At 46.4% G+C, this 56564-nt stretch carries 63 protein-coding genes (2 of these 63 only partly in view); 16 read left to right on the top strand and 47 right to left on the bottom strand.

Features of this window, described 5'->3' with window-relative positions; genetic code table 11:
- The 6 genes from H7F26_RS14990 to H7F26_RS14965 form a co-directional block, all read right to left on the bottom strand.
- A protein-coding gene (locus tag H7F26_RS14990) for a penicillin-binding protein (RefSeq protein ID WP_003181538.1) crosses the window boundary here: on the bottom strand, window positions 1–1680 show its 5' portion. 456 nt of this gene lie to the left of the window's left edge; the window shows 1680 of its 2136 coding nt (coding positions 1–1680); its start codon is at window positions 1678–1680; the stop codon falls past the left edge of the window.
- 6 nt (window positions 1681–1686) lie between these two features.
- Window positions 1687–2040 (bottom strand): cell division protein FtsL, encoded by a 354-nt coding sequence (gene ftsL, locus H7F26_RS14985; RefSeq protein ID WP_003181536.1) that lies wholly within the window; start codon window positions 2038–2040, stop codon window positions 1687–1689.
- 31 nt (window positions 2041–2071) lie between these two features.
- Entirely contained in the window at window positions 2072–3010 is a 939-nt protein-coding gene (rsmH, locus tag H7F26_RS14980; RefSeq protein WP_009328554.1) for a 16S rRNA (cytosine(1402)-N(4))-methyltransferase RsmH, read from the bottom strand.
- A 65-nt stretch (window positions 3011–3075) separates the two neighbouring features.
- Entirely contained in the window at window positions 3076–3507 is a 432-nt protein-coding gene (mraZ, locus tag H7F26_RS14975) for a division/cell wall cluster transcriptional repressor MraZ (protein ID WP_009328555.1), read from the bottom strand.
- A gap of 125 nt (window positions 3508–3632) precedes the next feature.
- Window positions 3633–5249, bottom strand: coding sequence for a bacillithiol biosynthesis cysteine-adding enzyme BshC (bshC, locus tag H7F26_RS14970; RefSeq protein WP_003181529.1), 1617 nt, complete (start codon window positions 5247–5249; stop codon window positions 3633–3635).
- An 84-nt stretch (window positions 5250–5333) separates the two neighbouring features.
- A complete protein-coding gene (locus tag H7F26_RS14965) occupies window positions 5334–6215 on the bottom strand; it encodes a 2-dehydropantoate 2-reductase (RefSeq protein ID WP_003181528.1) in 882 nt (293 codons plus the stop codon).
- Between the two features lie 182 nt (window positions 6216–6397).
- Between H7F26_RS14965 and H7F26_RS14960 the strand changes: the two genes are divergently transcribed.
- Entirely contained in the window at window positions 6398–6877 is a 480-nt protein-coding gene (locus H7F26_RS14960; RefSeq protein ID WP_003181526.1) for an N-acetyltransferase, read from the top strand.
- A 42-nt stretch (window positions 6878–6919) separates the two neighbouring features.
- Here H7F26_RS14960 and gerR read toward each other — a convergent pair whose 3' ends face one another.
- From gerR to H7F26_RS14945, 3 genes are all read right to left on the bottom strand, one after another.
- On the bottom strand, window positions 6920–7519 hold the full coding sequence (gerR, locus tag H7F26_RS14955; protein ID WP_003181524.1) for a sporulation-specific transcriptional regulator GerR: 600 nt from the start codon (window positions 7517–7519) through the stop codon (window positions 6920–6922).
- 154 nt (window positions 7520–7673) lie between these two features.
- A complete protein-coding gene (gene rpmF, locus H7F26_RS14950; RefSeq protein ID WP_003181522.1) occupies window positions 7674–7847 on the bottom strand; it encodes a 50S ribosomal protein L32 in 174 nt (57 codons plus the stop codon).
- 23 nt (window positions 7848–7870) lie between these two features.
- Window positions 7871–8386 carry a YceD family protein gene (locus tag H7F26_RS14945; protein ID WP_003181519.1) on the bottom strand — a complete coding sequence of 172 codons (516 nt, stop codon included), beginning with the start codon at window positions 8384–8386 and terminating at the stop codon, window positions 7871–7873.
- Between the two features lie 217 nt (window positions 8387–8603).
- Between H7F26_RS14945 and H7F26_RS14940 the strand changes: the two genes are divergently transcribed.
- The gene (locus H7F26_RS14940; protein WP_026699228.1) at window positions 8604–9854 is read left to right on the top strand and encodes a nucleotidyltransferase; all 1251 of its coding nucleotides are present in this window, start codon (window positions 8604–8606) and stop codon (window positions 9852–9854) included.
- Window positions 9855–9870: 16 nt separating this feature from the next.
- On the opposite strand, the gene H7F26_RS14935 is transcribed toward H7F26_RS14940, so the two are convergent.
- Entirely contained in the window at window positions 9871–10893 is a 1023-nt protein-coding gene (locus H7F26_RS14935; RefSeq protein ID WP_061565873.1) for a SepM family pheromone-processing serine protease, read from the bottom strand.
- Window positions 10894–11216: 323 nt separating this feature from the next.
- On the opposite strand from H7F26_RS14935, the gene ylbJ reads away from it, so the two are divergent.
- Window positions 11217–12437 (top strand): sporulation integral membrane protein YlbJ, encoded by a 1221-nt coding sequence (ylbJ, locus tag H7F26_RS14930; protein WP_003181511.1) that lies wholly within the window; start codon window positions 11217–11219, stop codon window positions 12435–12437.
- Window positions 12438–12445: 8 nt separating this feature from the next.
- Here ylbJ and coaD read toward each other — a convergent pair whose 3' ends face one another.
- The 9 genes from coaD to H7F26_RS14890 all read right to left on the bottom strand — a co-directional run bounded on the left by coaD (window position 12446) and on the right by H7F26_RS14890 (window position 17296).
- The gene (coaD, locus tag H7F26_RS14925) at window positions 12446–12940 is read right to left on the bottom strand and encodes a pantetheine-phosphate adenylyltransferase (protein WP_003181508.1); all 495 of its coding nucleotides are present in this window, start codon (window positions 12938–12940) and stop codon (window positions 12446–12448) included.
- Window positions 12933–13499, bottom strand: coding sequence for a 16S rRNA (guanine(966)-N(2))-methyltransferase RsmD (gene rsmD, locus H7F26_RS14920; RefSeq protein WP_003181507.1), 567 nt, complete (start codon window positions 13497–13499; stop codon window positions 12933–12935). Before rsmD ends, coaD begins: the two co-directional genes overlap by 8 nt.
- A gap of 48 nt (window positions 13500–13547) precedes the next feature.
- Complete coding sequence (locus tag H7F26_RS22040; protein ID WP_254926361.1) at window positions 13548–13682, bottom strand: hypothetical protein; 135 nt, start codon at window positions 13680–13682, stop codon at window positions 13548–13550.
- Between the two features lie 109 nt (window positions 13683–13791).
- Window positions 13792–14064, bottom strand: a complete 273-nt coding sequence (locus H7F26_RS14915; RefSeq protein WP_009328559.1) for a YlbG family protein — start codon at window positions 14062–14064, stop codon at window positions 13792–13794.
- 71 nt (window positions 14065–14135) lie between these two features.
- Window positions 14136–14585 carry a regulatory iron-sulfur-containing complex subunit RicF gene (locus H7F26_RS14910; protein ID WP_003181503.1) on the bottom strand — a complete coding sequence of 150 codons (450 nt, stop codon included), beginning with the start codon at window positions 14583–14585 and terminating at the stop codon, window positions 14136–14138.
- A gap of 277 nt (window positions 14586–14862) precedes the next feature.
- On the bottom strand, window positions 14863–15102 hold the full coding sequence (locus H7F26_RS14905) for a YlbE-like family protein (protein ID WP_003181501.1): 240 nt from the start codon (window positions 15100–15102) through the stop codon (window positions 14863–14865).
- A 14-nt stretch (window positions 15103–15116) separates the two neighbouring features.
- On the bottom strand, window positions 15117–15512 hold the full coding sequence (locus H7F26_RS14900; protein ID WP_003181499.1) for a YlbD family protein: 396 nt from the start codon (window positions 15510–15512) through the stop codon (window positions 15117–15119).
- A 153-nt stretch (window positions 15513–15665) separates the two neighbouring features.
- Window positions 15666–16709, bottom strand: coding sequence for a CAP domain-containing protein (locus H7F26_RS14895; RefSeq protein WP_003181497.1), 1044 nt, complete (start codon window positions 16707–16709; stop codon window positions 15666–15668).
- 140 nt (window positions 16710–16849) lie between these two features.
- A complete protein-coding gene (locus H7F26_RS14890) occupies window positions 16850–17296 on the bottom strand; it encodes a CBS domain-containing protein (RefSeq protein WP_003181494.1) in 447 nt (148 codons plus the stop codon).
- A gap of 167 nt (window positions 17297–17463) precedes the next feature.
- On the opposite strand from H7F26_RS14890, the gene H7F26_RS14885 reads away from it, so the two are divergent.
- Window positions 17464–17823, top strand: coding sequence for a YugN family protein (locus H7F26_RS14885; protein WP_003181492.1), 360 nt, complete (start codon window positions 17464–17466; stop codon window positions 17821–17823).
- Window positions 17824–17879: 56 nt separating this feature from the next.
- Here the strand turns inward: H7F26_RS14885 and ctaG are convergent, their stop codons facing one another.
- The 6 genes from ctaG to cyoE all read right to left on the bottom strand — a co-directional run bounded on the left by ctaG (window position 17880) and on the right by cyoE (window position 23940).
- Complete coding sequence (ctaG, locus tag H7F26_RS14880; RefSeq protein ID WP_026080860.1) at window positions 17880–18779, bottom strand: cytochrome c oxidase assembly factor CtaG; 900 nt, start codon at window positions 18777–18779, stop codon at window positions 17880–17882.
- A gap of 33 nt (window positions 18780–18812) precedes the next feature.
- Complete coding sequence (ctaF, locus tag H7F26_RS14875; protein ID WP_003181487.1) at window positions 18813–19142, bottom strand: cytochrome c oxidase subunit IVB; 330 nt, start codon at window positions 19140–19142, stop codon at window positions 18813–18815.
- A gap of 2 nt (window positions 19143–19144) precedes the next feature.
- A complete protein-coding gene (ctaE, locus tag H7F26_RS14870) occupies window positions 19145–19768 on the bottom strand; it encodes a cytochrome c oxidase subunit III (RefSeq protein ID WP_003181484.1) in 624 nt (207 codons plus the stop codon).
- Window positions 19768–21636 carry a cytochrome c oxidase subunit I gene (gene ctaD / locus H7F26_RS14865; RefSeq protein WP_009328562.1) on the bottom strand — a complete coding sequence of 623 codons (1869 nt, stop codon included), beginning with the start codon at window positions 21634–21636 and terminating at the stop codon, window positions 19768–19770. The genes ctaE and ctaD overlap by 1 nt, the downstream gene beginning before the upstream one ends.
- Before the next feature lie 32 nt (window positions 21637–21668).
- The gene (gene coxB / locus H7F26_RS14860; protein ID WP_017474828.1) at window positions 21669–22736 is read right to left on the bottom strand and encodes a cytochrome c oxidase subunit II; all 1068 of its coding nucleotides are present in this window, start codon (window positions 22734–22736) and stop codon (window positions 21669–21671) included.
- Between the two features lie 277 nt (window positions 22737–23013).
- Complete coding sequence (gene cyoE, locus H7F26_RS14855) at window positions 23014–23940, bottom strand: heme o synthase (protein ID WP_017474829.1); 927 nt, start codon at window positions 23938–23940, stop codon at window positions 23014–23016.
- A gap of 401 nt (window positions 23941–24341) precedes the next feature.
- Between cyoE and H7F26_RS14850 the strand changes: the two genes are divergently transcribed.
- Window positions 24342–25250 (top strand): COX15/CtaA family protein, encoded by a 909-nt coding sequence (locus H7F26_RS14850; RefSeq protein WP_003181473.1) that lies wholly within the window; start codon window positions 24342–24344, stop codon window positions 25248–25250.
- A gap of 81 nt (window positions 25251–25331) precedes the next feature.
- Here the strand turns inward: H7F26_RS14850 and pyc are convergent, their stop codons facing one another.
- From pyc to glsA, 4 genes are all read right to left on the bottom strand, one after another.
- Window positions 25332–28775, bottom strand: a complete 3444-nt coding sequence (gene pyc, locus H7F26_RS14845) for a pyruvate carboxylase (protein WP_009328564.1) — start codon at window positions 28773–28775, stop codon at window positions 25332–25334.
- Window positions 28776–28853: 78 nt separating this feature from the next.
- Window positions 28854–30065 carry an FtsW/RodA/SpoVE family cell cycle protein gene (locus H7F26_RS14840; protein ID WP_016885781.1) on the bottom strand — a complete coding sequence of 404 codons (1212 nt, stop codon included), beginning with the start codon at window positions 30063–30065 and terminating at the stop codon, window positions 28854–28856.
- 330 nt (window positions 30066–30395) lie between these two features.
- Complete coding sequence (locus tag H7F26_RS14835) at window positions 30396–30677, bottom strand: Fpa/YlaN family protein (protein ID WP_003181465.1); 282 nt, start codon at window positions 30675–30677, stop codon at window positions 30396–30398.
- 132 nt (window positions 30678–30809) lie between these two features.
- Window positions 30810–31739: a glutaminase A gene (gene glsA / locus H7F26_RS14830; protein ID WP_003181464.1), complete on the bottom strand. Its 930-nt coding sequence runs from the start codon at window positions 31737–31739 to the stop codon at window positions 30810–30812.
- A 118-nt stretch (window positions 31740–31857) separates the two neighbouring features.
- Here glsA and H7F26_RS14825 point away from each other — a divergent pair, with 118 nt between their 5' ends.
- A complete protein-coding gene (locus H7F26_RS14825; RefSeq protein WP_003181462.1) occupies window positions 31858–32340 on the top strand; it encodes a hypothetical protein in 483 nt (160 codons plus the stop codon).
- A gap of 143 nt (window positions 32341–32483) precedes the next feature.
- Here H7F26_RS14825 and H7F26_RS14820 read toward each other — a convergent pair whose 3' ends face one another.
- Window positions 32484–33812: a PhoH family protein gene (locus H7F26_RS14820; protein ID WP_003181460.1), complete on the bottom strand. Its 1329-nt coding sequence runs from the start codon at window positions 33810–33812 to the stop codon at window positions 32484–32486.
- A 155-nt stretch (window positions 33813–33967) separates the two neighbouring features.
- Between H7F26_RS14820 and H7F26_RS14815 the strand changes: the two genes are divergently transcribed.
- The 4 genes from H7F26_RS14815 (at window position 33968) to H7F26_RS14800 (ending at window position 37122) form a co-directional block, all read left to right on the top strand.
- Window positions 33968–34582: a YhcN/YlaJ family sporulation lipoprotein gene (locus tag H7F26_RS14815; protein ID WP_003181458.1), complete on the top strand. Its 615-nt coding sequence runs from the start codon at window positions 33968–33970 to the stop codon at window positions 34580–34582.
- Window positions 34583–34702: 120 nt separating this feature from the next.
- On the top strand, window positions 34703–34909 hold the full coding sequence (locus tag H7F26_RS14810; protein WP_003181456.1) for a YlaI family protein: 207 nt from the start codon (window positions 34703–34705) through the stop codon (window positions 34907–34909).
- 136 nt (window positions 34910–35045) lie between these two features.
- A complete protein-coding gene (locus tag H7F26_RS14805; protein ID WP_003181453.1) occupies window positions 35046–36527 on the top strand; it encodes a monooxygenase in 1482 nt (493 codons plus the stop codon).
- A gap of 88 nt (window positions 36528–36615) precedes the next feature.
- Window positions 36616–37122: a MarR family transcriptional regulator gene (locus H7F26_RS14800; RefSeq protein WP_003181450.1), complete on the top strand. Its 507-nt coding sequence runs from the start codon at window positions 36616–36618 to the stop codon at window positions 37120–37122.
- Window positions 37123–37143: 21 nt separating this feature from the next.
- On the opposite strand, the gene H7F26_RS14795 is transcribed toward H7F26_RS14800, so the two are convergent.
- Window positions 37144–37464, bottom strand: coding sequence for a YlaH-like family protein (locus H7F26_RS14795; protein ID WP_003181448.1), 321 nt, complete (start codon window positions 37462–37464; stop codon window positions 37144–37146).
- A 57-nt stretch (window positions 37465–37521) separates the two neighbouring features.
- A complete protein-coding gene (typA, locus tag H7F26_RS14790; protein WP_003181446.1) occupies window positions 37522–39360 on the bottom strand; it encodes a translational GTPase TypA in 1839 nt (612 codons plus the stop codon).
- Window positions 39361–39521: 161 nt separating this feature from the next.
- On the opposite strand from typA, the gene H7F26_RS14785 reads away from it, so the two are divergent.
- Window positions 39522–39710 carry a YlaF family protein gene (locus H7F26_RS14785; protein ID WP_003181444.1) on the top strand — a complete coding sequence of 63 codons (189 nt, stop codon included), beginning with the start codon at window positions 39522–39524 and terminating at the stop codon, window positions 39708–39710.
- A gap of 73 nt (window positions 39711–39783) precedes the next feature.
- Here the strand turns inward: H7F26_RS14785 and H7F26_RS14780 are convergent, their stop codons facing one another.
- The 7 genes from H7F26_RS14780 to H7F26_RS14750 form a co-directional block, all read right to left on the bottom strand.
- A complete protein-coding gene (locus H7F26_RS14780) occupies window positions 39784–40080 on the bottom strand; it encodes an anti-sigma factor family protein (protein WP_003181442.1) in 297 nt (98 codons plus the stop codon).
- A 4-nt stretch (window positions 40081–40084) separates the two neighbouring features.
- Complete coding sequence (locus H7F26_RS14775; RefSeq protein ID WP_003181440.1) at window positions 40085–40600, bottom strand: sigma-70 family RNA polymerase sigma factor; 516 nt, start codon at window positions 40598–40600, stop codon at window positions 40085–40087.
- Window positions 40601–40873: a hypothetical protein gene (locus tag H7F26_RS14770; RefSeq protein WP_003181436.1), complete on the bottom strand. Its 273-nt coding sequence runs from the start codon at window positions 40871–40873 to the stop codon at window positions 40601–40603.
- Window positions 40863–42788 carry a hypothetical protein gene (locus H7F26_RS14765; protein ID WP_003181435.1) on the bottom strand — a complete coding sequence of 642 codons (1926 nt, stop codon included), beginning with the start codon at window positions 42786–42788 and terminating at the stop codon, window positions 40863–40865. Before H7F26_RS14765 ends, H7F26_RS14770 begins: the two co-directional genes overlap by 11 nt.
- A 108-nt stretch (window positions 42789–42896) precedes the next feature.
- Complete coding sequence (locus tag H7F26_RS14760) at window positions 42897–43364, bottom strand: GNAT family N-acetyltransferase (protein WP_003181431.1); 468 nt, start codon at window positions 43362–43364, stop codon at window positions 42897–42899.
- Window positions 43357–44151 carry an inositol monophosphatase family protein gene (locus H7F26_RS14755; RefSeq protein ID WP_003181429.1) on the bottom strand — a complete coding sequence of 265 codons (795 nt, stop codon included), beginning with the start codon at window positions 44149–44151 and terminating at the stop codon, window positions 43357–43359. Before H7F26_RS14755 ends, H7F26_RS14760 begins: the two co-directional genes overlap by 8 nt.
- A gap of 141 nt (window positions 44152–44292) precedes the next feature.
- Complete coding sequence (locus H7F26_RS14750) at window positions 44293–44481, bottom strand: hypothetical protein (protein ID WP_003181425.1); 189 nt, start codon at window positions 44479–44481, stop codon at window positions 44293–44295.
- Window positions 44482–44725: 244 nt separating this feature from the next.
- On the opposite strand from H7F26_RS14750, the gene H7F26_RS14745 reads away from it, so the two are divergent.
- Window positions 44726–45361 (top strand): YktB family protein, encoded by a 636-nt coding sequence (locus H7F26_RS14745; protein WP_003181424.1) that lies wholly within the window; start codon window positions 44726–44728, stop codon window positions 45359–45361.
- Window positions 45362–45412: 51 nt separating this feature from the next.
- Here H7F26_RS14745 and H7F26_RS14740 read toward each other — a convergent pair whose 3' ends face one another.
- The gene (locus H7F26_RS14740) at window positions 45413–45688 is read right to left on the bottom strand and encodes a UPF0223 family protein (RefSeq protein ID WP_003181422.1); all 276 of its coding nucleotides are present in this window, start codon (window positions 45686–45688) and stop codon (window positions 45413–45415) included.
- Window positions 45689–45943: 255 nt separating this feature from the next.
- On the opposite strand from H7F26_RS14740, the gene H7F26_RS14735 reads away from it, so the two are divergent.
- Window positions 45944–47416: an aminotransferase class I/II-fold pyridoxal phosphate-dependent enzyme gene (locus tag H7F26_RS14735; RefSeq protein ID WP_026080863.1), complete on the top strand. Its 1473-nt coding sequence runs from the start codon at window positions 45944–45946 to the stop codon at window positions 47414–47416.
- 44 nt (window positions 47417–47460) lie between these two features.
- Here H7F26_RS14735 and H7F26_RS14730 read toward each other — a convergent pair whose 3' ends face one another.
- Entirely contained in the window at window positions 47461–47580 is a 120-nt protein-coding gene (locus H7F26_RS14730; RefSeq protein ID WP_003181418.1) for a GapA-binding peptide SR1P, read from the bottom strand.
- Between the two features lie 522 nt (window positions 47581–48102).
- On the opposite strand from H7F26_RS14730, the gene H7F26_RS22035 reads away from it, so the two are divergent.
- Window positions 48103–48333, top strand: coding sequence for a hypothetical protein (locus H7F26_RS22035; RefSeq protein ID WP_223307093.1), 231 nt, complete (start codon window positions 48103–48105; stop codon window positions 48331–48333).
- A 118-nt stretch (window positions 48334–48451) separates the two neighbouring features.
- Here the strand turns inward: H7F26_RS22035 and lpdA are convergent, their stop codons facing one another.
- From lpdA to H7F26_RS14700, 5 genes are all read right to left on the bottom strand, one after another.
- Complete coding sequence (gene lpdA / locus H7F26_RS14720; RefSeq protein ID WP_003181410.1) at window positions 48452–49864, bottom strand: dihydrolipoyl dehydrogenase; 1413 nt, start codon at window positions 49862–49864, stop codon at window positions 48452–48454.
- A 4-nt stretch (window positions 49865–49868) separates the two neighbouring features.
- On the bottom strand, window positions 49869–51161 hold the full coding sequence (locus H7F26_RS14715) for a dihydrolipoamide acetyltransferase family protein (protein ID WP_003181409.1): 1293 nt from the start codon (window positions 51159–51161) through the stop codon (window positions 49869–49871).
- A gap of 162 nt (window positions 51162–51323) precedes the next feature.
- On the bottom strand, window positions 51324–52301 hold the full coding sequence (pdhB, locus tag H7F26_RS14710) for a pyruvate dehydrogenase complex E1 component subunit beta (protein ID WP_003181406.1): 978 nt from the start codon (window positions 52299–52301) through the stop codon (window positions 51324–51326).
- Window positions 52302–52304: 3 nt separating this feature from the next.
- Window positions 52305–53420, bottom strand: a complete 1116-nt coding sequence (gene pdhA, locus H7F26_RS14705; protein WP_003181403.1) for a pyruvate dehydrogenase (acetyl-transferring) E1 component subunit alpha — start codon at window positions 53418–53420, stop codon at window positions 52305–52307.
- Between the two features lie 399 nt (window positions 53421–53819).
- Window positions 53820–54488, bottom strand: coding sequence for a YkyA family protein (locus H7F26_RS14700; RefSeq protein WP_003181401.1), 669 nt, complete (start codon window positions 54486–54488; stop codon window positions 53820–53822).
- A 256-nt stretch (window positions 54489–54744) separates the two neighbouring features.
- Between H7F26_RS14700 and H7F26_RS14695 the strand changes: the two genes are divergently transcribed.
- Together H7F26_RS14695 and def are read left to right on the top strand one after the other, a co-directional pair.
- Window positions 54745–54876 carry a YjcZ family sporulation protein gene (locus H7F26_RS14695; protein ID WP_003181399.1) on the top strand — a complete coding sequence of 44 codons (132 nt, stop codon included), beginning with the start codon at window positions 54745–54747 and terminating at the stop codon, window positions 54874–54876.
- Between the two features lie 121 nt (window positions 54877–54997).
- The gene (gene def, locus H7F26_RS14690; RefSeq protein ID WP_011197950.1) at window positions 54998–55552 is read left to right on the top strand and encodes a peptide deformylase; all 555 of its coding nucleotides are present in this window, start codon (window positions 54998–55000) and stop codon (window positions 55550–55552) included.
- A gap of 34 nt (window positions 55553–55586) precedes the next feature.
- Here the strand turns inward: def and H7F26_RS14685 are convergent, their stop codons facing one another.
- A protein-coding gene (locus H7F26_RS14685) for an IS1182 family transposase (protein ID WP_026699437.1) crosses the window boundary here: on the bottom strand, window positions 55587–56564 show its 3' portion. Its footprint extends 453 nt past the window's final position; the window shows 978 of its 1431 coding nt (coding positions 454–1431); its start codon lies off the right edge, out of view; it ends in the stop codon at window positions 55587–55589.

Here is a 56564-nt window from a genome sequence, read left to right as displayed (position 1 = left end):
GCCTGTTTCCGTAGCTTTTAATTGCGGCTGCTGCACGGCCACATAAACGAGAAGCTGCGGATCGTCCTTCGGGGCCATGCCCATGAAGGAGAACACGTAGTTTTCGCGGCCGGTCAAATATCTGCCGTCTTCTCCGGCAATTTGCGCCGTACCGGTTTTTCCGGCGACATCAAATCCTTCGATCTTGTACGGCTGCCCCGTTCCTTTTTCAGATGTGACGACTTTTCCCAACAGCTCGCGCACTTCTTTTGCCGTTTTGGCAGAGATCGGCTGGCCGACTTGTTCCGGTTTATTTTGATAAATCGTTTTGTTTTTGTCAGAATCAACGACATGATCGATCACATAAGGCTTCATCATTTTTCCGTTATTGGCGATCGCCGTCGCGGCCTGAAGCTGCTGGATCGGCGTGACAGCAGAGCTCTGTCCAAAAGCCGTCGACACTTTATCCCGCAAATATTCAAAGTTGATTTTGCTGTTCGCTTCCCCAGGCAGGTCAATCCCCGTTTTGTCGTAAAAATGGAATTTCCGCAAATATTGATTGAACCGGTCCGTGCCGAGTTTATCGTTGGCAAGGATCGCAAACGCGACGTTTGAGGAGCGTTCAACACCTTCATTAAAAGTGATCGGGCCCCAGCCGTTTCCACCGTTATGGTCTTTGATCGGCTTATCTTTTTTAGAAACCGAATATGATCCAGACTTGTATTGTTCTCCTCCATTATATACGCCTTCTTGGATGGCCGCCGCCAATGTGAAAATCTTCATCGTCGAGCCCGGCTCAAAGCTGTAGGAGACAAGGTCGTTGTAATAGTTCGTGACATCGCGCACGTTCGGGTTGAAGCTCGGCCTTTGCCCCATCGCAAGCACTTTGCCCGTTTTCGGATCAACAACCGCCGCCATAATCTTTTTCGGCTTGTACTCTTTTTGAACGGTCGTCATGCTGTCTTCCAAAAACGCCTGGATTTTTTGATCGATCGTCAAATACACGTTGTCTCCGTTGTTTGGCGCTTTAATCTTTTCATTGCTGTTCGGCAGGCGCCAGCCCGTTCTGTCGGTATCGTACGTCATGTATCCGTCCGTTTCTTTCAAATAATCGTTCAGCGTTTTTTCAAGGCCCATCATGCCTTGCATTTCACCCGTTTTTTCGTTGATCTGCGAATAGCCGATGAGGTTGGAGGCGAAGATTCCGTTTGGATAGTAGCGCTTCGTATCGCGGGTGAACACGATGCCCGGCAGCTTCAGCTTTTCGATTTTCTCTTTTTGGGCGTATGTCAAATCCCGTCCCGCCGATCCGAATTCGACCTGAAACGCTCCTTTTTTATTTAGAATATCGAGCACTTTCCCCTCATCCATGCCGAGGATCGGCGCGAGCTTCTCAGCTGTCAGCTGCTTGTCCTTAACGTATTGAGGCTTCATCTTTTCGCTCATAATCGCGACAAGCTTATATGTCGTAGCATCTTCGGCAAGCACTTTTCCGTTCCGGTCAAGGATCGATCCCCGGTGGGCTTCGATCGTCCGCTTTTTCTCATACTGTTCGTTCGCCTTCTGCGCAAGCACTTCGCCGTTCACTTTTCCCGTCGCTTGAATAAACGCAAACCGTCCTACGATGACAAAGAAAAAGAGGGCAAAACAAATGCTGAGTATTGCCGCTCCTCTGTTCATGAATTTATTTTTTTTCGGCATTTTGCATCATTCCTGTATGTCTTTCACTTTTTTATCACCCAATTTAAGGCCTTTTTTCCGGGCGATGTCCATGATACGGTCCGGCTCTTTCAGCATATCGGCTTCTTTTTCGAGGTCATCAACTCTGCTGCTTTCCGTTTCAACCTTCTTTTCGAGCTTTTGAATTTCAATATTGGTCTGATACGCGGCAAAAGCCTTTGAAATCATAAAAAGTGAAGCGCTGAGCACAGCCAGGGCGAAAAGCACAATCAATACCTTTTCCCCCAGCGTAATCGATGCTCTTCTCCGGATGATAACGGATTGTTCTGCACTGTCTGTCTGTCTTTGCTGTTTTTCTACTTTATAAGCCAAATTGCTCATAGACTGATGACCTCCTTTTAATTCGTACAGCTCACTCTCGTGCTTTTTCCGCGATGCGCAGCTTCGCTGAGCGCGCACGGTTATTGTGTTCAAGCTCCTCTTCGGAAGCTGTGATCGGCTTTCTGTTGACTAATTTTAATTTCGGTTCAAACTCCTTGGGGATCACGGGCAGTCCGTGAGGCAGTTCAGGAGGCGACGACATGTCTTTAAATGTCGATTTGCAGATCCGGTCTTCCAGCGAGTGGAATGTGATGACCGATACTCTTCCGCCCGGCTTCAGCACCTCAATCGCCTGCAAAAGCGCTTCTTCAAATACCCTCAACTCATCGTTTACCGCAATTCGAATCGCCTGGAAGATCCGTTTAGCCGGATGCCCGCCGCTTCTTCTTGCCGGTGCGGGAATCGCCTCTTTGATGATATCGACAAGCTGGCCTGTTGTTTCAATAGGCGATTGTTCTCTTGCTTTTTCGATTTTCCTGGCAATTTGCTTGCTGAACTTCTCTTCTCCGTATTTAAAGAAGATTTTCACGAGATCCTCATAAGGCCATTCATTGACGACTTCCTTTGCCGAAAGGCCCGCCGACTGGTCCATTCGCATATCAAGAGGTGCATCATGATGATAGCTGAAGCCCCTTTCGGGTGTATCCAGCTGAGGAGATGAGACGCCTAAATCAAATAAAACACCGTCCACTTTCGTGATGCCGATTTCGTTTAGACGGTCTTTTAAATACCGAAAATTGCTTTTTATGAAAACGACTTGTCCTTCATAATCCGCCAGTTTTTCCTTCGCATGGCGGAGTGCGGTTTCATCCTGGTCAAAAGCGACCAATTTGCCTTTTTCAGACAGCTGTGAAAGCAAATACTCGCTGTGACCGGCACCGCCTAATGTGCAGTCTACATATGTACCGTCTTCTTTTACATTTAAACCATCAACTGTTTCTTTTAATAATACTGTTGTATGCTCAAACATTTCTTTACTAGTCCCACCTTTTTCAAATGAACTGATTGCAGAAGCGCCGCATGCGCAAAGATTCATTATATATCAAATCCGATCATGTTTTCAGCTATTTCGGCAAATGAATCTTCCTGCTCTTCTACGTATTGTTCCCAAATCTCTTTGCTCCACAATTCAATTCGATTTGAAACTCCGATGACCACGCATTCCTTCTCAAGCTTTGCATAATTTAACAGCGGTGATGCAATGTTGATCCGGCCCTGCTTGTCCAATTCGCATTCGGTGGCTCCGGAGAAAAAAAAGCGGGTAAAAGCGCGTGCATCTTTCTTCGTAAGAGGAAGGGCCTTCAGTTTTTCTTCGATGAGTTTCCATTCGGACATCGGGTAGCCAAACAGGCACTGATCAAGCCCGCGCGTCAGAACGAACTGCTCGCCGAGGCCTTCTCTGAATTTCGCCGGAACGATCATGCGGCCTTTTGAATCAATCGTATGCTGGTATTCACCCATAAACATGATCTCGGTCCCCACTTTCGTTCCTCAACTCACCACTATCCACCACTTCTCTCCACAAATTTATTTTACACTGTTTTAGAACAAAAAAAAACCCTGAACTACTCAGGGTTTTTTAAAAAATTATTTCAAAGTTTGACAACTTGATGCATGTTTTGAAATGAATATGGCAAATCCTTGTATTTTTCCAAGAAATCCGGACCGTATTTGTTCAAATAATACACGATGTTCCAAATTCTCTCCTGGGGAGCGTCTAAAGGTTTGATGCTTGTTTGAATTTTGTCAAAATCACGCAAAATATAGTTTTCTTTTTCTTCAATCCTTCTGATGACTGTTTTCTCCAAAAATTGGAGCTGATCTTGAATGAAGCCCGCGTTTTTTTCTAAAAGGGGGCCGAGGCTGCCGTCGATTTCGAGGGCTTCGGCGCGCACTGCGGAATGAATGTTTTCGATTTTTTCTTTCGCCTGTTTGACCGAATCGGTAAATCCGTTCGGAACCTTATCTTGAAAATACTGCTCTTTTTTGGCCCGCGCTCCCTTTTCAATCGATTCGCGGAGTTCGATTCCCCGTTCGTCCAGCTTTTTTTCGATGTGCCGTTCAAGGAATGTAACCTGAAGCCTCGGTACGACAGGCGGCATTTTATAGCCCATGACCTGAAAAGCGCCTTTCAGCTCGCCCCAATAATTGATCTCTCCGGGACCGGCGATGAACGCCAATGTCGGTAGAAGATATTCCTGCATGAGCGGCCGGGTTACGACATTATTGCTGAACGCTTCCGGGTTCTGGCAGATCAAATCGCAAAGCTCTGCTTCAGACCACTGAAGATGAAGCTCTTTTATAAAAAACGCGCCGTTTTCTTTTTCAATTAAAAACCGCTCGCCGTCGCGCTCATAAAAAATGTTCGCATGTTGTGCGGCCCCTTCGATAATCGGTGTGTAACCCAGTTGTTTCATCAATTCCTGCTGCCGTTTGACAGAGTCGGTCAGCTCATCGTTTTTGTCCAGCAGCTGCCGGAAAAAGCGCGCTTCAAGGTTTCTGATGCCCGGGTCTCCGGAATTCAAAAGGATCAAGCCGTCTTGTTCAAACATGTCGGCAACAAGAAATTCGAAAAAATCGGTAAAAGAAAGAGACTGCCTTAAACATCGGCGCAAATGGCCGAGAAGATCATTCGTATACTCCGTTTCTTCAAATGAAGCAAAAATCCCGTCCAGCCACTTTTCAGCTTTCTCGGCATCGAGCGCCGTTTTTGCCGCCTGGCTTTTTTTCCAGTGGGACTGCGGGAGCTTGTGCTTTTTCACCTTGCCGCCGTCAGAAATGTAGACGTGATTGATTTCTTCCAGATCATGGTCTTCCCCCGCAACCCAGAATACCGGAATGACCGGAACGTTCAGCTCTTGTTCTTTTTGCTTTGCTAATAAAAGGATCGATACGATTTTATGTATAGTGTAAAGAGGACCCGTTAAAAGGCCGGCCTGCTGCCCTCCGACAACGACGACGCTTTTCGGATCGCGAAGGCGTTCGATTGTTTCATTCATGGTTGCCGATTGAAATTTGCGGTGATAGTCGAGCAAATAGTCTGCTAACGCATCGCGGTCATACGTCCGGGAGGAAAGGTCATCCAAACGGACACTCCAACTTTCATTGCTTAGGCCGTAATCAAAAAACGGCTCTATCTCCTTTTTTCCATTTATATAGTCTCGTACAAAAGGGTTTTGACTTTGTATGGAAAGTTCAGTAAGCTGCATCTCTAGAACTTCCTTTCTCCAGTAAATAGTTAGCTATCCGAAACGAGTATAGCACGTTATGCGATTCGGTCAAAAGATTTAGCTTCATTCGTTTTCAAGCGCCTTGATGCTGCGATATAAAAAGGTAAGGTGCGGGGCGGGCTCTCCTGACTCTTTTGCCCGCTTCAGCAGATAGCCGATGATCGCATCCGCTTCCGTTTTTCTTTCTGCCAGCACATCGGCAAGCATTGAGGACGTGTTGCTTTTCGTCCGGCGGCAGACGGAAAGAACATGGTCCCACGCTGCCTGGCGATCTTCAAGTTCCAAAATCCGGCTCGCTTCTTCAAAGACGAACTTCATATAGGCCCCATACATCGGCTCCTCAAGCAGCGCGCCGTTTTTCACCCGCAAAAGAGCCGTCAGCGGATTGATGCACGCATTGACAATCAATTTTTCGGCGAGGGGCTTATACCAGTCTTCGCACCAAATAAAAGGGAACGCTTCATGCACCGAAGCGAGCTCTTTTTTCAGCCGGGCGGCGGATTGGCTTCGGAACGCGCTCCATTTTACGGCCCCTTTTCCCGTGTGCCGGAATGTACGGTCATCCACCCTGACAGCTCCGTGTTCCACAGATCCCGTATAGATGCGGTGGCCCGTCTGCCATTTTTCAAGCACGGGAATATGCGCCATTCCATTTTGCAGGAACATGATGTCAAGAGGAGCCGCCTGCTCCAGCTCAGACAGAACGGCTCCGAGCTGATGCTCCTTTACGGCAACAAAAAGAAGGTCGCAGTCCGGATCAAGTTCAGTCACGCCCCTGGCGTTCACGGTCATCTCTTTCCCGTCTTCAAGAAGGCGGATTCCCTTTTCTTCAATCGCTTCCGCCTGTTCCTTTCTCCGCGCAATCACAGTCACTTCGTGGCCGAACGAAAAATAGTATGCAAAAAGGAGGCCGACCGAGCCTCCTCCGATGACTCCGATTTTCACATTCTCACACCCTGATTTTTTCATATACTGTATATCATAGCAGAAATTTTCGCCGTTGACTTGTCAGTTGTTTCAAATATTCAGAACCGTTTCGCTTCATTATATTAGAAAATTTTTATCATTTGGATTTTTTGAAAAAAGCGTTTACAATAGAAGTAGACCACAAACAAGGGGGTAACATAATGGTCAAAGTCGAACGTTTGCTGATCAACTACAAAACGCTTGAAGAATTTAAAAAGTTCAGGGAGTACGGGATTCAAGAGCTTTCCATGCTGGAGGACCTTGAAAGCAACATGATTGAAAACGACAGCAACTCACCGTTTTACGGCATCTATTACGGAAATCGGCTCGTCGCAAGAATGAGCCTGTATAAAGTGGATGGTAAATCAAACCAATATTTTGAAGAAGGCCAAGATTACCTCGAGCTCTGGAAGCTTGAAGTTTTGCCGGGGTATCAGCGAAACGGCTACGGAACGATGCTTGTGGAGTTCGCCAAATCTTTCGGACTCCCGATTCGCACAAGTCCGCGCGTCAAATCATCCGATTTTTGGAACAAGATGGGCTTTACACCGGTTAAATACGATATGGCCCGGGATAAAGGGGAAAATCCGCTCGTTTGGCATCCTGCGAGCGAACCTAGTCAAAGTTCTGAATCAGCATAAACGAAAAAAGCCGGCCGATAGCGGATGGCCGGTTTTCTATTTTCAAGCTTCCCCCAGATTTTCATTCGGCTCCGGCTGGAGCATCGCCTTTTTGTTTCGTTCGTCTCCCTGAAGAACGACCATTTTTCTGGCTCTCTCCATGATTTCAATCAGCGCTTTATAATCCTCTTCTGTCAATTCAAGCTTTTTTTTCAGCGATTGATTTTCGCTTCGCAGCTTTTCAACTTCTTGTTTCAGCTCATTGATTTCTTCAGCAAGCTTTTTCTTCTCGTCGATAAAGTCCTTTTGAACCGGGGCTTCTTTCAGCTTTTCCAAGTACTCTATGACATCATCGAGCGTCAGGTTTTCCGCCTTGCTCTCAGAAACCGTTTTGACAGATCCAGGAAGGTTTGCGGAATGGATACCGATTTTTTTGCGCAGCTCTTTGCGCTGCTTCTTTGCCAGTTCAATGCCTGATTGGTATTGCTTTCTGACAAATGAATTCCAGCGGAATCCGCAGGCGGCCGCGGTTCTGCTTAAAGCCTTGCCCACTTCTTCAAAGGCTGAAAGCTGTGTCCCGCCTTCCCGAATGTGCCTTAATACGACCTCAGCCAGCAATATATCTTCATCCTGTGTCCATGCATCCTGTCTTGTAATCGTCAAATGTTATCCCCCTCCATGACTTTATGAATTTACCTCATACATATGCGGCTGATAGAGTAGATAGACTATTTTCTTTACAGGAAATAAAAGGATGAAGGGAAAACGGGTATAAAAAAACACAAGACATGAAGTCTTGTGTTTTCATTGTTGACGATTAGTTGCTTTTTACGTCTTTTCCTTTGTATGATCCACATGCTTTGCAGACGCGGTGTGAAAGTTTCATCTCACCGCAGTTTGGGCATTCTACCATACCAGGCACTTGCAATTTAAAGTGTGTACGACGAAGTCTTTTTTTCGTTTTAGAAGTTCTTCTAAAAGGTACAGCCATTATTCCCACCTCCTTAAAGAGCGTTAAGATTCATCTTCTTGTTTTAAGAGCTTCCCGAGTCCGGCAAGTCTCGGATCGATCCGGTCTTTCCGGTCATCTTCTGTAATGACCTGCCAATCCTTGCCCTCCTGCGGAGCACCTTCTTCTTTTTGAACAGACTCACAAAAGATTTGCATAGGGATCTCAAGAAGGATTTCTTCTTTCACGACCGGAGTCAAGTCGATGAGGTCATCTTCAACAATATGGATGTCTTCATCTTCCATTTCCTCGGTCTTATGAAATATAAACAGTTCTTTTGTAGAAATGCTGAATGGATAACGAACATCAACAAGCGTTCTTGAGCAAGGCAAGATCATCTCGCCTGAAATGGTAAAATCAAATGCAGCCTGCTTTGAGCGGATTTCCGCGCGCCCTTTCACCCGCACCGGTGAAATGCTGCGGATTTCCGAGCTTTGAGAGAGTTCGCTTAAATCAACTGTTTCATCAAATTCAAAGTCCTTCTTCGGCATTTGATTCAGCTGATGTATCGTCCATTTCATTGTATCACCTCTAAGTGAGCAACAAACATGATTATAGCTTTCATCATGTTTTTTGTCAATATTTTTTCTTTACAGATATGCGCCTGCGCCTTTCATTCGTTGACATCGTGAACAACAATTCATACACTTAGGAAAAACGCTGTTTTCGCGAGGCGTCTGGACATTCCATGTGTAAATGTATCATAACTATTTCAAGAGATGCAAGAGAGGTGAAAAAATGAAAGCGGTCGGCCTTGTTGTGGAATACAATCCTTTTCATAACGGACATTTATATCATATAAAGGAAGCAAAATCAGAAACGCGGAGCGAGGTGGCGGTTGCCGTTATGAGCGGCTCCTTTTTGCAGCGCGGCGAACCCGCCATCGTATCAAAGTGGGCGCGTACGAAGATGGCGCTCGCATCTTTTGCCGATGTCGTCGTTGAACTCCCTTACATATTCGCCGTCCAAAAAGCGGAAACGTTTGCTGAAGGCGCCGTCTCGATTTTAAATGAATTAGGGTGTTCTTCTTTGTTTTTCGGAAGCGAGCACGGCGATATTGAGGCATTTCTCAATACAGCCGCACACACGATAGAGCACGAAGACAGGCTCAACGAAGAAGCCAGAAAGCAGATAGCGTTTGGGCTGAGCTACCCGCAAGCGATGGCAAAAGCGTTCCGGTCTGTAACAAGAGAAGGCGGTAACATCGTTGACCTTTCAAAGCCGAACAACATTCTCGGATTCCATTATGTGAAAGCCATCATGCAAAAGCAATTAAGCATGAAGCCCGAAACCGTCAAGCGCCGGTCCTCAGGCTATCACGATTCAACATTCCCTGAAGCGGACCGAATCGCAAGCGCTACGAGCATACGCAAGTCGATTTTTGAAACGGGAAGCCTTGCGGACAGCCGCTTCTACCTTCCAAAGACAACGGTCGATGAGCTCGATGAATACGCCCGGACTTTCGGCATGTGGCACTCGCCTGAAGATTATTTCCCCTTTTTGAAATACAGCCTGCATACAATGGATACAGAAGAGCTGAAAGGGATATACGAAGTGGAAGAAGGCCTTGAGCACCGCGTCAAAAAAGCGATCCGGAAAGCAGGCTCTTTTAAGGAATACATGGAGCTTTTGAAAACGAAGCGCTATACGTGGACAAGACTGCAGCGCATGAACACCCATATCCTCACAAAAACGAAGAAAGCCGACGTTAAGCGCATGTTAAACGAAACACATCCGGCATATATCAGACTTCTCGGAATGACAAAAAAAGGGCAGGCCTATTTGGCTGAAAAGAAAAAAAGCTTGAGCGCACCCCTTATTACAAAGACGGGATCGTTTTCCCATCCTTCCCTCCAGCTTGACATAAAAGCGGGCCAAGTATACAGCGCCCCGCTCAAAGAGCCGGTGCGGACGATGCTGACAGAGCGGGAATATTCCCTTTCGCCGATCAGGTATGACGAAGACAGCCGGATATTTTTGCGCAAATAAAAACACCTGATGGACATCAGGTGTTTTTCACTTTATCTTCCAAATAATGAATCGCATCATCCATCGTGTCGACAGGGACGATTTTCATATCGGTTTTAATATCTTTTGCCGTTTTTACAGCTTCTTCATAGTTTGATCCTTTTTTTCCGCCTTCGTTCGGGGCAAAAAAGATGTCGGCTCCCGCCTTGTCTGCCGCAACGACTTTCTGGCTGATGCCGCCGATCGGACCGACTTTGCCTTCGTCGTCGATCGTTCCGGTTCCAGCAATATGGTGTCCTTTCGTCTCGTCTTCTTTTGTCAGCTGGTTATAGATCTCCATTGACATCATCAGCCCTGCCGAAGGGCCGCCGATGTTTTCAATATCCATATCGACCTCCGGCTTCACCTTGATATTGCGGTCTGTGATGAGGGAGACGCCGAGCCCCGCTCTCTTTGGATCTTCTTTGAATGTTTTCAGCTTCATCTCATATGTTTTTTCTTCTTTATCCCGTTCAACTACGATTTTCACGCGGTCCCCGGCTTTTTTTGACTCGATGTAGCGGACGAAGCTCTCCGCTGACCGGAACGATTTTCCGTCCGCTTTTTTAATTTTGTCCCCGACTTGTATTTTCCCTTCTGCAGGCATGCCGCTGACGACCGACATGGCATATACGCCGTTAAACGTGTAGCTGACTTCTTTTCCGGCCCGCTTATAAGCGGCGATCATCGCATTTTCCTGGGAATCTCTCATCATTTGCAGTTGGCGCTTCATATATTCCTGATCAGATTCGCCTTCTTGTTTAAAATTTTCTTCCGGAAGAATTTCGTGGTAAGGGCGCATTTTTGCCCATATATATGTAAGCGGGTTGGCAGGACCGACTTTAACTGTCATTAAAGAAAAGCTCCCTTTTTCAGGATAGCCGTTATCGACTTTAATTAAAGGGTTCAGCTCGGTCGCTTCGCCAGGTTCGGTGATGTAATATGGCAGCTTCACAAATGACAGCGCGGCCACGATGATAACGAGCAATAGTGCGATGCGTATAATTCTTTTTTTCAGCATGAAAATGTAACCCTCCATCTTTATTTTCACCGGCTCACATCTTGATCCGGCTTCGAATTTTCAGCCTGCATGAATTCACAGATGTATGAAATGCCTTCTTTTGATGCTCATCAAGGAGAAGGGTTTCCGCGCGTTTAAAGAGCTTCCGGTTCATTTGTTTCATCGCCGATCTGCAATCTGGTGGTCTAAAATAAGGACCAGCCTTCGTATAATGATAAAGAAGTTTCACGGAGAAGGCTACCGCACAAATCGGGCAAGCTTTTCGTTTATTTTATCATGATCCTGTTTCCAATGTGTATTCACAGCCGCAAAGGGGGTTAGAAATGGACATGTCAAAGGTAAAGACACTCATGATTGCCGTTTTGCTGCTTTCATTTACAGCTGCCGTCATTACCCACCCGCAAGAATCATTTGACGCTTCTAAAAGTGGACTTGCCATGTGGTGGGAGGTCGTATTCCCTTCCCTTTTGCCTTTTTTTATTTTATCAGAGCTCTTGATCGGGTTTGGTGTCGTCAGGTTTGTCGGGCTGTTGCTCGAGCCTTTCATGAGACCGGTGTTCCGCGTACCCGGCGTCGGAGGGTTCGTGCTCGCAATGGGAATGGCATCGGGAAACCCGGCCGGCGCAAAACTGACTTCAAGGCTGAGACAGGAACGGCAGATTTCCCGGGTCGAAGCAGAGCGGCTCGCTTCATTCACCAACTCATCTAACCCGCTGTTTATTTTCGGAGCCGTTGCGGTCGGCTTTTTCCATAATCCTTCTCTTGGCGTTGTGCTTGCGGCGGCCCATTATTTGGGCAATTTCGCAGTTGGACTGACGATGCGCACTTACGGAAGAAAAGAAGAAAACCGCACCGCCGTGCGAAAGAAGCTTCCTGTGCCTTCAATTAAAGAAGCCTTAAAAGCGCTCCATCAGGCAAGACTTGAAGAAAAGCGGCCGCTCGGCAAACTTTTGAGCGATGCTGTCATCTCCTCCGTTCAAACGCTGCTAATGGTGGGCGGCTTCATCATTCTTTTTTCGGTTTTTAATAACATTCTTTCTGTGATGCACATCACCGACATTCTTTCGCACGCGACAAGAATGATTTTGACGGCTCTTCAATTGCCCGGTGATTTTGATAAGCCTTTATTATCGGGATTGTTTGAGATTACGCTCGGCAGCAAACTGGTCAGCGCAACGGATGCGGCGCTTCTCCAGCAAGCGGTGATCGTCAGCTTTATTTTGGGTTTCAGCGGCTTCTGCGTCCAAGCGCAGGTTGCAGGCATTCTTGCTGAAACGGATATCCGCTTTAAGCCGTTTTTTATCGCTCGCATCCTCCAGGGAATTTATGCAGCGATCTTTGTTCTTATTCTTTGGAAGCCTCTTTACACATCGTTCTATTCTCCGACTGAGCCGGTCTTCTCCTTTCTGACGGCCGGGAAGACGGAACCTTTCTTTCTGGAGATGTGGAACACTTTAGCAGAGATCGGTCCGCTCCTAACAATCGGCACCCTTCTCATCTATATCATTCTTTATGCCAAATCTTACGCCCCTGTTAAAAAATGAGCAGCCGGTTACGGCCGCTCATTTTTTGCAAACTTTTTTTCAAGTGCAGCCTCGACCGCTTCCGGCACGAGTTCTGCGACTGAACCTTTATATTTTGCCACTTCTTTGACAATGCTTGAACTGAGGAACGAGTATTGGTTATTCGTCATCATAAAAAACGTTTCAATATTTTCATCGAGCACTTTGTTCATCGAGGTTCCCTGCATCTCGTATTCAAAGTCAGATACCGCTCTAAGCCCCCGCAGGATGACGTTTGCCTGCTTGCTCTTTGCATAATCAATCAAAAGCCCCTGAAAAGATTCCACTTGCACATTCGGGATATCCTGCGTCACTTCGCGAAGCAGCCCACAGCGTTCTTCCACTGTAAACAGCGGCTTCTTCGAAGAATTGTTCAAAACGCATACATAAACTTTATCAAACACTTTCGCCCCGCGCCTGATGATATCCAAATGTCCAAAAGTCACCGGATCAAAACTTCCGGGACAAACGGCAATGCTAGCCATCCCCATTCCCTCTCTTTCTGTATATGGTCACGCCTGTTAAGCCGTATATTTCCTGCCGGGCAAGCTGAAGTCCGCCCGCCGCATCCGGCAGCATGACTTCCTTCGCATGCTCAGCCACAATAAACCCTCTTTCAGTCAGCATATCCGCTTCATCAATGATCGATAAAAGCGCTTCCAGCTTTTGCTCTCGATATGGCGGGTCCAAAAAGACGGCATCAAAGCTTGCGCCCCTTTTCACCAGTGCATGCAGAGCCCGTTCTGCGTCATTTCTGTACACTTCGGCGCACTTTTCTAAGCCCAGCGTTTTCAAATTTCCTTTCACGGTTTGAATCGCTTTAAAATCCCGGTCGACAAAAATGAAGCGGTCAAATCCCCGCGACAGCGCTTCAATGCCCAATCCGCCGCTTCCCGCGTACAGATCAAGGCCGGTGCCGCCTTCAAAATACGGGCCGACCATATTAAAGATGGATTCCTTTACTTTATCGGTCGTCGGCCTTGTCGACGTGCCGGGAACCGCCTTTAAGGCACGTCCCTTATACGTCCCAGAAATCACTCTCATACTTCCACCACTTTTTCTTAAAACTCGAAAAAAATCATTCCTATCTTATCATAAAGTGTTTTCTGGCACAAACACCCAAAGTGCAAATTCATATGTATAGCAAAAAGGCTCGGTGGTGATAATAATAGCAACAGCATCGATTGATGTTGTTGCCAACCGCGGAGAAGACTTACGTTTCCCCATAAGTTCTTCCTCCGGTTTCTCCTCTCCCTTTGCCTTCTCCTTAATTTTTTAAGGAATAGAAGGACCCCGCAGAGGTATTTCTGCGGGGATTTTTTTAACATAAACCAAGTTAGAGCCCGGCTTTATAGTCGTATTCTTTCGCTTTATCCTGCTTGGATTCAAACTCCATTTTCAAAAACGGTTTGTATGAAAGATCCACCTGTTTGACAAAAGAGTACGAACGTATTTTTGCGATGATTCTTTCGGCATCTTCCATATTGCAATACACCACTACATATTTCAGCCGCTTTGAAACGTAATGAACATTTCCGAATTTCCTGAGCATTTTCGCCTGCTTCAAGGAGTGCAGCCAAACGATTAAACCTTGACGCCTGATTTCCAAATTGTTCACCTGCCTGTCGCTCTGTGCATGAAGTTCTATAAAAAAACGAGGCTCGGGGCGACCGAGCCTCATCAGGAAACTTTACAGCCGCAGCTTCCGCCTGACCCGCAGCCGCCGCCGCAAGATGAAAGATTATCAAAATAAGGGTTTCCAGTCGGTACTTTGATATGTTTTGACACAGCATGACCGATTTCCACGCTGACTTCATCAAGAATGGATTGCAGCTCGGTTTCCGCCTTTTTAAATTCGGCTACTGTATCGTGAAGGTCAAGCTCCCGTTTGATTTCCCTCATTTTCTTGGATATCTCTTTATAATCAGGATGATACTTGCCAAAGCGCTGCACATCCTCGTACTGTTCTTTTATTTTCGTAAACGAAGCGATAATACGTCCGGCCTCTTCATCTTCGCGGAGACGCTTGTAGCATTTTCTGTAATGTTCAGCCGCCTCTGATTGAAGAATCATGTTGGCCAAATCATATGCTTCATTTTGAAGCCGCAACGATTCCATTGTGGCAAACATAGACATGCACCTCCAGCTATAGTGTATCACAAAACAGCCGTTTTCAAAAATGTCTATGCCGCCTCCGAACTATAATTTTCCAAAAACTTCGCTTTCACAAGCGGAATCGCGCCAATCAGATAAGCCTTTGGGCTTTGGTTTATGGGTGGCGCAGCCGGCCAGCAAGAGGCACAGAAAGATTACAAGCCAGCACTTCTTCATCACAGATCAACTCCTTCACACCTAGCTTTACCAGAATGGCGCGATTTATCATCACAAAAAAAGACTCAGGCTTAAATTAATCCTGAGTGCGCATCGCATGAAACATTTGCAGCATCATCTGGGCCATCTGAATGCTGCCCGATAACTGGTTGACCCTGTGAGGAATCGTTTTTTCATAAAAATTCATCATATCGAGATGAAAGGCTGACAGATCATTCGGATTCCGCGAAAGCTTGCGGTACCAGACCGGCTGCTCACGGATGAACCGGCGGCGCTCTTCGTCGGCGAACACATACTCCTGCACTTCTTTACGCATGTCTTTCTCCTTCCCTAATCTTTTCGGAAAGAAAACGGATGCTCGCCGCCGCTTTGTTTCTGCTGTTTTTGGCTTCCGCCCGAAAACTGGCTGAGCAAGCTTTGCAGCGAAGAAATAGACTGGCTCATTTTATTGATCTGCTCATTCATTTGATTGGCATCCATCTTTCGAACGGCCGTCACCATTTTCGAAATGAAATCGTTTTTGCCGCCAGCGTCCGGCTCCTTTTCCGCTGAAGCTTCTTCCCTGTACGGATCCCATATCGAATCGTCTTCCCCGAGCAAAACCCAGTTTTCATAGACTTCCTGCCAGCTTTTTTCTTGTTTCCGGACTTCGGAAATCAACTTAGGATGCCGTTTTATAAATTGCTTAAATTCATTGATGGATGATTGCGCGTTTTGATTTGCCAACGTCTACACCCCCTCCGAAAACATATGCCTACTATAGTGTAATCCGCCCCGGCAAAAAATGTTCGCCTAAAATTCCTCTTTTTACAGGAACGGTGAGCAGCCGACATTTCAGGATTTCTCAAAAAACGAAAAGCCCGGGTATTGTCCCGGGCTCTATTGCCATTCTTTAATAAAGTTTTGCGTATAATATTTCTCATCCACCCCGACGCCGAGATGGGTATAGTCGGCATTTAAGAGCGCTTTTCTGTGCCCTTCGCTGTTTAACCAGCCTTCAACCGCCGCAGGCCCGTCGACATAGTTGAGCGCGATATTTTCCCCCGCCTGCTCAAAATTGACTTTTCCTTTTTCAAGCCTGTCTTTGAGGGTGCCTTCCGTTTCTGACACATGGGAGAAGTAATGGTGCTCTTTCATGTCGCTGCTGTGGCCGTAAGCCACTTTTGATACGCCTTCATCCCAAGTGAGCTCAGACAGGCCGTGCCTTGCGCGGATAACGTTTGTTATATCAAAAATCTGCTTCTCATTTGCTTTCTCGATTTTCTTCCAATCCGATTCTGTCAATGCTTTAGGCTCGATCAGGGTGCCTCTGTAGACAACTTCATACGGCCTTTGCTTGATTAAAGTCGGCGCATCAAATGCCCTGATGCTTGAAAGCGTCCCCTCGAATTTATCCATGTACAGCTGAACATAGATGTCTCCGACTTTAACCGTCGGCCTTGTATTCATATCTTCCTCGGAAAACTCAAAACGGTATGAACTGCCTTTATATTGAACATTGACATACGGGGCGATCTGGGTCGTTTTGAAAACTTCCCTTGACGGCCGTCCGATTTTAAACGGAGCGGTGTTCACCCCGTCGCCTGTCGCAAACAATGTCACAGCCTTGCCGCCCAGCAAGCCGATTTGAACGTACTGTTTTTTCCCTTGGTTATAGACCCACCATTCATAATCATACGCTGAAGGATCGACTCTGTCCGGTTTCCCCAGTTTCTTTTCGATCGTCTCGGCCGATTCCCCGATAAAGGAAAGCAGGCCGGAATCGGGAATGTTCAAGGGCTTCTCTTTTTTTGCATCTTCGTTTGAGACTTGCGGCTTGTCTTCCTTCGCAATTTTCTCAGGCGTTGAGCCGTATTGAATAAACAGCGTGTATGAAGCCGCAACGATGAGAAGGATCACGACCGCTCTTAATATATTTTTCAAACTTTCACCTCCGACTGACGGATCAATCTATCCATTAAGCTGCGCACGCATCAAAAACTTGCCTTTAGTGTCATTTAAACAGAACTGACATGAATTTTCAATGTTAATACAGCCTATTAAGATGTGAGACAAAATATGTTTTAATGAAGAAAATCTCCAGGCCGCTCTTCGTTTTCAGATATAAATGTCAGCGCGTCGCCAGCCTGGCGGTTCGATTTATTGTGAGTTGAAACATCGCCGAGCGTAATGATGCCGGCAAGCGTTTTTCCCCGTGTAACCGGGACCCTTCTGATCTGATAATCTCCCATGAGATCGACCGCTTTTTCAATTGAATCGTCTTCACTTACCGTAATGAGATCAGTCGTCATGACATTTGTAATTTTTTGCGAATTCGGTTTTTTAGCTGCGATTCCCCGCAGCACTAAATCCCGGTCAGTGACGATCCCAACCAGTTCCAAGCCGTCATCAAGCACAACCGGAATCGCTCCCACATCCCCGTCTTTCATTTTCACGGCAGCCTCGTATACATTATCAAGAACCGTACAATATAATGTTTCCTTTGTCATGATATCTTTCACACGTGTCAATCAGAAGACCTCCTCTTGTCGTTCGTTTGTTCATATTGTCGTCAAGCCGCGCGCGATTCATACTGTCCACAAAAATATTTATATATCGGCTCAGGCAGGATTGAAAGTTTAACGCTTTCATACTATGATTGTCAGTAAAGGTAATTTTTTTAAGGGGGTTTTACGGGATGAAATTTGAAGAATCCGGAATTGAAGGATTGACTGCCGACCTTAACCGGTTAGACGACATCATGGAAAACGAAGGGTTCGTAAGAGCTGGACAATGGGATTATGAACGCGTCACATATGACCGCAAATTCGATATGGTCGAAGGAAGATTCTACCTTCGCGTGTTCGGATATGCCATCGAAGGTGACGTGGGCGCCCGGCGCGCGGTAATCAAACTGATGACGCCGCTTTTGGGCAAATATTATTATCCGCATGGAGTGGAATACGGCGAAGACGAACATTTTCCGCCGCAGCTCCTCAAAACAAGCAAGACGGTGCTGAATTCGATCAAAGAAAAGGTTTCAGCGCTTGAAGTGTAGCAGGCGTACATAAAAAAGGGTGCAGCCCCTCGGTGAGGCTGTACCCTTTTTTGACCTTAATGAACCGTAGACGGAGAATATGATTCTTCTTCCAGGTCCTTTTCGTCTTTGGCTCTTTCCTTCCTCGCCCAGCCGAAAAAGATAATCGCCAAAAATGTCCCGTACACGATTTCCTGTAGGATTTTCATGACAATCGCGCCAAGCTGCTGATCTTCGAGAACAGGCATGCTGCTGAACATTTCCGGACCTGTAAGCGTCATTCCGCTCAGCGTATCGAGAGGAACGCACAGCTTCATTGCCTCCGCCCATGCTGACGGATCCGAATATGTCGAATACAGAGCCGTATCGCTGAACATGATTAACGCGCACGCCGGTGTCAGCAAAATGCCGTCAGCCATAATGTAGCCGAGTTTCAAAAGTCCGCTCATCTGCGGAAGCTCCTCGACATTGTGAACGAGCGGCCACCACATGAAAAACGCTGCAATAAAGATCAGCACGGTAATGGCGGCATGATAAACGGCATCCGTCTTTATAAAATCAAACACCAATGGAATGTGATACATCGAAAATAGACCGTTAAACACGATTATCGCGATCAATGGTTTGGAAAAAAACCGGAACAGCGGCTTGACGATCGGCAGAAAAATGACCTTTTTCCAAAACCAAGGCGGTATGCCAAGGATGATCAGAGGCGGCACGATCAAATACAGAACCGCCATTTGCGCCATATGCGCGCTGAACATAATATGTCCCAGCAAATCAACCGGACTGCCCTTAGACGCGTATAAAAGAATCATCGCCGTCAGGAATAAACCGATTTCTTTCCTGGACGCCCGCTCTCCTTCTGATCCTAAGCGTTTCATCAGAAAAAAGTAAAGGGCGGTTATGAAAACGACAGCCCCTAGGAAATAGGGGCTCCAAAGGGCGCGAAAACCGAATATTTCAAGGCTGCCCAACATGAGCATCCTCCTTTCTGTATGTCGGTTCGATTACCACCAGATTAGCGTTACAAAAGCCAACACGGTAACAAAAGCGACCAAAACGCCCGAATAAAGGAACAAAGTCGGCGCTTCATGCCCCCGCTGACTCATATGCATAAAGTAATACAGCTGAAACGCAACCTGAATGACGGCGAGCAACAGAATAAACGGCACCGTAAACCATACGCCGGCATCTGAGGCGACCGTTAAAAAAGCGACAATGGTCAGGCCGATCATCAAACCGAATGAAATAACCTGATATCTCATGTCCTCCGCGTTTTTCTTTTTGCGGTAGGCAAGATCTGTTTTGGGATTCCCTCTGTTTTCGTTATTCACCATTTTTATCCCACCATCCCCATCAAGTATACAACGGTAAAGATAAACACCCAGACAACGTCGATAAAATGCCAGTAGAGGCTTGCGACAAAAAACTTCGGCGCGTTGTAAAGGCTTAATCCGCGGCCCGCATTTCTGATCATCAAAGAAAGAATCCAGAGAAGCCCGAAGGTAACGTGTGCTCCGTGTGTGCCGACAAGCGTATAAAAAGCGGAGCCGAGAGCCGAGCTTTGAATGGTGAACCCATATTCGTGAATGTAATGCGTGAACTCATATATTTCAAGCGCCAGAAAGCCTGCACCGAGCAGAACGGTGATTCCGAGCCAAACCTGCATCTTTTTAAAAGCGAAGTTTTTCATATGATACATCGCATACACGCTCGTCAAACTGCTCGTCAAAAGGAGCATTGTCGCAAGAAAGACCAGCCCCATGTCGAACATCTCGGTCGTTTTCGGCCCCCCTGCATTCGAATTCTTCAGCGCAAGGTATGTTGCGAAGAGAGACGCGAAAAGAACCGTCTCTCCCCCGAGAAATAGCCAAAAGCCGATAAATTTATTTTTTCCTTCTAACGTAGCTTTTTCAGGAGAAGCCGGGAAGGTTTCAGCCGTCAATTTCTCTTCTGTATGCATTATGCCTTCACCCCTTTGTCGTCATCATCCATCAGATCTTCTTTATGAATATGGTACCCGTGGTCATCAATTACAGACCGGAGAAGCATCATAAATAACGTGATCCCTAACCCGATCAGAATGACAGGCAGCCCCCAGGCAAATTCCGTCCGGTACATAAAGCCGAAGGCGGATATAAACAGCCCGAGTGACATGATGAACGGAAGAATCGATCCGTTTGGCATATGGATGTCCTGAAGCGGCTCCGCGGCGGTCATTGACTGCTTGCCGGCTCTTTTTTCGATCCATAAAGCATCAAGGCCTCTGACCAAAGGCAGCTGTTTGAAGTTGTATTCAGGAGGCGGCGAAGAAACGGCCCACTCAAGCGTTCTTCCGTCATGCCAAGGATCGCTGCCGACTTTTTCCCCTTTGGCAGTCGTCACGATAATATTGATCACGAGTATGATGACCGCAGCCGCCATAAACACAGCTCCGATTGAACTGATCAGGTTCGCCATGTCAAATCCCTGATTCGGCAAGTATGTGAACACGCGTCTCGGCATTCCCCACAATCCGAGCCAATGCTGGATGAAGAACGTCAGGTGGAACCCGATGAAAAAGAGTACAAACGTTATTTTGCCCAACGCTTCGCTCAGCATTTTCCCGAACATTTTCGGCCACCAGTAATGAGCTCCGGCGAGGATGGCGAACACCACTCCGCCAATGATGACGTAATGGAAGTGGGCCACGACAAAGTACGTGTCATGGAACTGATAGTCAGCCGGTGCGGCAGCAAGCATGACGCCTGTCACCCCGCCCATAACAAACGTCGGGATAAAGGATATCGCGTAAAGCATCGGCGTTGTAAACTTGATGCTCCCGCCCCACGCCGTGAGCAGCCAGTTGAAGATTTTAATACCAGTCGGGACGGCAATGGCCATCGTCGCCACCGCAAAAATGGCGTTTGCCACAGGCCCGAGTCCCGTTGTAAACATATGGTGAGCCCAAACCATGAAGCCTAAAAAGCCGATCAATACGGTTGCAAATACCATTGAAGAATAGCCGAACAGCCTTTTTCTCGCAAAAACCGGAATGATTTCCGAAAAAATGCCGAACGCCGGGAGTACGAGAATATAAACTTCAGGGTGTCCGAAAATCCAGAACAGATGCTCCCAAATGATCGTATTTCCGCCTAATTCCGGATTGAAAAAGCTCGTTCCGAACAACCGGTCCAGCATCAAGAGCGCAATGCCTACGGTCAGCGGCGGAAACGCGAACAAAATCAAAGCCGAAGCGACGAATGTCGTCCATGTGAAAAGCGGCAGCCTCATGTATGTCATGCCCGGCGCCCTCATGTTGATGATCGTCGCGAGAAAGTTAATCCCGGCAATCAGCGTACCGATCCCGGCAATTTGCAGACCGAGAACATAGAAATCGATCCCGTGCCCTTCGGAATGAAGGGAAAGCGACGCATAAGACGTCCAGCCGGCATCGGGTGCCCCTCCCAAAAACCAGCTTAAATTCAGAAAGATGCCGCCGAAAAGAAACAGCCAGAAGCCGAGCGAGTTCAAGAATGGAAACGCGACATCCCGCGCGCCTATCTGCAGCGGAACGACGGCGTTCATCAATGCGAACAACAGCGGCATCGCCGCCAGGAAAATCATCGTTGTGCCGTGCATCGTCATGATTTCATTGTAGACCCCGCCGCTCATGATGTCATTGTTCGGTATCATCAGCTGAACCCTGATCAGCATCGCTTCGATTCCGCCGAGCACAAAGAAGAACCCGCCGCCCAGCAAATAAAGGATGGCGATCTTTTTATGATCGACAGTCGTTAAATAGTCCCATAATACAGCCCCAAAACCTTGCTTTTTCTTAAGCGTACTCACAATGTAACCTCCCTCATTCTCCCTTTGAAGCGTTAGTCTTCGGTTTTTAACCCCTTTAAATATTCAGTCAGTGCATCAAGTTCCTTCTCGCTCAAATCAGGGTATGTGCCGGTCATTTTGTTGCCCGGTTTTATGCTTTCAGGATCCTTGAGCCACGCTTTCAAGTTTTCATCGTTGAATTCCTTCACGCCGGCGATCGTCGACCTGTCTCCAAAAGTCGCGAGGTTCGGAGCCGTTCTGGCCGCTTCCGCCCTTTGGTCTTTTGAATCGGTCGCATGACAGCTCAGGCAGTTTTTCTCTTTGAACACCTTTTCTCCTTCAACAGCGAGATCGGTTTTCGCTTCCGCTTTATTGTTTTCCATATCGCTCATCCATTTCTTGAACTCATCCTTCGAAACCGCTTTAACTTTAAAGTCCATTAAAGCGTGGGAAGGTCCGCAGAGCTCGGCGCATTTCCCGTAGAAATAGTCTCCGGCTTTTTCCGCCCGTTTTGAATCAATCGTTAAGTAGAACTTGTTTTCATTGTCTGTGTTCGTATCAACCTTGCCCCCGACAGAAGGAATCCAGAATGAATGTTTGACATCGGAAGCTTTCAGCTTGAAGTAAATGCGTTCATCGGTCGGCACGACCAGCTCCTGGCTCGTAATCACGCCGTAGTCAGGATATTCGAATTCCCACCAGTAAAGGTTCGCCCGCACGTTGACGACGAGCGTCTTCTCCGGATCCCTGTTTTTCTTATCCATCGGTTTCGTATCAGCAAGATCAAAGGTCTGTGCGACAACAGGAACAACCAGGATAAGAAGGAGGATAATCGGAATAACAGTCCATAAAATTTCTAAATTGCGGTTTCCTTCAACCTGTTTCGGGATGTGGTCATCACCGAGCTTAGATCTTCTGTACTTGACGATGACAAATACGAAAATGAAACTTACCACTACTACAACAACAACCATGATCAGCGTGCTGAGAATCATTAGGAAATACTGCTGATCAGCCACCTCGCCCACCGGCTGCAGCGTTGATATAAACGGTTCTCCGCACCCTGCTAAAACAAGCGCCAAAATAGTGAACAGCGACATCAGACGCCATTTCTTTAACATTTCTTCCCAACCCCTTTTCAATCAATCCTTTTGAAACTTTCACTGTTCAAACGTTTATAGGACACCTATTCATTCATCTGACTCCCCACTCCAATTAAAGCACTTACATTTCCTCATTTCGTAAATAATGAGGTTTTTTACTCAAAATACCATCTATGTATGAACGTAAAGCCGCCTTGTTAAACATAATCGAAAAAATCGATAAGGCGGCTTTTACATGATTGTTGTCTGCTTGAAGTGTTAATTGACAGCCTTCAATGTGATGAATTATAGAGTTCTATCCAATTTTAAAAAGTGTAAATACGACCATGGCAACGAAGAAAATGGTCAAGTAATTTAATGAATATACAAACATGAGCGTTGCCCACTTCATGATATTTTTGCTTCTGTAACCGACCAGACCGCAAACGAGCCAGCCGATATTAAGCACCGTCCCCAAAATGACGATCGGCAGTCCGAGTCCGCCCAGGAAAAACGGCAGCGGCATTAAGCAGGCAATCCAAATGATGATCTGCCTTTTCGTCACTTCAAAACCGTGTACAACAGGCAGCATCGGTATATTTGCGGCTCTGTATTCCTCCGTTTTCTTAATCGCAAGCGCCAGAAAGTGGGGAATCTGCCAAATAAACATAATTAAAAACAGCACCCACGCCTCGACTCCGATGGAACCTTGGACAGCGGTCCATCCGATCAAAGGTGGAACAGCCCCTGACACACTTCCGATGATCGTATTAACGGTATAGCGGCGCTTTGACCACATCGTGTATAGAAACACGTACGTAAAGACGCCGACAAATCCTACTGCGGCAGCTGTCAGATTGGTCATCAGCAGCATGATAAAACCGAGCGCAGTCAGCAGAATGCCGAACCACAATGCCTGTGAAGGCTGGATTTTTCCAGTCACCGTCGGCCTTGTTCTCGTCCGCTGCATGAGCTGGTCAATATCACGGTCATAAAAGTTGTTGATGACGCATGAGCCTGCAATAATAAGCGAGGACCCCGCTAAAGTGAACAGCACGATATCAAGGTTTCCTAGAAAGCTCAGATTTGAAAAGTAAAAAGCGAGCCACATGCCCGTAAAAGTTGTTATCAGGTTCGAGTAAACAATCCCGACTTTGATAAGGGCGAGGAAATTTTTCCATGCTGTCGTCTCTTCTATTTGTCCATTCATTGCTGTATCAGCTGTAATTCTTGTTTCAGCCATAATACTAACCCCCCTTACTCAAACCTTCATCACGTCAAGAGAAGCGGTATATTCATAAAAAACCTACAACTCTATCATACAAGATTACCGGATGGAAAAAAACAGCCTATTAAATATTAATCGACAAACCGGTTTATATTTGTGAACTTTTTATGACTTTCTTTACAGATGAAGGAAAAGTTGTGAACAAGAGCGGAAAACCACTGTCATTCTAATATAGTTCTATCAAACGAAGCCACAATTATCAAGTCTTCAAAACCAATAAAAATGTGAACGCCTTCTATTGCATTTTTGTGAACAATAATCATTATGAATTGCAGCAGAACATCAATTCGCTTACACTTGAAGGTGGTAAATATCTTTTTATTAGTCAGTTTGCATTAAAAAGGAGAATTGAATTTATGAATAAAGCATTAAAAGGCTTGGGAATTATCACAACTATCGCCATGCTTTTCGTGCTGATCGGCGGCGCCCTCGTCACAAAGACGGGTTCAGGAATGGGCTGCGGCAGATCTTGGCCGCTTTGCAACGGAAGCATATTCCCGGCTTTAACCCTTGAATCGATTATCGAATGGAGCCACAGGTTTGTCAGCGGCACATCCGGCGTCCTTGTGCTGGCTCTCGCCATTTGGACATGGAAAAAAATCGGCCATATCAGAGAAACGAAATTTCTCGCGGTGATGTCGGTCGTCTTTCTCATTCTTCAGGCGCTTTTGGGCGCTGCAGCGGTCGTCTTCGGGTCATCGGCCCTGATCATGGCTTTGCACTTCGGAATCTCGCTTATTTCCTTTGCTTCTGTGCTGCTTTTGACGCTCCTGGTGTTTGAAGCTGACAGCAAACAGAAATCCGAATCGTTTTATATAGGAAAAACCATGCAGTTTCATATGATAGGAATCATTATATACACATATGTCGTCGTTTATACAGGCGCATATGTCCGGCATACGAGTTCAAGCCTCGCGTGCCTTGACTTTCCGATGTGCAGCACGGAAAACGGCTGGCTTCCCGGGAAGTTTCACGAATGGGTGCAGATGGGACACAGAGCTGCGGCGCTTCTTCTGTTCGCCTGGATCATCGCGGCAGCGGTACATGCAGCAAGACAGTATAAAAATCAAAAACGCATTTATTGGGGCTGGATGATTTCCCTGATCCTGATCATCCTTCAGGCTGCCTCAGGAATTGCGGTTGTCTACAGCAGACTGGATTTGGGTTTTGCACTCGCCCACGCATTCTTTATTTCCTGCCTGTTCGGAATCCTTTGCTACTTCCTGCTGCTTGTTGCGCGCTATCGCAGGCAGGTGCAAAAATAAAAATAAACGGTTGATCCTCCGCCTTTTGCGGGGGATTTTTTCATAAAAAGAGGCCGCCGACAAAAGTCAGCGGCCGCGCTTTTATTTTTTCAGTTCAATGAGAAGGTCGCCGGTTTGAATGGCTTCTCCGTTTGTAACGTGAATGTTTTCAACAGTTCCTGAAAACGGAGCCTGAACGGTCGTTTCCATTTTCATCGCTTCATTGATCATCAAATGATCGCCCTTCTTCACTTGGTCCCCTTTGCTTACAAGAAGCTTGATTACCGTTCCCGGCATAGATGCCGCGATATGATTCGGGTTTGAACGGTCGGCTTTCACCTTTTGATGAACGGACGATTTAATGCTTTCGTCTTTAATGACCACTTCGCGAGGCTGGCCGTTCAGTTCAAAATAAACGACTCTCGTCGCATCCGGACGCGGTTCCCCGATAGAGACAAGTTTGACGATCAGCGTTTTCCCTCTTTCAATCTCGACCTCGATTTCTTCGCCGAGGGTCATGCCGTAGAGGAAGGTTGGTGTATCAAGCACAGAGATATCCCCGTACAGTTCCGCTGTCTTGACATACTCGGTAAACACTTTCGGATAAAGCGCATATGCAACAGCATCCTGGTCGGAAAGCTCCATACCATGCTTTTCCAAGAATTCCGCTTTTATAGCGTCAAATGAAACCGGTTCAAGCAGTTCTCCAGGGCGTACTGTAATCGGCTCCTGCCCTTTTAAAATCAGCTTTTGCAATTTCTCAGGGAATCCGCCGTGAGGCTGACCGATATACCCTTTAAAAAGCTCGACAACCGAGTCAGGAAAATCGAGAGATTCTCCCCTTTCGTAAATATCATCTTCCGTCAGGTTATTTTGCACCATGTAAAGCGCCATATCCCCGACGACTTTAGATGACGGCGTAACCTTTACGATGTCCCCGAACAGGTGGTTGACCCGGCTGTACATTTCTTTCACTTCATTCCAGCGGTCGCCGAGGCCGACTCCCTTAGCCTGCTGCTGAAGGTTGCTGTATTGGCCGCCAGGCATTTCATGCTTGTAAATTTCGGTATGAGGCGCAATCATGCCGCTCTCAAACTCGCTGTAATATTTTCTGACAGACTCCCAATATTGAGACAACGACTCTACCGCATCGACATTGAACTGCGGACGGCGTTTATCTCCTTCAAGCGCATGGTAAAGCGAGCTTGCGCTTGGCTGTGATGTCAGACCCGCCATCGAGCTGACCGCTACGTCGACGATGTCGACGCCTGCTTCTATCGCCTTCGCATACATAAAAATACCGTTGCCGCTCGTGTCGTGTGTATGCAAGTGGATCGGAATGTCGATCGTCTCTTTCAAAGCCGACACCAGTTCGTATGCCGCTTGAGGTCTCAGCAGGCCGGCCATATCTTTAATGCCGAGAATATGCGCCCCCGCAGCTTCAAGCTCTTTTGCCATTGACGTATAATATTCAAGATTATACTTGCTTCTGTTCGGATCGAGAATGTCCCCTGTATAGCAGATCGCCGCTTCGGCAAGCTTGCCTGACTCGCGCACTGCATCAATGGCGAGCGTCATCCCTTTAACCCAGTTCAAGCTGTCAAAAATGCGGAATACATCGATTCCGGCCGCAGCCGATTCGCTGACGAACTTTTTAATCAGGTTGTCAGGGTAGTTTGTATACCCGACGGCATTCGAAGATCTCAAAAGCATTTGAAACATCGTATTCGGAATTTCCTTCCGCAGCTCCTCGAGCCTTTTCCACGGATCTTCTTTCAAGAAACGGTAAGCGACATCAAATGTGGCGCCGCCCCACATTTCAAGACTGAAAAGCTCTGGCCAGAGCGCAGCCGTCGGATTGGCGATTTTTTTCAGGTCATGCGTTCTGACTCTTGTCGCAAGCAATGACTGATGGGCGTCGCGGAACGTCGTATCAGTGAGGAGCACTTCCTCTTGATCTTTCACCCATTTGACGAGCCCTTCGGCTCCGCGTTCATCAAGAATCTGTTTTGTTCCGCTTGCGATTGGCTGATCGACATCTGTTTTGACGATCTGCGGCTTATCAAACTCGGGCTTCTTCTTTTTATCGATGCCCGGGAAGCCGTTGACCGTTACGTTCCCGATATATGTCAGCATTTTCGTTCCGCGGTCTCTCTGCTTAGGAAAGACAAAAAGTTCTGGCGTTGTATCGATAAAAGACGTGTCGTATTGCCCTGTAAGAAACTTTTCGTGTTTCGCCACATTTTCAAGGAAAGGAATGTTCGTTTTGATTCCCCTGATCCTGAATTCCTGAAGGTTGCGGACCATTTTGGCTGCCGCCTGTTCAAACGTCAGCGCCCAAGTTGAAAGCTTAACAAGCAGCGAATCGTAATAAGGCGTAATGACAGCGCCCTGAAAACTGTTTCCGGTATCAAGCCTCACCCCGAAACCGCCGCCTGAGCGATATGCCATGATTTTGCCTGTGTCAGGCATGAAATTGTTTGACGGATCTTCAGTCGTAACCCTTGACTGGATCGCATATCCGTGCAGCGTGATCGCATCCTGGTTCGGAATGCTGATTTCGCTGCTGTCCAGACTGAGACCGGCAGCGATCAGGATTTGCGTCTGAACGATATCGACGCCCGTTACCATTTCCGTAATGGTATGCTCCACCTGAACACGCGGGTTCACTTCAATAAAGAAAAACTCATCGTTCGCAACTAAAAATTCGACTGTACCGGCATTGACATATTCAACATTCTTCGCAAGCTTAACGGCAGCATCGCAAATCTTTTCCCGGAGGGATTCAGAAAGCGAAACGCTCGGCGCCACTTCGATGACCTTTTGATGACGCCTTTGCACAGAGCAGTCGCGGTCGTAAAGGTGAACCACGTTCCCTTCTTTATCTCCGATGACTTGAACTTCAATGTGCTTCGGCTTTTCAATCAGCTTTTCGACATAAACTTCATCATTGCCAAAGGCCGCTTTCGCCTCTGATTTCGCCCTATTATAGGACTCCTCCAGCTCCGATTCGTCCCTGACGATCCGCATGCCGCGCCCGCCGCCGCCAAGCGACGCTTTAATGATAAACGGATATCCGAACTTTTCCGCAAATTGTTTCACTTCCGCTATATCCGCCACTGGTCCGTCGCTCCCCGGTATGACCGGAATTCCAGCTTTTTCAGCTTGTTCGCGGGCTTTTACTTTGTCTCCAAACATATCGAGGTGCTCGGAGGTCGGTCCGATAAAGATGATGCCTTCCTCTTCACACCGCTTAGCAAACTGAATGTTTTCCGACAGGAAGCCGTAGCCTGGATGGATGGCATCCACATGGTTGCGTTTTGCAATCTCGATGATGCCTTCAATATCAAGATAAGCGTCAATCGGCTTTTTCCCTTCGCCGACCAGGTATGCTTCATCGGCTTTGTATCTGTGGTAAGATCCGCTGTCTTCTTTAGAATAGATCGCTACCGTACGGATATTCAGTTCTGTGCAGGCCCGAAATACGCGGATAGCGATTTCCCCTCTGTTTGCAACAAGAACTTTTTGAATAGACTGTTGTGACATGTCGTTCCCCCTCATCCGCTGTTATAAGTATGTATCTATTCTAAATGAATCGGATGGTCATTGTACACGCTTAGTTTTTTAAAAATTTATACTTTTTTTATATTGATTTTCTTTCGCTTTTGTAGTATTGACAGGCTGTTTTCGTTTGAACCGATCAAAATATTCATTAAACATGCTGATGTTCACCAATATCCCCGCGCTTGCCATCAGCAGAATGAGCGATGACCCTCCGTAGCTGATAAACGGAAGCGTCACCCCTGTCAAAGGAATCAAGCCGGATATGCCGCCCAGGTTCACGAAAGACTGGATGGCGATCATGCTCGATATGCCGATCGCGAGCAGGCTTCCAAACGGATCATCGCATTTCCTCGCTATATAAAACCCTTTTAAAACGATGAAAGAAAGCAGCAGCACGACAAAAAGGACACCGAAAATACCGAGCTCCTCGGCGATGATCGCCATAATAAAATCGGTGTGCGTTTCAGGCAGATACCCATACTTCTGGACGCTCTCGCCGAGGCCCAGGCCGAACAGTCCCCCGGAACCGATCGCCAAGTAGGAGTTGACGACTTGAAAGCCCGAATCTCCCGCATCTTTAAACGGGTTTTGATAGCTTTCAAACCGCTTCATCCGTCCTTCTGTTAAAATGCTGTCCCAGTTGAAATAAATGAGCGGGCTGACGAGCACAAGGACAATCCCGGCCAAAAGCACGAGCTTTAACAGCGTTTTGCCGCTGAATCCCGAGCACAAAATGATGCACAATGCGATTAAAGCGATGATAAAGGCCGTTCCCACATCCGGCTGAGCAGCGACCAAGGCGCAAATGAAGAGCGTGATGATCGCAGGAGGGGCGATTCCGGCTCCCAAGTTGTCAATATAGCTTTGCTTTTTGGCGTAGACGGAAGAAAGATACAAGATGACGGTCAGCTTGACAAACTCCCCCGGCTGGATGCCGTAATTCGAAACCCTGAACCAGCTTTGGGCATTCCCGGCCACATGTCCGACAACAAACAGCCCGAACAAAGCGACGACGGAAATGAGCAGCAAAAACTTTTGGAATTTTTGATTGGCAAAAGCCTTATACGGAAAAAGCGCCGCGCATAAAAATATGACGGTTCCGAGCGCCAAAAACATCAGCTGCCTGTCAAAAAAGTAGCTGCTGTTTTGTCCGTACCTTGTCACGGCCGTGATCATGCTTGAACTGTACACCATGACGAGCCCGAACCCGCACAGCAGGAATACAGCGAAGATTAATGAATAATCATAGGATTTGAGCATTCTTTTTATCATATTATCCTCTTCCTTACTTGCCTTCAAAATGTGTTTGTGGTAGTTCCTTCGTTATTTTACTACACTTTCTTAAAAAGCACGAAAGATACCCTTTTCATAAGACTTCGAATCTCCTCAGAAAGAAAAGTCCGTCTGTTCCAAGACTGCCATTCTATTTTTTTATCGGCAAATCATGCGTCTTCGTTTATTCGGCGTGAACAGCGGCCATTCCTTCATCAACTGGCGTTTTCTTTCTCATTCCATAATAAAAAAAGCCTGCCGGCAGTTTGTTTCTATCGAAACGTCGTCGACAAGCTGACTCAGACAGAAAGATTCTTCTGAGGTGTTCATTTATTTTTTTGTAAATGCATCATGTAATGCAGACAATTCACGCTCCAGCCTGTAAAGCAGTTCTTTACCCTCTTCTTCATCCACTAATCCAAGGCGGACAGCAAAATCAATTTCTCTAGAGAGTCCGAACATTTGTGTATCTAAAACCTCTTCATAAAGAGGACATTGAGGCATCGTTAAGTTGTCCATTTGCACTTGAATCAGCTTTAAGATTTTATCAGCATCACGTTTTAACAGAGCAAGTGCTTTTTCACGATGGTCGACTACAATCTCAGACGCCAAAAGTATCCCTCCGTTCCCCAGGCGAGTACCTAATTCTTCTATTTATGATAAAGCCTCAGCCGAAAAAAAGCAAGCTATTTCTGTCCTTTCGCCGTATTTCAAAGACTCGCTTTTTAAGCTTCCGCTAACGTTTTAAAAAATGCTTAAGCTGTAATTCGCAGATAATAGCTCTAAAAGCCGGATTCCGGCAATGCTGTTTCCCTTTTCATCGAGCGAAGGCCCGAAGATGCCGATGCCGAAACGGTATGGGGATAGCCCCATGATGCCCCCTGAAACCCCGCTTTTGGCGGGAATTCCGATTTTGATTGCGAATTCGCCGCTGGCATTATACATTCCGCATGTCACCATAAATGTCTTGCAAATTCTCGCGATATCCTTCGGTATGATTTGTTCTCCCGTTTCGGGATGCTTGCCGTTCAAAGCAAAAACAGAGCCGATTTTTGCCAGGTCCAGGCTGTTCATTTCAATGGCGCACTGTTTTGTATAAACATCCATAACATCCTCAACCTCAGCCTGAAAAATGCCGTGCTCTTTCATGTAATAGCACATCGCCCTGTTGACCATCGAGGTTTCAAATTCAGATTCGGCGACCTTCCCGCAAACGGTAATGCTCCGGTTGTTTGCAAGTTTTTTAATAAAATCAAGCAGTCTCCCGATCTTATCAGCGTTCGTCTCTCCTTTAATCATGCTTGTGACCACCAATGCTCCTGCGTTTATCATCGGATTCAGCGGCTTCCCCGGGTTGACGGTTTCAAGCTTGATGATGGAGTTAAACGGATCGCCAGTCGGCTCTTGTCCTACGTAATGAAACACTTTTTCCGGTCCGTGATCGATCAGAACGAGGGCAAGCGACAATACTTTTGATATGCTTTGCAGAGTGAATGCTTTTTCCACATCCCCCGCTGATATACAAGTCCCGTCGGTAAAGTAGACCGCCGCCGATAAATCGTCCTCCGATAATTCGGCCAAAGCCGGTATGTAAGATGCAACCTTTCCTTTGTCCGTCACTTTTTTCGCTTCTGTGACAAAATATTCGAGCTCCTCATTATGCCGGCAATTCAAGTTTTTTCCCTCCATCCGAGCGTCATTGCTGTTATCTTTCCCGGAGAGGGCTTTTGTTATGAGAAGTGACAATTCGAAAGAAAGCGCTTATAATTTTTTGTGAGGGAGTGGTAGAGACATGAGCATTGTAACGATCACAGGAAATGTAAAGTATCCGATTACGCTCGATCCGAGCGTCTGGATTTTTGATGACCGAAAATTCGATCTCGAGCAGTTCTTTTCACATTTCGGAGAGGTACAGGATGAAGATGACGACCTTGTGATTGACCGGGAACGGCAAATCAGAGAAGGTGCTGTATCGCCGCCGACGCTGAAATCAGAGAAAAAGTATGAAAAGGAAAAATTGCTTGACGGCACTTTCGGAATCAAGCTTGAGCCTTTTTTGAAAAACGCGGAGGTGTCAGGCTCCGCCGTCAAATGCCTCTTCAAAACGGAAGGTGAAGACGTTTCCGTTCCAATTGAAGAAGCGGGCGGCATGATTCTCTGCTTCAGCAACAAAGGCAAGCCGCTTGGCGAAGACGGGCCTGTACACGTTTATTTTCCCGACGGTTCTAACAAGATGAATCCTGTGAAACGAGTAAAAGAAATTCACATTATTTAAAGCGGCAACACTGTAACGGGTGCGCCGGAGGCGGGGAAAAAACTCCGCCTCTTCTTTTCCCGGCCGGGTTTTCGGCTTTTGCAGACGACCCGGCCGGCGTGCCATGCAAGTTGAAACCCGGGTTAAAAGCCCGGTTTTTTTATTTACAGCAGGTCTGCTGCAAGCCTTGCAAGCCGGGAGCGCTCTCCTTTTAAAAGCTTCACGTTTCCGGAAATTTTTTGATCTTTAAAGCGCTCTACTACATAGGCCAGGCCGTTGTTCATCGCATCCAAATAAGGATGATCGATCTGTTCGGTATCTCCCATCAATACGATTTTGCTGCCTTCCCCGACGCGTGTCAGAAGCGTTTTGACTTCATGCTTGGTCAGATTTTGGGCCTCATCAATGATGATGAATTGGTCGGGAATGCTTCTGCCCCTTATATAAGTAAGGGCTTCGACTTGAATGGAGCCCATCCCCGCCAAAATATCATCAAGTTCCCCCGGTTTTTTTGCATTGAACAAGTATTCCAGGTTATCAAAAATAGGCTGGACCCACGGTCGAAGTTTTTCTTCTTTTTCACCCGGAAGATAGCCGAGATCTTTTCCGACAGGAACGATCGGCCTTGTGACAACAAGTTTTTTAAAATTCCCCAGATCCTCTGTCTGCAGCAATCCGGCTGCCAGCGCAAGCAGTGTTTTTCCTGTGCCGGCTTTTCCGATCAGGGTGACAAGCGGAATATCTTGTCTTAATAGAAGTTCCAACGCCATCGTCTGCTGTACGTTTCGGGAACGGATGCCCCAAACCTGCTCCTGGTCAAAAACAAGCTTTTTAACGGCTTTTCCGCTTTGATCTACGATTCCAACCGCAGAAGATGATCCGCCGAGCGCGTCCTTCATGACGACAAACTGGTTCGGACACAGCGGCTCCTCGCTGATTTCGTCAAGCTGCAAATAATGATGTTCAAAAAATGAATTCATCTGATCCGAGCGAATGTACACGTCCGTATAACCGCTGTATATATCATCATTGTCGACAACCCTGTCGTGCAAAAAATCCTCTGACATCAACCCGATGGCATCGGCTTTGACGCGGATCAGCATATCTTTGCTGACAAGAATAACCGGTCTGCCGCCTTCTTTCGTTTCTTCTTCAAGGCTGAGGTTTTTCGCTACGGCTAAAATCCGGTTGTCGCTAGTTTTTTCGATAAAGATTTCCTGAAGCTGCTGAAAAGAGCGATGGTTAAGCTCGATTCTCAAGCTTCCTCCGTTAGGGAGAGGAACATTTTCATACAGCTTTCCTTTTAAACGCAAATCATCTATCAATTTAGATACGCGCCTTGCATTCCTCCCAATTTCATCCATGTAACGTTTCTTTGAATCGACTTCCTCCAATACGACAGCCGGGATGACGACCTCGTTATCTTCAAAAGAAAAGATTGAATTCGGATCCTGCAATAACACATTCGTATCTAGCACATAAATTTTACTCAATCTTCCGCCTCCTGATCAGGATTTTTAGCCTTTTATTTTCATTTGGGTTAAAAGCTGATGGAGCGCCCGCTAAAATATATGTTTTTGTGAATAAAGATAGAAGGTTAATTCAACAATAAAAATTAATGAAAGCATTTTTAAGGAGGCAACCTCAAGTGCGAATCTTTTTTTTGATCCTAATTCAAACCGTTATGCTGCTTTCAGCCTGCGGCATTCAAAATAATGCCCGAAATGAAGCAAATGAGCTTCCCGGCAACAGACCGATTCATGTAAAAAACAGCGCCCAGGAGCCGGTGAACCGCGAAGACGGACAAGCCATCTCACGGCGCCTTGTAAAGATCACCGAAAGCGTTCCGGGTGTCAATGATGCGACCGCCGTCGTGCTAGGCAGGCTCTCCGTCGTCGGAATTGATGTGAAAGACAATTTGGAACGCAGCAAAGTCGAATCCATTAAGTATTCGGTCGCTGAAGCTCTGCAGAATGACCCTTATGGAGCAAACGCCGCCGTTGTCGCGGATCCCGACACTGTAAACCGCCTGCGGGCAATGGGCAGAGAAATTCAAGCGGGACGTCCTGTCAAAGGGATTCTCGATGAGCTGGCAGCCATTGTCGGGCGCGTCCTTCCTGAAGTGCCGAACGACGCAACAGACAACCAGCAAACAAATCCTACAAAATCCAACAACGACCAGCTGAATGAGAGAAACCAAAAACAACTCGAAAAGAAGCAGAATAATCAATCGAACAAACATATGAAAAATCGGCAGCAATAACTTTAAAAAAGCCTGTGCCACTGTTTTCTTGACGGTACAGGCTTTTTCCTTTTTTCTAATAGAGAAAATTTATTTGTCAGATCGATTAAGGTATAATGGATCGTAAGCGAGGTGAATCAAGTGAGGGTAAAGTGTTCATTGTGTGACAAAATCGAAAAAATCGATGACGACACACTCATTGCCAAACGTCTCCGAAACCGGCCGATACATACCTATATGTGCCATGAATGCAGCGAAAGAATTAAAATCAAAACCGAAAACCGGATGAAAACCGGCCGTTTTAAGTTATATCCGCACAGAAAAGATAAAGAGCAGATCAAGTCATAAAAGCATGGACAAGCTCCATGCTTTTTTTATCTCTTTTTGTTACATAAGTAACAAAATAACAGAATATAGTTGATAAAATTTTCATTTGTAGTATTTTAAAATTGTTTCATATGCAACAAAAAAGGAGTGATTGATCATGGATTTTGATGTATTGATTGCAGGCGGCGGCCCCGTCGGTCTGCTGACGGCTTCCGAGCTGGCTTTGGCCGGCGTCCGGACCTGTATTGTCGAACGGCTGAATGAGCCTTCTCCATTCTCAAAAGCGCTCACACTGCATCCTCGCTCAATCGAAATACTTGAAATGAGGGGGCTTGGAGAACGATTTAAGGAAATTGGCAAGCCGCTCGGTTCGGGGCACTTTGCAGGTCTGAAGACTGGATTGGATTTTTCTGCGCTTGACACGCGAGCCAATTTTACACTGTTCATCCCCCAGTACGAAACTGAGAAGGTGCTTGAGGAACACGCGAGGAATCTCGGTGTCTGCATCCTTCGCGGTCATGAAGTTCTCGCTGTCCGCGAGCATGAAGACACCGCCGAGCTTGTCGTCCAGGGTCCGGACGGCCTGTCCTTACTAACCGCTTCCTATATCGTCGGTGCCGACGGGGCCGGAAGCACCATCCGCAAGCAGGCGCGCATCGCTTTTTCCGGAACTGATGCGAATATCACCGCAATGCTTGGTGATGTGTCGCTTGAAAATCCGCCGGAATCGCATTTCTATACTTGCGTGAACCGTGAAGGCGGCGTTGTGATCGTGCCTTTAGACGGCGGCATTTTCCGCGTCCTCATAACGGCGCCGCATATGCCCCAAGCTTTGCTTCACGAGCCCGTCACACTGGAAGAATTAAAAAAAGAACTCAGCCGCATTTGCGGTACGGACTTTGGAATTAACAGCCCGGTTTGGATGTCCCGCTTCGGAAATGCCAGCAAGTTGGCGGAGCATTACCGTTCCGGCAGAATTTTTTTAGCTGGAGATGCCGCGCATATACATTTTCCCGCAGGTGGACAAGGTTTAAATGTCGGGCTTCAAGATGCGATGAACCTTGGCTGGAAGCTCGCAGCAAAGATCAACGGACGGTGTCCCGGCTGGCTGCTTGACAGTTACCATCATGAAAGACACCCTGTCGGCAAAGCGCTGATCGTCAATACACAAATCCAAACAAAGCTGTTTGATTTTACGCGTGAAGGGCTGTACCTCCGTGAATTGCTATCCGGCATACTCGGATTTTCAGACGTCAATCGCTATCTGGCAGAACAAATTGCAGCGCTCAGCGTGCAGTATGATGCAGATGAAAAAATGCCTGAACATGAGCTGAACGGTAAACGCCTGCCCGATATTGACCTGACCCTTTCAGATGGTACTGTCAAACGACTTTACACATTTCACCGCGATGGACGTTTCTTATTAGCAGCATTCGGAAAAGAACCGAAGGAATTTTCCAGACTGCCTCATGTCCGGCTTATGCAACTGAAAGCGATTGACGGACGGCCTGAATGGAATGGCGTAAAAGCAGCGCTGATCCGCCCCGACGGCCACATAGCCTGGGCTGTGGACGAATCCCTGGAAAACGCGGAGCAATTGATTGCCGATGGAATCCGCCGCTGGTGCGGAAACGCTTAATCTGCAATCTGTTTAACCATTTTGTTTCACGCGTAACAAAATGGTATAATCAAAGCAGAATAATCGATTAAAGGAGCCGGTTTTCTGCATGGAACATTTAACACACGCCAAACAAGAAATATTTGACCTGTACATCAGGCTCATTCATCAGCAGGAGCAGCAAGAAACCGTCATGAAAGAGCGCATCTCCGCAGAAATGAAAAAGATGGAGCGCGAATTCGGAGCTGAAATGAGACTCAATATGTCTGACATCCATACGATCAGCTGCATTGGCGACCACGAACCGATCAACGTCACCTCGATTTCCGAGAAGATGGAATTTTCAAAAGCGACGGTCTCAAGGATCACCGCAAAGCTGACCGAAAAAGGGCTCGTCAGCAAAACACAGCTCAGCGATAATAAAAAAGAAATCTACTTCCGTTTAAGCCATAAAGGGAGAAGCATCCATCACCTTCACCAGCGGGAGCACGATAAAATCGAACAAAGATTTAAACGATTTTTAAGCCGGTATTCATTTGATGAGATCCTTTTTGCCAGGGCTTTGTTTCGGGACTTATTAACGGCGGATTTTCTCGCGGATACAGAAAAGACATAGCCTTCTTCGGCTATGTCTTTTCTACGTATTCGCCCCCGTCTGCTCTTTTTTCGAACGGTGCAGGCGGATTTTATAAATCGAAAGGATTAAAACAGCTACGATCAGCCCTTCTCCAACCGGCAGAAAAACGCCGAAAAAAGTTAAAAACGTACAGCCTAATGCCAGAAAAAAGTAAATGATCGCCGTTTTCAACAGCGGCAGCCGTTTGGCGAAACCCAGTTTAAAGACGACCGCAGACAGGACGAAGATGGTGGCATAAAGCCACCACATTCCCGCCTCGGGATTCTGGTCCACTTTATAGAGAGCGGCAAAAAACGACAGCCGTTCACTTACATCAGTCAAAAAGATTCCCCTCCCCTTTGCTTAGTTGGGTTGCTCTTTTTTTAGGTTCTGCAAATATTACGACAATCCTGCCAGCTTTTTCTTTTTCGCTGCTTTTTCGCGTTCGTTTTTGTCGAGAATTTTCTTTCTCAATCTGATGGATTCAGGTGTGACTTCGCAGTACTCATCCTCGTTCAAGTATTCAAGCGATTCTTCAAGCGACATGATACGCGGTTTTTTCATGCTGACCGTCTGATCTTTCGTCGCTGAGCGCACGTTTGTCTGCTGCTTCATTTTGTTGATGTTGACGACAAGGTCGTTTTCACGGTTGTGCTCGCCGACGATCATGCCTTCATATACTTCTGTGCCCGGCTCGACAAAAATCACGCCGCGCTCTTCAACGCCTTGAATGCCGTAGGCTGAAGCTTTCCCGGTATCCATTGAGACAAGCACGCCTTGGCGGCGCCCGCCGACTTGCCCCGGCTCAACCGGCTGATAGCTGTCAAACGTATGATTTAAAATCCCGAAACCGCGTGTAAGGGAAAGGAATTCGGTTGAGTAGCCGATTAATCCGCGTGAAGGGACATTGAAAATCAGGCGGACTTGCCCGTTTCCGTTATTGATCATGTCGATCATTTCACCTTTGCGCGCACCCATTGATTCCATTACAGATCCGGTATGCTCTTCAGGCACATCGATTTGTACGCGTTCAACAGGCTCACAGCGAACGCCGTCGATTTCTTTAATGATGACTTCCGGCTTCGATACTTGCAGTTCAAAGCCTTCGCGGCGCATGTTTTCGATTAAAATCGACAAATGCAGCTCACCGCGTCCTGACACGATCCATGCGTCAGGAGATGGCGTCGGATCGACTCGAAGGCTGACATCTGTCTGCAGCTGCTGTTCAAGCCGCTCTTCAATCTTCCTGGCCGTGACATATTTTCCTTCGCGACCGGCAAAAGGACTGTTGTTAACCGCAAACGTCATTTGAAGCGTCGGTTCGTCAATGCGAAGAACCGGAAGCGCCTCTTGATGCTCAATCGGGCAGACGGTTTCTCCGACATTGATGTCTTCCATTCCTGATACAGCGACAAGGTCGCCGGCTTTCGCTTCTTCAATCTCGACTCTCTTCAAGCCCTGGAAACCGAAGATTTTCGTGACGCGGAACGGCTTGACAGAACCGTCAAGCTTCATTAAAGCAACTTGCTGTCCGACCTTCATCGTTCCTCTGAACACGCGTCCGATTCCGATACGGCCGACATAATCATTGTAGTCAAGCAGAGCCACCTGGAACTGCAAAGGCTCCTCATGGTTATCGACAGGACAAGGAATATGGTTGACAATCGCTTCGAATAAAGCCTCCATGTTTTCATCCTGCTGCTTCGGATCTGCTGACGCGGTGCCGTTGATCGCAGAAGCGTAAACAACCGGGAATTCAAGCTGTTCTTCATTTGCATCTAGCTCGATAAACAAATCGAGCACTTCGTCAACGACCTCTTCAGGACGGGCAAAATCGCGGTCGATCTTATTGACAACAACGATCGGCGTCAAGTTTTGCTCAAGTGCTTTTTTCAGCACAAAGCGGGTTTGCGGCATGCAGCCTTCATAAGCGTCGACAACAAGCAGAACGCCGTCGACCATTTTCATGATCCGTTCAACTTCCCCGCCGAAATCTGCGTGTCCCGGAGTATCCAAAATATTAATGCGTGTATCTTTATAATTAATCGCCGTATTTTTCGCTAAAATCGTAATGCCGCGCTCTCTTTCCAAATCATTGGAATCCATGGCGCGCTCAGCCACGTTTTCATTTGCACGGAATGTACCGGCCTGATGGAGGAGCTGATCCACCAGCGTCGTTTTTCCATGGTCAACGTGGGCGATAATAGCGATATTGCGAAGATCTTCTCGAAGTTTCACATTTTCATCTCCTAAAAAAATTAAGATAATCTTTCATATTATAACTGACAAACAAAGTTATTTCAATTTGTTTCAAATTTTCAGCTCCCATTGCCCCTTTCTATCCAGCGCGATTTTCTGTAAACTAACAGTAGACTTCATACTAAGGGGATGGAAAAACAGTGAAACAAATCAAATGGATTTTCTTATTATTCGCACTTGCTGCAGTGATCAGCATCATGATGATCGGAGTTGCAGTCGCCGAAAAAAGCGCAGCCGGCGTCGCAATCGCCATCGCGATTCTGATCGTCATTATGGGAAGCGGTTTTACACTGAAAAAAAGAATGCGCGAAAAAGGCCTGCTTGAATAGGAAAGAAGCCCCTACCGAATGAAGGGGCTTTTGATTTTATATCAAAAAACCGGCGGCTGGTTGCCGCCAGTTCTTATAAAAAGAATAAGTAAATCAAAAGCATCAGCAAGTAGCCCCCGCCAAACAGCGCTGCCCCTTTGAGAATCAGCCTTTGATAATACGCTTTCCTGAACTTTTGTTCTTCCGCTTCTTCTGCTTCCTTTGGCAATCCTCCGTCATCATGAAAATTGACAGGTTCCCTCATCATGTCGTACATTTCCCGGCAATCCTCGCATGTCTTAATGTGTGCGGCAACCAAACGTTCCGTTTTGCGGCTGCAATCGCCTTCTATGTATAAAGGCAGTAAATCTCTTACAAGATGGCATTTCATATTGTTAAACCTCCCTGCCTTCCAAGCTTTTTTTCAGCTCCAGGCGGGCCCGGTGAAGATTGGTTTTTACCTTTGACAGTTTCCAATTCAGCACTTCCGCTATTTCCTCGTATGACAGCTCTTGAAACTCTCTTAAAATGAGGACAGTCTGGTAATCTTCTTTCAGCCGGTCAATGTGATGTTTCAGCTCTTCCTGCATTATGGCGTTTGCCAAATGGCGCTCAGGCATTTCAAATGTGTGCTGTTCCATATCGCCGCAGGCCGCCACGTCGGAAAATTGGATTTTTTTATCTTTTCTGTACCAGTTGATAAACGTATGATGTGCGATCGTATACAGCCATGTTTTGATCGAGGAATGGCCCCTGAAAGACTCCAGGCCCGCAAAAGCTTTTAGAAACGTATCCTGCGCCAGGTCTTTCGCCGTCTCAAGCTGATGGGTTCGCCTGTACAAATAGTACATGATGTCATGATAATATTCCCTGTACAGTTCTTCAATCGTCTGTTTTTTATTGTGAGCCATTTAGAAAAAAAACCACACCGTCATCCAAATCGATAGGAGCAGGAAAGCACCATATAACGAGTAAACAAAAATCTTGATATGAAGGAGCTTCTGATGATCATCTGTTTTTTGCATGCCGGGGAGCTCTCTATTCCCGGCTGCTGCCGCTTCAGCCTGATCCTGAAAAAACTGCTCATGCTCTTTCATCCAGATCATCGTTTCCTCTTCCAGTTCACTTTCTTGATAGAGCTCATACAAATCGATAAACACCGCTTTTTTTTCTTCATTTGTCATCAAAATGTTTCACCTCATCTGTCTCGGCATCAACCAAGTATGCGTCATGTTCATTTGAGCCGAACGGCTGGATGATGACAAGCCACGCATAACGGCTCTTTTGATCCCCGTCTGAAACGATTACAAGCTTCGTCCGTTTATGATAGACCAGCCCTTTTTGATAGCGTTCAGACACTTTCTGAAAAGCTTTTTCCCCGTCTGCATACGTGTAGGGGGGTTTTTCATCTGCTTTTTGAAAGTTTTTTCTCACCGTCAGATAAGCTCCCTCTTCATGTTTCGTCATGGTCCAGACCGTATTTAACACAGCATCGCTTTCTTTTTTCTGAAATTCTATCAGATCCTTTTCTAACTCCACCCTTTTCAGATTGGAAATGTCTTGATCAAATAATGAAAGCAAGCGTTTTTCAAGCTCTTGTCCGCGATAAGGCAAGGCGCTTTCAGATTTGATCGAAATAGCCGTTAATGCACCTGTTACAGGGTGGAACTCCATCCCCATTCCGTCACTTGTCTTTATGTTGATGGATGCCGAGTTGAGGCTGAATGGGAATAATAAATCAATATCTGTCAGCCGATAAGATGAGACGGGTATGCCCAGCTTACGATAGACGGCTTCAACTCCCCGCTCGATATCCTCACCAGAAACGCGGGCTTGGTTCACGCTTTCTAAGCTGTAAACAGACGCGTCCTCATGGAATCCCATCAGAGTCTCCTTCCGCCAAGTAAACCACATTGTGCTTAATTCAGGATCCTCGCCTTCACGGTAAAATTCAACAGTAGCTTCGCCGTCATCACGGCTGACCTTTGCCTTGATTTGTTTGTCAAGTTCGCGGCCGTGTTCCCTTAGAAATTGCTTCGACCGCTTGATATATGCCTGACCGGACAGGATATTCCCGCTAGGCTTTTTTTGATTGTGATAATTGGTGATCATTCCCGTCCAGCCGTCAACGTCCGCATCGTAATCTTTCGTTTTGAAATGATAAACGTTATGAAAATCCTGGTTGGTAGCTGACAAATAGATAAAGCTCTCTGTCGGAAAAAACGAGCTGACAGTCTGCTTCGCTTCTTTAACCGAAACAGGCCGAAAATTGGCATCAACCACGTCTGAAACCTCCGGGTGTGAGATTGTAAAAGCGGCATCCGCCAAATTGTAAAAAGGATTGAGGTGAAGCGTGAAAAATACGGCGGTGCCCGCGGCTAAAACACGCTTCACCATCAACAAAGGCTTTCTCGAGTCATTCAGCAAGTGATATGTCATAAGAAAACCGATCATTGTCAGAAATACGTTCAGCGGAAAAAATTCGTATCCAAGCTTTTTGATGAAGAAACCGCCGATCGTCACAATATAAAAAATCAAAAGGAGAACGTAACGGTTTCTTTTCCAATAAAGCTGAAAAAACAAGCAGATCATCAGTCCCGGTATTCCGACAATCAACAACAGAACGAGCGGCAATTCTTCAAGCTCCTCCGCTCCAAATTCCTTCAAATAGGCGGCAAAGCTGAACAGCGATTGGAAAAGCGGCATCGCCATCACCGCAATGTCAAATGCAAAAAACAGCCCCTTGCCCCCTTTTTCCGCGAGTGTCATCATATAATGAAAAGAGACAAGCAAAATATAGCCGAACAGCAAAAACTGCATAAAAGGCAGAAGCGCATCTTGTTCGTCTATGTACAGGTTTGAAAACTCAGCGGCTTTCATTTGGTGAGCCAATTCAAACGAAAGGGCGCCAACCAGTATCAGCCTGAGAACGATGCCTGCATAAAAAAAGAGGCGCCGCCTGCACACTTTCGGATGAAATGACACGGCATACAAAAGGACAAGGCCTGTCACACACCACTGAATGACAAGCATGCTCTGTCTGCTTAAAACAAAATAACGTTCAAAATGGAGCACATAATCACTAAATAGTTCGATCAATTTCCACAATTCCTTTACATCAAATTAAGGCCTCATCTTTATAGACAAACGACGCTGCATATTGTTTCATAAAATCATAAAAAAAAGAGACCTGTTGTTAAACAAGTCTCATTGCAGCCACAAGGGAAGGGGCAAAACCATGATCAAATATCGTTTTCCCTTTTCATCTTTTTCCGTTTTCAGCTGTTCAAATCCTGAACGGGCCAGCATGTTCAACCATTCGTCTTTCTCATAAGGCACTGCCGCAAACAACGCTTTATGCCCCTTTTCTCTCAAGCGTTTTCCGATCGTTTTGATCACTTCTTTTGCCCGGCCTTTTTTGCGGAAATCGGGATGGACAAGAAGCGTTCCGAGCCAAGGCTTGCCATTAGAAGGCGCCCATTCGAGATGAAAGCTGAGAGCCGCCGGCAGTCCCCCGTCTTCCCACACGAGCCATTCACCGTTATACATCGCATAAGCACTCATATAGCGTTCCAGGCTGTTTCCGTCAAGCTCTTCCTTCACCCACCCGGGGCTCGCTTCGGCCAGCTCTTCAAAAAAGGCGAGATCAGAAGAAGAGAAAGACCTGCTATTCATGCGGCAAATATTCGTCGAAAATCGCCCGGTGAGCTGCCGGATTGCCGGCTACGATGCTGTGGTTTTCAAGAAAATTGAGCGGTTTCCCGTCAATGGTTGTATATGTTCCGCCGACCTCGTCAAGCAGAATGCAGCCGGCAGCGTAATCCCAAGGAGCGAGCCTCATCGTCACATACACATCCATTCTGCCTGCCGCTACATAAGCGAGTTCCAAAGCCGCTGAACCGTATGAACGGGTCCCTCTGACGCGCCTGACAAGCGGGGATAATACGCTTGGATCGATCCGTCTGTTCTCGGTGATCCATGTCGCATTGATGGCCAGAATCGATTCCTCAAGCGGCACTTCTTTCATCTTGCCGAGCTTTGTATTGTTCATGTAAGCACCTTCGCCTTGAAAAGCATGATAAAGCTCATCGTGAGTCACATCATAAATCAAGCCGATTTTGCCTTTTCCGTTTTCAAAAATGCCGATTGAAATCGCAAAATTGCGTTTTTGATGAATAAAGTTCATCGTACCATCGATCGGATCGATGATCCAAACGACGCCGTCCAAAGATGTGAGCTTGTCCCCTTGGCCTTCTTCGCCAAGAATATGATGATCCGGAAAAACCGATTGAATTTTTTCAATGAAAAAACGCTCTGTTTCCTTGTCAATGTTTGTGACAAGGTCATTTGGATTCGATTTCGTTTCAATCGTCATCTTTTCTTTCATTGATTGCTTAATTCTCTGACCAGCTTCTTTCACCCAGCTTTTCGCCAGGCGATCGATTTCCTTCCAGTTTGTCATCACACTACCTCTTTTCTATGTATACCTGTTGATTTATTCATAGCATACTGATATTAACCGGGAAAAATCAAGAAAAATGACAAATATCCAGGCAGCCCAGATAAAAACGAACCTCTCAAACGGTTCGTTTTTATTATGGTTTCAACCATGTAATCTGATCCATTCTTTTCTGAGTCGTTCCAGTTTGCGCTTGCTCAACTCGATTTGGGTTTCATCCTTTTTTTCCATAGCTTCAAAAAGCGTTGCAAGTTCATAATCGACCTCAAGCCTCCAAACAGCGGCCCGATTGTCTTTTTCCTCTTTCAATCCTTGTTTTACTATTGGTTTCATGTGCCCTACGCCCCCTCCAGAGAAAATTGATTTCAAAAGGAATCCTTCTGGCTTTAAGTCCTAAGCGTGATATATATTAATTTCTTATTCATATCGTATGAAGTGCTCAAACATTCGCAACGTTATTCTAAAAATTGTGTGTTTACCTAACGATTCCCCAAATTCCGCAAGGCGAAACGTAATTTTTTGTTTGAAAAGCCGACTGTGATACAATATCTTTACTGATTGGACAAGGAGGAACACAATGAGCAGTCTGCGTTTTACTGAAGAGGATTTTCGTACATTTACAATAGAAGGTTTAGATGCGCGGATGAGCGTTCTGAAAGACACAGTGCGCCCGAAACTTCAAGGGCTCGGCGATCATTTTGCGCCTGTTCTGTCCGCTTTGACAGGAGACGAAATGTTTGTCCACGTCGCCAAGCACGCGCGCCGCTCAGTCAATCCGCCGAACGACAGCTGGGTTGCTTTCGCAAACAATAAGCGCGGCTATAAAAAGCTGCCGCATTTCCAAATTGGTTTATGGGAAACCCACGTTTTCGTATGGTTTGCATTGATCTATGAGTCCCCTCTCAAGCAGGAATACGGCCAGCTGTTTAAGAAGCATCTGCCGGATATTGAGAGCAGCATTCCAAGTCGCTTTTTCTGGTCGGCCGATCATACGAAACCGGATGCCAAGAGACAGTCTGAGATGAATGAAAAAGATCTGGAAAACCTGTTTGAACGGCTCGTCAACGTGAAGAAAGCAGAAGCGCTTTGCGGTATTCAGCTTTCTAAAGACGAGGTGCTGCATATGAGTGAAGAGGCGTTTCTATCCGAAATCGAAGCGGCTTTTGAAAAGCTCGCCTTCCTTTACCGCCTGACGCAGAAAGTATCGGTATAATCAAAAAGGGATGGCCGGTGGTGCCATCCCTTTTTGTTTTGGATTTTCTCATTACATTTTAATTTTCGTATCTTCCGTTTGTTCCTTTGCTTTTTTGACTGCTTGATACGGAGAGTAGTCGCTCGCTTCTTCAAACTGGCTGCACAGCTTTTTTTCCTCCGCTTTTCCCGGAACGATTTCTTTAAAGCGGCGGTAAGCACTCATCAGCACGTCTCGCTCTACGCCTTTTTCATAAGCGAGCTCAACCGCCTGAAAAAACGATATGACGTCTATCGCTTCCTCTGTGCTCCAGTCTTCATTCATCGGATATTGGTACCCTTCTTCCATTTGGTTCATCTCCTTGTGCAGTTCAGCCTGACGGCTTGTATAGCTTTAGTATTGGTTCTCTTTTTTGCGACTATCCATAGGGACCTAGAAGCCCCTTACAGGAAAGATGATAAAATGTTCTTTACATTCTTTCAAGAACATAATATAATTCATTTGTTTTATGCCATCAAGCAAAAACGCAAAATAACTCAACGATTTTTGATAAAGAATAGTCTTTAAGGAAATAGCAGGTTTATCATGAAGGTGGGAAAACAATTGTTGCAGCACGAAACACCCCTATATACCGGATTAAAAAAACACGCCGGCAAAAACCCGATCCAGTTCCATATACCGGGGCACAAAAAAGGCTCTGGGATGGACCCTGAATTCAGGGAGTTTATCGGAGAAAATGCATTAAGCATAGATTTAATCAACATCGAGCCTCTCGACGATCTGCACGCGCCGAAAGGAATAATCAAACAGGCGCAGGATCTGGCGGCTGAAGCATTCGGAGCCGACTACACGTTCTTTTCCGTCCAGGGAACGAGCGGCGCCATCATGACGATGGTCATGGCCGTATGCGGACCCGGAGACAAAATCATCGTCCCGAGAAATGTTCATAAATCGGTGATGTCAGCGATCGTCTTCTCAGGCGCCGTACCGATCTTCATCCATCCGGAAATCGACGATGAGCTGGGGATTTCACACGGGATCACCCCTGAATCAGCGAAAAAAGCGCTGCTTGAGCATCCTGACGCAAAAGGACTGCTCGTCATCAACCCGACTTATTTCGGCATAGCTGCAGACTTAAAAAGCATCGTCGAGCTGGCTCATTCTTTTCATGTCCCGGTGCTAGTTGACGAGGCGCACGGCGTTCATATCCACTTCCATGAAGATCTGCCTCTTTCGGCAATGCAGGCCGGAGCGGATATGGCGGCGACGAGCGTTCATAAGCTCGGAGGATCCCTTACACAAAGTTCGATTCTCAATATGAAAGAAGGTCTGGTTTCAAAGGAAAGGGTGCAATCGATTTTAAGCATGCTGACGACGACATCGACCTCCTATCTATTGCTCGCTTCGCTTGATGTCGCCAGAAAACGCTTAGCCACAGAGGGACACGAACTGATCGAACAAACGATTAAGCTCGCCAACGAAACAAGGGAACGCATCAATAATATCAACGGGATTTCATGCGTCGGGAGGGAAATCCTCGGCTCCAAAGCGGCTTTTGACTATGATCCGACCAAATTGATCATATCTGTGAAAGACCTCGGCCTGACCGGTCATGATGTGGAAAAATGGCTGCGCGAGTCATGCCAAATCGAAGTGGAGCTTTCTGACTTATACAACATCCTGTGCATTTTTACACCGGGAGACCGGAAAGAGGATGCAGATGCGTTAATTAAAGGATTAACCGAGATTGCTCAACAGGCCGCTTCATCTGCGGAAAACAGACGCAAGCCTGAAGTGCTTCTGCCAAACATTCCGGCGCTTGCGATGACACCGCGTGACGCTTTTTACGCAAACACGGAGATCATTCCGTTCAAAAAAGCAGCTGGCAGAATGATTGCCGAGTTTGTTATGGTTTATCCGCCAGGGATACCGATCTTCATTCCGGGCGAGATCATTACCGAGGATAATATCAACTACATCGAAAAGAACCTGGAAGCTGGGCTGCCTGTTCAGGGACCGGAAGATGACACCCTCCATATGATCCGCGTTATTAAAGAACAGCAGGCAATCCTGTAAAAACATAAAAGCATGCGGCACTGTAAATGGCCGCATGCTTTTTTCTATTCTTCCTCTTTAAGATGGCAGTTGCACTGTCCGCACGTTCCGTAAAGTATCGTCACTTTCTCATCTTCAAAATGCTGAATGGTTTCATTGCAGTCTTGACAAACGATCGTGCCCATCTTTCATTCCCCTTTTCTTTTCAAAATGGAAGCGTTTAAATTTGTTACCCCTATAATATTATGTCACATTAATATTGTCAACGGTAAATTGTATAACACATTTAAATCATTTTTGCTCTTTTTCTAAAAAAAGGCCATCATGTTATATATGTATTCCTGCTTAAGGTATAAGCAGAACGCTTCCCGGCTGATTCCGACGATGTACCCATCAAACACGCTCAACCTACAACATCTCATAAATAAAACGGCAGTTATCAATTGTGTAACAAATGGGTAACAACGAAAAATTATTTCAATTATCATGATAAAATAGGAATTGTTTACTAATCGAACAGGAAAATCGGCTTGCATTATATAGAGAGGTGAAGAGACGTCATGTGGTTTCGAGCGATATTCACCGCCGCAATTTGTTTCCTTTTTTTGACGAGTGGATGTTCTTTATCTCACATCATGCCTGACCAGCAGCATCAAAGCACCAATCACCGCCACCTCAAGCTCATCTTTTTTTCCGATGACGAGCATATGGAGCAGGAAGTGGCTTATTATGATGCGCTTTTGGATTTAAAAAAAGAATTTCCCGAACAGGTTTCAAGTATGGAAATTTCACATGATAAAGGCGAGTGGAAAAAAGAGGTTAAAGTCTTTCCAAGCTTGCTGCTTGTTAATGATAAGAAAGTACTGGTTAAAATTGAAGGAAAAATAAAAGATAAAGATAAAATTGTAAGGCTTCTTCAAAAGGAATTGAAACATTAAAAGCCCCCTGTGCATGTGCAAGGGGATTTTTTTTCTGCTTCACATGTATCCCGGGCAATTTGTCATGCACCCGAATAAGAGAAAACATAAAAAACCCCCTGCAGAGGGGGTTTTTGATTTATTTTACAACGTGGATCGGCATGCCGATGGCAACTTCTGCAGCTTCCATTGTGATTTCTCCCAATGTAGGGTGAGCGTGGATTGTCATTGCGATATCTTCAGCAGTCATTCCTGCTTCGATTGCCAAGCTCAGCTCAGAAATCATGTCAGAAGCGCTTGCTCCGGCGATTTGTGCACCGATGACTAAGCCGTCTTCTTTGCGTGTTACAAGTTTAAGGAAACCGTCAGTTTCGTTTAATGACAGCGCACGTCCGTTTGCTGCAAACGGGAATTTGGCTGCAGTCACTGAAAGACCTTCTTCTTTAGCCTGTGCTTCAGTGTAGCCTACAGATGCAAGTTCAGGCTCAGAGAATACGACCGCAGGAATTCCAAGATAGTCGATTTCCGCAGCTTCTCCGGCAATCGCTTCAGCAGCAATTTTACCTTCATAAGAAGCTTTATGCGCAAGCGGAGGACCTTCGATGATGTCACCGATCGCATAGATGTTCGGAATGTTTGTACGGCATTGTTTGTCCGTTTTGATGATGCCGCGGTCCGTCATTTCGACGCCGACTTGTTCAAGTCCGAGCTCGTCCGTGTTTGCAACGCGGCCGACAGTGACAAGTACGTAGTCCGCATCGATCGTTTGCTCTTCGCCTTTCACTTCGAACGTAACGGTTACGCCGTCAGCTTTTTCTTCTACGCCTTTAGCCATTGCTTTTGTATGGATTTCAACGTTGCCTTTTTTCTTCAGGTTGCGTTTCACAAGAGAGCTCATTTGCTTCTCAAATCCTGGAAGGATTTCTTCTCCGCCTTCAAGAATGACAACTTCAGTACCGAAGTTTGCATATGCAGTACCGAGCTCTGTTCCGATGTAGCCGCCGCCGATGACAACGAGCTTCTTAGGAATTTCTTTCAGTGCAAGTGCGCCTGTTGAATTCAGTACGCGGTCGCTATATTTGAAGTTTGGCAATTCGATAGGGCGAGAACCTGTTGCAATGATCGCATTTTTGAACGTGTAAGTCTGAGCTGAGTTCTCATCCATCACGCGTACAGAATTGCTGTCTACAAAGTATGCTTCGCCTTTTACGATGTCGACTTTGTTTCCTTTCAGAAGGCCTTCAACACCGCCGGTAAGCTTATTAACGACAGAGGCTTTCCATTCTTGAACCTTTGTAAAGTCAACTTTTACGTTTTCAGCAGTGATCCCCATCTCTTCAGAATGCTTCGCATTCTCATAGCGGTGGCCTGCATTGATAAGCGCTTTTGAAGGGATACATCCGACATTCAGACATACGCCTCCAAGATTGCCTTTTTCGACGATTGTTACTTTTTGTCCAAGCTGAGCAGCGCGGATGGCAGCTACATAGCCGCCAGGTCCCGCACCAATGACAAGAGTATCTGTTTCAATAGGGAAATCTCCTACTACCATTACATTACGCCTCCATTAAAATTAATTGTGGATCGTTCAGCAAACGCTTGATGTGATTCAACGCGTTTTGTGCAGTTGCGCCGTCGATCATACGGTGGTCAAAGCTTAGAGAAAGAGCCAGAACAGGTGCAGCGACGATTTCGCCGTCACGAACGACAGCTTTCTCAGCGATGCGGCCGATTCCAAGGATCGCAACTTCCGGATGGTTGATAACCGGTGTGAACCATTGACCGCCGGCAGAGCCGATATTCGTAATTGTGCAAGAAGCGCCTTTCATTTCAGCAGGAGCAAGTTTGCCTTCGCGTGCTTTTGTCGCAAGCTCGTTGATTTCGTTTGAAATCTCAAAAATCGCTTTGCGGTCCGCATTTTTAACAACCGGCACAAGCAGGCCTTTTTCAGTGTCTGCCGCAATACCGATGTTGTAGTAGTGCTTCTGAATCACTTCATCTGTATTGTCGTCAATTGATGTATTCAGGACTGGATATTTTTTCAGAGCTGATGTCAAAGCTTTTACCACGTAAGGCAGGTAAGTCAGCTTAATTCCTTGATCAGCCGCAACTTGTTTAAACTGCTTGCGGTGAGCGACAAGGTTTGTCACATCGACTTCGTCCATTAATGTAACGTGTGGAGCGGTATGTTTTGAGTTGACCATAGCTTTTGCAATGGCTTTGCGGATTCCGCTCATTTTCTCGCGAGTTTCAGGGAATTCGCCTTCAGGCACTTGAACCGCAGCTGCAGGTTGCTGTGCAGCAGGTTCTGCTTTCTCTTCAGCTTGAGCAGCCTTAGCGTCTCCGGCAGTTCCTCCGTTTAAGAAGCTGTCGATATCTTCTTTCAGAACGCGGCCGTTTTTGCCGGAACCTGAAACATTCACGATATCAACGCCTTTTTCGCGGGCATACTTGCGAACAGATGGCATTGCAATGACGCGCTTATTCGGATCTGCATCCGCTTGCTCGTTTGCTTCCGCTGCTTCTGCAGGTGCATCAGTTTCTTGTTTTTCAGCTTCTTCCGCTTTCGCTTCGCCTGATTCGTCGCCTTTGAATTGAAGATCTTCGTAACCTGGTGCATCAAATGTGATGATCGTCTGCCCAACGGTTGCGACTGTTCCCTCTTCAACTTTTAATTCTAATACTTTTCCTTTAACAGGTGAAGGAATTTCTACAACTGCTTTATCGTTTTGTACCTCTGCCAAAACGTCATCTTCGTTTACCTCGTCGTTTGGCTTGACGAACCATTTCACGATTTCGCCTTCGTGGATTCCTTCCCCGATATCCGGAAGTTTAAATTCAAATGCCACAGTTCTCGACCTCCTAAGATTATTACGTAGTTGATATAGTGGTCGGCCTCTTGTTTAGGCCGACTGTCAGTACACGGCTACAGTTTCTCCGACTGACTGTGGAAATGCATGAAGGGAAAAAGGCTGATATCAGCTTTTCCCTTTTGAATTGTTCAGATCTAATTAAAATTCCAATACTTTTTTCGCAGTTTCAAGCACGTCTTTATGGTTTGGAAGCCATACGCTTTCAGCTTGAGAGAATGCGAATACAGTATCAGGAGCAGTGACGCGAAGCACTGGAGCTTCGAGGCTCAAAATCGCGCGGTCGTTGATTTCGGCAACAACGTTTGCAGCTACTCCAGCCTGTTTTTGCGCCTCTTGAACGACGATTGCGCGGCCTGTTTTTTCTACAGACGCGATGATCGTGTCAATGTCAAGCGGGCTGACTGTGCGAAGGTCGACAACCTCAGCAGATACGCCTTCTTTTTCAAGCTCTTCCGCCGCTTTTAATGACTCGTGAACCATCGCTCCGTATGTGATGATGGAAAGGTCTTTTCCTTCGCGTTTCACATCGGCTTTGCCGATTTCAATTGTGTATTCCTCTTCAGGAACTTCCTGGCGGAATGAACGGTAAAGTTTCATGTGCTCAAGGAAGACAACCGGATCGTTATCGCGGATCGCAGAGATTAAAAGTCCTTTAGCATCGTACGGAGTTGAAGGAATAACGACTTTAAGTCCAGGCTGCTGTGCAACGAGTCCTTCCAAGCTGTCCGCGTGAAGTTCAGGCGTATGAACACCGCCGCCGAACGGAGAACGGATTGTCACCGGAGAATTCCAGCGGCCGCCGGAACGGTAGCGCATCCGTGCCATTTGTCCGGAAACAGAGTCCATCACTTCATACACAAAGCCGAAAAATTGAATTTCCATTACAGGACGGAAGCCTTGTAAGCCTAAGCCGAGTGCAAGGCCGCCGATACCAGATTCAGCAAGAGGAGTGTCAAATACGCGATCCTCACCAAACTCTTTTTGCAATCCTTCAGTCGCACGGAACACGCCGCCGTTAACACCGACGTCTTCTCCGAAAACTAAGACATTTTCGTCATTTTTCAGTTCTGTGCGTAACGCATCAGTGATTGCTTGAATCATTGTCATTTGCGCCATGGCTTACTTCGACTCCTTCTCTTTATAAATTTCCTTTTGTTCTACAAGGTTGTAAGGAAGCTCTTCATACATAATGTCGATCAGGTCGGTCACTTTTTGCTTCGGCTCTTCGTCAGCTTTTTTGATCGCCTGCTTGATTTCTTCTTTCGCTTCTTCAATTACCTTGTTTTCTTCTTCTTCAGACCAAAGGCCTTTGTTTTCCAAGAACTTGCGGAAACGGACAAGCGGATCTTTCTGCTCCCACTCATTCTCGATTTCTTTTGTACGGTATTTTGTCGGATCGTCACCGGCCATAGTATGAGGACCGTAACGGAAGCAAAGCGTTTCGATCAGGGTAGGGCCTTCGCCGTTTACAGCGCGCTCGCGTGCTTCGCGTGTCGCAGCGTATACAGCAAGGGCATCCATTCCGTCTACTTGAACGCCGACGATACCTGCAGCCGCAGCTTTTTGGGCGATTGTTTGAGCTGCTGATTGCTTTTCAACAGGTGTTGAAATCGCATAGCGGTTGTTTTGAACAACGAAAATAGCTGGAGCTTTATACGCACCGGCAAAGTTGATTCCTTCGTAGAAGTCACCTTGGGAAGCACCGCCGTCTCCAGTATAGGTGATCGCCACAGCCTGTTTGCCGCGTTTTTTCAAGCCGAGTGCAACGCCAGCCGTTTGGATGTATTGCGCACCAATAATAATTTGCGGTGAAAGCGCATTGACATCGTCAGGCATTTGGTTGCCGCGGAAGTGTCCGCGAGAGAACAAGAATGCTTGATAAAGCGGAAGTCCGTGCCAGATCAGCTGCGGAACATCACGGTAGCCCGGAAGAACGAAGTCTTCTTTTTCAAGCGCGAAATGCGTAGCAATTTGAGAAGCTTCCTGACCGGCAGTCGGCGCGTAGAAGCCAAGGCGGCCTTGTCTGTTCAAAGAAATAGAACGCTGATCCAAAATGCGTGTATACACCATGCGGCGCATTAATTCTTTTAATTGATCATCAGATAGATCCGGCATTGCCGCTTCATTAACGACTTCGCCTTCTTCATTCAAAATTTGAAACGTTTCGAACTGCTTTTTAATGGCATCGAATTGCTTTTTGCTATCAACGATTGCTTTTTTCGTTTTTGCAGCCATATAAAGTCACCTCTTCCTTTCTTTTGACAGTCATAGACGTGTATCCCTTATACATACAGAATTAGGGTGTCCTAAATTGACGGGCGCAACTCATATTTATTTCTTATTAGCCGCTTTGATGGTTGTCGAAACTTTTATGTAAGGACAGCACAACGCGTTCTAAAACTGTATCACTTATAGTTTATGACAAACTAATACAACAAGTTCCACCAAGGCTAAGTTTACACCAGTCGATCATGATCGTCAATCGTTTTCATTCCTGAATTTCAATAAATGTATTCGCTTTATCGGATTTCTGTTTCAGCGTTGTCAAGACTGCTGCAAACTGTTCTAGTATAGATAACAATCTGTATTACAATAGCGATACAGATTTTGTCGAAAAAAAGAGGGCTGAACAATTCAGCCCTCTTTCATCTCAAACCCCGCAGCCTTGTAAAAATCTTTTCTGGCTTTGTTGTAGTCCTTTGTATACTCATTGAAATGCTTGCTTTCTTTCAGCACTTTGTCATACGATTGATTGATTTTTTTCAGCTGCTCCTCAAGGTCATCCAGTTTAAGCCCTTTATTTTTGAGCAGCTTGTACAGCTCTTTGTCAAGGCCGATTGCGTTTTGATAGGCGCCATAAAGAGAGTCGTATGCTTTGTAGCGCTTTTCCATATAAGATGCAGCGTTCTCAGCCTTTTTCCTGACCTTCTGATCATCGATTTTTTCTGCCGACGCTTTATTTGCTTCAAACTCCTGCTTTGCTTCATCTATGCTTTCTTTCTCAGAATTCAAGTGCTTCTCGCGTTTGCCGGCTGTCTTCAGCGCTTTGTCGGAGAGCGCAGCGATCCGGTCAAAATCATCCATATTGAGCCTGATCATTTCCTCGTAAAGCTTCGATTCGGCTTTTTCAAGACTTTTAAGTGAACCCTGCTCTTGTTTAAAAGGCTCTTCCAATTCCACGATCTTCTCCAGCGAGCCGTGAAACGACTCGACAGGATCCTTCCAGAGACAGCCTGTTAATACAAATGCAGCCGTGCAAAAAACGACGATGCCTGCGGGCACCCGCATATTTGAAAATTTCACTATGAACTTCCCCCAATCTCGACAAATTCCACTATAAAATGAATTCGCTTGTTTGACAACAGAAGTCTAAAGATATGGACAAGCCGATATCAGATCGGTATGCAACCGCCTTCGCTTTTAGACCAAACCTTTAGGGAAAATTCCTTGAAGCTGGGCATTCGACTATACAACCTTTGGACTTTTACATAGTTTATATTAGACGCCATGCCTACTAAAAAGAAAAGGCTGTGCGTAAAATAACGGAGGAGGTCTTTATATGTACGGTTATTGCTGCCCTGGATACGGGTACGGCGGCGGTTATGGATACGGCTACGGCCGCACATTCGCTTTGATCGTCGTTCTCTTTATTTTGCTGATTATTGTAGGGGCCGCTTATTTAGGCTGCTAGCCCCTGATGGATCCGTCATGACCAGCCTCCTTTAGGCTGGTCATTTTATCATGCACAGAGATTGCGCGGAAAGAGCAAGATCCGCTATACTTTACATAATGAATCGTTGGGAGTGAAGATGTTGATCACAATGGAAAACATTGTCCGCGACGGTCATCCTGCTTTGAGAACCGTCGCCGAAGAAGTTCAATTGCCAGCAAGCGAAGAAGAAATCAAACAGCTGAGCGAAATGATCGAGTTTGTCAAAAACAGCCAGGACCCCGAAATCGCTAAAAAGTACAACCTTCGTCCTGGTGTCGGTCTAGCCGCTCCGCAAATTAATATCAATAAACGAATGATCGCCGTTCATGCCGAAAGCGAAGACGGGACACTATACAGCTATGCGCTTTTCAATCCGAAGATCGTCAGCCACTCTGTTCAAAGATGCTATTTGACAAGCGGCGAGGGCTGCCTGTCCGTCGACGAGCCGATTCCCGGATATGTTCCGCGCTATGAACGGATCCGAGTCAAAGGAACGACGCTTGAAGGCGAAAACATCGACATCCGCTTAAAAGGATATCCGGCGATCGTATTCCAGCATGAGATCGATCATTTGAACGGCATTATGTTTTACGACCACATCGACAAAGAAAACCCGCTGAAACAACCTGAAAATGCAACGCCTGTAGGCAGGTAAAGTCATAAAAAAAACGGATCATTTCTGATCCGTTTCAGACCGTTGACAAAACAGGTCGGATTTTAAAAATCCGACCTGTTTTTGTCCATTTTATTCTATTATTTCGATCAGAAGGCTGGCGGTTAGGACCTTTCCAGGTCCAATTCGCCAGCTTTTTCAGATTCATGGCAGCGAAAACAAGCATCGCCTGCATGGACAATTTTTTCTTTCCCCGTAAGGTTGTCCAGCGCAAGCCATGCTTATGTTTTAAATCGGCAAAAACTCGTTCGATCGTCTCTTTACGTTTGGCATAGATTTGTTTATTCTCTTCCGTATGCCGAAGATGATCAGCTTCGTCTAAATGATCCTGCCAGATATGTCTGTGAATCATCTTTCGATGATCTCTACTTTCTATACACGTATGTAGTAATGGACATTGTTTACATCGATTTGGATCTGAAGCATACTCTCGATAACCTTGCCGATTGGTTGTGCGATAGGAGAGAATATGGTCTTGCGGGCAGATATAGACATCATAAAATTCATCGTAAACATACTCGTGTTTTCTCATGAATCCTTTTTTGGTTTGCGGACGCGTGTAAGGCATAACAGGGCGAACGTTTTCTTCATGAAGAAATTTTGCGATAACCGGTGTTTTGTATCCGGCATCAACTGCGACCGTATGAGGCTTGGCGACGCGCTCTTTCACTTGTTGAAACAGGGTCGTGAACACTTGGCTGTCATGAATATTGGCAGGCTCAACAACCGTCCCCAGCACAAATCCGTTCCGGTCACAAGCTGTATGAAAACCATAAGCAAAAAGGCGTTCCCGTTCACCCTTTACAAAATAGCCGCTCTCAGGATCTGTTGTACTTTCTTTTATTTCTCGTTCTTCTGAGCATTGCCTGGGCTTTAAGGGCTTTTTGCCGTTGGCTTCGCGATCGGCATTAATTTCTTGATCTAACTGTTCCTGATAAGCTCTTGTTTCTTTTCTTACGATCTTTTTCACAAACTTTTTCTTATTGGCATTCGC

Origin of the sequence: Bacillus sp. PAMC28748, from assembly GCF_014250415.1 — a bacterium.
Taxonomy (GTDB): domain Bacteria; phylum Bacillota; class Bacilli; order Bacillales; family Bacillaceae; genus Bacillus; species Bacillus licheniformis.
The sequence above is the reverse complement of the archived record's forward strand: the minus strand, read 5'-3'. Positions and strand labels throughout refer to the sequence as shown.

Bases quoted from the DNA above. Each gene is read 5' to 3' on its own strand.
- ftsL (WP_003181536.1), bottom strand. From the start codon at position 2,040: ATGAGCAATTTGGCTTATAAAGTAGAAAAACAGCAAAGACAGACAGAC.
- rsmH (WP_009328554.1), bottom strand. From the start codon at position 3,010: ATGTTTGAGCATACAACAGTATTATTAAAAGAAACAGTTGATGGTTTA.
- mraZ (WP_009328555.1), bottom strand. From the start codon at position 3,507: ATGTTTATGGGTGAATACCAGCATACGATTGATTCAAAAGGCCGCATG.
- bshC (WP_003181529.1), bottom strand. From the start codon at position 5,249: ATGCAGCTTACTGAACTTTCCATACAAAGTCAAAACCCTTTTGTACGA.
- H7F26_RS14960 (WP_003181526.1), top strand. From the start codon at position 6,398: ATGGTCAAAGTCGAACGTTTGCTGATCAACTACAAAACGCTTGAAGAA.
- rpmF (WP_003181522.1), bottom strand. From the start codon at position 7,847: ATGGCTGTACCTTTTAGAAGAACTTCTAAAACGAAAAAAAGACTTCGT.
- H7F26_RS14945 (WP_003181519.1), bottom strand. From the start codon at position 8,386: ATGAAATGGACGATACATCAGCTGAATCAAATGCCGAAGAAGGACTTT.
- H7F26_RS14940 (WP_026699228.1), top strand. From the start codon at position 8,604: ATGAAAGCGGTCGGCCTTGTTGTGGAATACAATCCTTTTCATAACGGA.
- H7F26_RS14935 (WP_061565873.1), bottom strand. From the start codon at position 10,893: ATGCTGAAAAAAAGAATTATACGCATCGCACTATTGCTCGTTATCATC.
- ylbJ (WP_003181511.1), top strand. From the start codon at position 11,217: ATGGACATGTCAAAGGTAAAGACACTCATGATTGCCGTTTTGCTGCTT.
- coaD (WP_003181508.1), bottom strand. From the start codon at position 12,940: ATGGCTAGCATTGCCGTTTGTCCCGGAAGTTTTGATCCGGTGACTTTT.
- rsmD (WP_003181507.1), bottom strand. From the start codon at position 13,499: ATGAGAGTGATTTCTGGGACGTATAAGGGACGTGCCTTAAAGGCGGTT.
- H7F26_RS22040 (WP_254926361.1), bottom strand. From the start codon at position 13,682: ATGGGGAAACGTAAGTCTTCTCCGCGGTTGGCAACAACATCAATCGAT.
- H7F26_RS14910 (WP_003181503.1), bottom strand. From the start codon at position 14,585: ATGTTTGCCACAATGGAATCGTTGCGGCTTCAAAATGAAGCATATGAT.
- H7F26_RS14905 (WP_003181501.1), bottom strand. From the start codon at position 15,102: ATGCGTAAAGAAGTGCAGGAGTATGTGTTCGCCGACGAAGAGCGCCGC.
- H7F26_RS14885 (WP_003181492.1), top strand. From the start codon at position 17,464: ATGAAATTTGAAGAATCCGGAATTGAAGGATTGACTGCCGACCTTAAC.
- ctaF (WP_003181487.1), bottom strand. From the start codon at position 19,142: ATGGTGAATAACGAAAACAGAGGGAATCCCAAAACAGATCTTGCCTAC.
- ctaE (WP_003181484.1), bottom strand. From the start codon at position 19,768: ATGCATACAGAAGAGAAATTGACGGCTGAAACCTTCCCGGCTTCTCCT.
- coxB (WP_017474828.1), bottom strand. From the start codon at position 22,736: ATGTTAAAGAAATGGCGTCTGATGTCGCTGTTCACTATTTTGGCGCTT.
- cyoE (WP_017474829.1), bottom strand. From the start codon at position 23,940: ATGGCTGAAACAAGAATTACAGCTGATACAGCAATGAATGGACAAATA.
- H7F26_RS14850 (WP_003181473.1), top strand. From the start codon at position 24,342: ATGAATAAAGCATTAAAAGGCTTGGGAATTATCACAACTATCGCCATG.
- pyc (WP_009328564.1), bottom strand. From the start codon at position 28,775: ATGTCACAACAGTCTATTCAAAAAGTTCTTGTTGCAAACAGAGGGGAA.
- H7F26_RS14840 (WP_016885781.1), bottom strand. From the start codon at position 30,065: ATGATAAAAAGAATGCTCAAATCCTATGATTATTCATTAATCTTCGCT.
- H7F26_RS14825 (WP_003181462.1), top strand. From the start codon at position 31,858: ATGAGCATTGTAACGATCACAGGAAATGTAAAGTATCCGATTACGCTC.
- H7F26_RS14805 (WP_003181453.1), top strand. From the start codon at position 35,046: ATGGATTTTGATGTATTGATTGCAGGCGGCGGCCCCGTCGGTCTGCTG.
- H7F26_RS14800 (WP_003181450.1), top strand. From the start codon at position 36,616: ATGGAACATTTAACACACGCCAAACAAGAAATATTTGACCTGTACATC.
- H7F26_RS14780 (WP_003181442.1), bottom strand. From the start codon at position 40,080: ATGAAATGCCATCTTGTAAGAGATTTACTGCCTTTATACATAGAAGGC.
- H7F26_RS14775 (WP_003181440.1), bottom strand. From the start codon at position 40,600: ATGGCTCACAATAAAAAACAGACGATTGAAGAACTGTACAGGGAATAT.
- H7F26_RS14770 (WP_003181436.1), bottom strand. From the start codon at position 40,873: ATGACAAATGAAGAAAAAAAAGCGGTGTTTATCGATTTGTATGAGCTC.
- H7F26_RS14760 (WP_003181431.1), bottom strand. From the start codon at position 43,364: ATGAATAGCAGGTCTTTCTCTTCTTCTGATCTCGCCTTTTTTGAAGAG.
- H7F26_RS14755 (WP_003181429.1), bottom strand. From the start codon at position 44,151: ATGACAAACTGGAAGGAAATCGATCGCCTGGCGAAAAGCTGGGTGAAA.
- H7F26_RS14750 (WP_003181425.1), bottom strand. From the start codon at position 44,481: ATGAAACCAATAGTAAAACAAGGATTGAAAGAGGAAAAAGACAATCGG.
- H7F26_RS14745 (WP_003181424.1), top strand. From the start codon at position 44,726: ATGAGCAGTCTGCGTTTTACTGAAGAGGATTTTCGTACATTTACAATA.
- H7F26_RS14740 (WP_003181422.1), bottom strand. From the start codon at position 45,688: ATGGAAGAAGGGTACCAATATCCGATGAATGAAGACTGGAGCACAGAG.
- H7F26_RS14730 (WP_003181418.1), bottom strand. From the start codon at position 47,580: ATGGGCACGATCGTTTGTCAAGACTGCAATGAAACCATTCAGCATTTT.
- H7F26_RS22035 (WP_223307093.1), top strand. From the start codon at position 48,103: ATGGAGCAGGAAGTGGCTTATTATGATGCGCTTTTGGATTTAAAAAAA.
- lpdA (WP_003181410.1), bottom strand. From the start codon at position 49,864: ATGGTAGTAGGAGATTTCCCTATTGAAACAGATACTCTTGTCATTGGT.
- pdhB (WP_003181406.1), bottom strand. From the start codon at position 52,301: ATGGCGCAAATGACAATGATTCAAGCAATCACTGATGCGTTACGCACA.
- pdhA (WP_003181403.1), bottom strand. From the start codon at position 53,420: ATGGCTGCAAAAACGAAAAAAGCAATCGTTGATAGCAAAAAGCAATTC.
- H7F26_RS14695 (WP_003181399.1), top strand. From the start codon at position 54,745: ATGTACGGTTATTGCTGCCCTGGATACGGGTACGGCGGCGGTTATGGA.